The sequence below is a fragment of the Pseudonocardia acidicola genome, from assembly GCF_012911935.1.
Lineage (GTDB): Bacteria > Actinomycetota > Actinomycetes > Mycobacteriales > Pseudonocardiaceae > Pseudonocardia > Pseudonocardia acidicola.
Map to the genome: position 1 here is coordinate 1 of NZ_JAAXLA010000051.1, position 48,952 is coordinate 48,952.

A 48,952-nucleotide genomic window follows, 5' to 3' on the forward strand; every position below is an offset into this window, starting at 1 on the left:
CCCCCAGATCCCCCAGCGTGATCTCCCGGCCCCCGGCGAACCGCAGCACCGTGCGCGGCAACGCCAACCGGAACGCCGCCACCGTGCGCAACGCATCCGGCCCCGACATCGGCTCCAACTCCCCGAACGGGGTCCCCGGCCGCGGATTCAGGAAGTTCAGCGGCACCTCATCCGGGGTCAACGCCGCCAGCTGCCCGGCGAACTCCGCGCGCTGCTCCGGCGACTCGCCCATCCCGACGATCCCGCCGCAGCACACCTCCATCCCGGCCTCCCGGACCAGGCGCAGCGTCTCCCACCGCTCCTCCCAGGTGTGCGTGGTGACCACGTTCGGGAAATGCGAGCGCGCGGTCTCCAGGTTGTGGTTGTAGCGGTGCACTCCCATCGCCGCCAGCTCCGAGACCTGCTCGGGGGTCAGCATCCCCAGCGAACACGCGATGTTGATGTCCACCGCATCCTTGATCGCCGCGATCCCCGCCGCGACCTGCGCCATCAACCGGGCGTCCGGGCCCCGCACCGCCGCGACGATGCAGAACTCCGTCGCCCCGGTCTTCGCGGTCTGCTTCGCCGCCTCCACCAGCATCGGCACATCCAGCCACGCCGAACGCACCGGCGAGTCGAACAACCCCGACTGGGAGCAGAAGTGGCAGTCCTCCGGACAGCCGCCGGTCTTCAGGCTGACGATGCCCTCGACCTCCACCTCCGGCCCGCACCAGCGCATCCGCACCTCGTGGGCCAGCTCCAGCAACTCGTCCAGCGCCTCGTCGGGCAGCCGCAGCACCTCGAGCACCTGCTCCTCGGACAGGCCCACCCCGTTCTCGAGAACCTGGGTGCGGGCGGTGCCGAGGATGTCCGACTGCGTTGTTGTCACGATCGGGCAGTGTGCCACTCCCCGCCCAGTGCGGGAGCCAGGGTGTGACGCGCGACCTCGGCGAAATCCTGTGGGGCCAGGGCACCGGCCCCGTCGGGCAGCGCGCCGAGCAGCGGGACGCCGGTGACGGCGGGCAGGTCGGCGAGGTTGCAGCGGGCCGCGAGGTCGGGTTCGGCGGGCCAGGCCCCGACGACGACACCGGCACAGCGCAGGCCCCGGGCGTGCAGCGCCTCGACGGTCAGCGCGGTGTGGTTGAGGGTGCCCAGCCCGGCCGCCGCGACGACGAGTACCGGGGCGGCCAGCGCCGCGGCGACGTCGGCGAGGGTGCCGGGCGGATCGTCGGTGAACCGGACCAGCAGTCCGCCCGCGCCCTCGACGATCACCAGGTCGTGGTCGACGGCCAGCTTCTGCGCAGCGTCGGCCGCGTCGGCCGGGGTGACCGGGTCGGCACCGGCCCGCCGCGCCGCGGTCACGGGCGCGAGCGGATCGGGATACCGGCCGAGCTCACATGTGCTGACCGCCCCACCGGTGAGCCGCAGCACCTCGGCGAGGTCGCCGGGCTCGTCCGGCGCAACGCCGGTCTGCGCGGGCTTGAGGACCGCGACGCGGTCGCCCCGGGCCACCGCGAGGGCGGCCAGTGCCGCGGTGACGACCGTCTTGCCGACGTCGGTCCCGGTCCCGGTGACCACCACCGTCCGGCTCACGCGCCCACCTCCGCCAGCACCGTGGTGAGCACCGCGCGCACCCGGTCCAGGTCCGCCGCGCAGAGGTCGGCCCGGGCGGTCAGCCGCAACCGGCTCGTCCCCTCCGGGACCGACGGCGGCCGGAAACAGCCCACCCGCAACCCGAGCTCGGCACACCGGCGGGCGGCGGCGACCGCGACGACCGGCGAGCCCAGCACGACCGAGACGACGGCCGACGGCGGCGCGGCCACCCCCGCCGCGTCGGCGATGGCGGCGGCGGCGGCGAGCACGGCACCGGGCCGCCCGGGCTCGTCGCGCAGCACGTGCAGGGCGGCCAGCGCGGCCCCGGCGCAGGACGGCGCGAGCCCGGTGTCGAAGATCATCGTGCGGGCGCTGTCGACCAGGTGCGCGATCACCCGTTGCGGGCCGAGCACCGCCCCGCCCTGGCTGCCCAGCGCCTTCGACAGCGTCACGGTGGACACCACGTCGTCGGCCCCGGCGAGGCCGGCCCCGGCGAGCAGTCCACGCCCGCCCGGCCCGCACACCCCGAGCCCGTGCGCCTCGTCGACCACCAGCACGGCCCCGCGGGCCCGGCAGACCGCGTGCAGCTCGCGCAGCGGGGCGAGGTCACCGTCGGCGCTGTAGACGCTCTCGGTGACGACGAGCGCGCGCTCCTCGGTGCGCCCGGCCAGCGCCGCGTCGACGGAGGCGACGTCGTTGTGCCCGGCCACCGCCACCCGGGCCCGGGACAGCCGGCACGCGTCGACCAGCGACGCGTGGTTGGCGCCGTCGGAGACGATCAGCGCGCCCGCCCCGGACAGCGCCGTGACCACGCCGAGGTTGGCCGCGTAGCCGGAGGAGAACACCAGCCCGGCCTCGGCGCCGGTGAAGGCGGCCAGCTCCCGCTCGAGCGTCGCGTGCACCTCGGTCGTGCCGGTGACCAGCCGCGATCCCGTCGACCCCGCGCCCCAGGTGCGCAGTGCCGCGACCGCCCCGTCGACGACGCGCTTGTCACCGGACAGCCCGAGGTAGTCGTTGCCGGCGAGGTCGAGCAGCGGCTCGTGGGGCGCCCGGGGCCGCAACTCCCGGCGCAGCCCGGCCTCGCGGCGGCGCTCGGCGTTGCGGTCCAGCCAGGCCAGCGGGTGCGGCGGCGCAACCGGTACAGGTAGGTCCACGACCTGCGACCCTAGGCGCTGCGCCGCCGCCGGGGTACGTGACGTCGCACCGGCGGCCGCTACGGCCGCGGCAGCGCCTCCGCGGGCCGGTCCGCGGGCCGGAACTCCTGCGCGTCGGCGTCGAACACCAGCACCTGCGCGGTCGGGATGTCGAAGTACAGGCCCATGAGCTCGGCCTCCACTCCCTGCTCACGCAGCCTGTCGAGCTGCAGCGCGACGTTCACCATGGCCAGCGCCTCGGTGTCGCCGTAACCGGCCCGCAGCGCCGCCTGCGCCACCGGGTGCCCGTCACGGTAGGCCTGCAGGCTCGGGGCGCCCGCCTTGAGCCAGTCGCCGAGCGCGCCGTCGGGCATGTCGGTGGGCACCCCGTCGAGCAGCCCGCGCATCGCCCCGCAGCCGGAGTGCCCGCACACCGCGATCAGCGGCACCCGCAGCACCGACGTCGCGTACTGCACGGCCGCCCGGACCGACGTCCCGGCCACCAGGTTGCCCACGTTCTGCACGGTGAACAGGTCGCCCGGGCCGCTGTGGGTGATCACGTTCGGCATCACCCGGGAGTCGGCGCAGGACAGCAGCAGCCCGGACGGCGTCTGCCCGCCGGCCAGCTCCTGCAGCGTCGGCCGGATCAGCCCGGCGGTCTGCTCGTGGTAGGTGGCGACCCCGGCGAGCATGGGCGCGGTCGGCGCCGTCCCCTCACCGCACCACTGCGACCACGTCGCGAAGCGCGGCCGCGGGTGCTCGACGGCCTCGACGGCACCGGGCTCGGAGACCTGCACCTGCGCACCGGTGGACCGCTGCCGCTTGGTCCAGCTCTCGAGGTGGTCGTAGGCGGCGTGGTCGAGGTAGTCGACGACCAGGTCGACCCGCACGTCCGCGCCGGCCGGGACCTGGGAGAGCACCCGGGACAGCGCCGGCACCGACAGGAAGCTCAGCGAGCCCTCGACGACCACGCGCAGCGGGCCGGCAGTGCCGTTCCCGGGCTCCTCCAGCCGGACGTCGGCCTTGACCGCACGGCGCAGCACCATCAACCCGGCCAGCGCGAGACCGATCGCCACGCCCTCCAGCAGGTTCAGCGCGAGCACCCCGGCCACCGTGACGAGGTAGATCGCCAGCTCACCGTGGTGGCGGGCGGTGCGGATGTCGGCCAGCTTGACCAGCTGCGTACCGACGACGACGAGCAGCCCGGCCAGCGCGGCGAGCGGGATCATCTCGACCACGCCGGCCAGCGCGATGGCGAACACCGCGATCCACACGCCGTGCAGCACCGCCGAGGCACGCGTCCGGGCCCCGGCGTTGACGTTGGCCGAGCTGCGGACGATCACGCCGGTGACCGGCAGCCCGCCGGCCAGGCCGGAGATCGTGTTCGCCGCGCCCTGGCCGAGCAGCTCGCGGTCGGCGTTGGTCCGCGGCCCGTTGTGCATCCGGTCGACGGCGACGGCCGACAGCAGGCTCTCCACGCTGGCGATCAGCGCGACGGTCAGCATGCCGCCGATCACCCCGGCCCACTGGCTCTCGGGCAGCACCGGCAGCGCGACGGCGTCGAGCAGGCCGCCGGGCAGCTCGACCCGCGGGACGTCCGGCCACAGGGTGGCGAGCGCGGTCGCCGCGGCCACCGCGACCAGCGGGCCGGGGACGACGCGCATCCGCCCGGGCAGCCGCGGCCACAGCAGCACCAGCCCGATCGTGCACAGGCCGACGATCACGGCGTGCCCGTGCAGGCCGAGCAGTTGCCCGGGCAGCTCGAGCAGGTTGTCCACCGCGCTGGTCTGCGGGCCGCCGCCGAGCACGACGTGCAGCTGGGCGAGCGCGATGGTGATGCCGATACCGGCCAGCATGCCGTGCACCACGGCCGGCGGGATGGCCTGGGCGAATCGGGCCAGCTTGCTGAGCCCGAACAGGATCTGCAGCAGCCCGGCGCCCACGGTGATCAGGCAGGTGACCTGCCAGCCGAACCGGTCGACCAGTTCGGCGACGACGACGGTCAGTCCGGCCGCGGGCCCGCTGACCTGCAGCACCGAGCCGCCGAGCAGCCCGGCGACGACGCCGCCCACGACCGCGGCGATCAGCCCGGCCATGATCGGCGCGCCGGAGGCGAGCGCGATCCCGAGCGAGAGCGGGACGGCGACGAGGAAGACCACCAGCGAGGCGCCGAGGTCGGCGCGCAGGATGTCGATGCGGCGTCGTCCGCCCGGTGGGGCGTGCTGCGGGGGATCGGTCGAGGGGTCGGTCGAGGACGTGGCCATGCGGGCCTCCAGGCGGGTTCCGTCGGGGGGAGCGAGCACGAGCACGGGTGCGTCGATGCACCGGCCGGTACCCCCAGCCAACCGAAATCGGGCGAACACGGTTCCCGTCCGGTTCGCCGGAATCATCCGTTCCGGGACGCTCGTGACCTTCGGTAGTTGATCATCCCGTCCCAACCCGGCCCGGTCGCCGCGCGAACGGTCCGAACAGGTGAGCCGGGCGATCACACCGGGGCACCGGCACCACCCGATTCGCCGCCGTGGGAATCAAACGAGTGGATCTTGGTGCGCGGGGTCACGTCGTACCCGCCCGGTTGACGCCGGGTGAACGACACATGACGCGGCGCCGGCGCCGGTCCTCAGCCCGCGGCCGCGGCCGCGCACACCCCCGCCGTGATCGCCGCCAGGTCCCCGGCCGTGCACACGTAGGGCGGCATCGTGTAGACGAGATCGCGAAAGGGCCGCAGCCACACCCCCGCGCGCACCGCCGCCGCCGTCGCCGCGGCCATGTCGATCTCGTGGTCGAGCTGCACCACGCCGATCGCGCCCTGCACCCGCACGTCCGTGACGCCCGGCAGCTCGCGGGCCGGCGCGAGCCCACGGCGCAGCGCCGTCTCGATGCCCGCGACCTCGGACCGCCAGTCCCGTTCCAGCAGCAACCCGACCGACGCGCGCGCGACCGCCGCGGCCAGCGGGTTGCCCATGAACGTCGGGCCGTGCATGAGCACACCCGCCTCGCCGTCCGAGATGCCGCGGGCCACCTCGGTCGTGCACAGAGCCGCCGCCATCGTGAGATATCCGCCGGTCAGCGCCTTGCCGACGCACATCACGTCGGGACTGACGCGCGCGTGGTCGGCGGCGAACAGCTCCCCGGTGCGGCCGAACCCGGTGGCGATCTCGTCGAAGACCAGCAGCACGCCGTGGGTCAGGCACAGCTCACGCAGCACGTGCAGGTAGCGCGGATCGTGGAAGCGCATCCCGCCCGCGCCCTGCACCACCGGCTCGACGATCACCGCGGCCAGCTCGTCGGCGTGGGTCTCGATCAGCTCGGCGAGCTCGGCGACGTAGCCGGTCTCGAACTCGCGCGGCGGGCTGCTCGCGAAGATCTGCTTCGGCAGCACGTCGGACCACAGCGAGTGCATCCCGCCCTCGGGGTCGCACACGCTCATCGCGCCGAAGGTGTCGCCGTGGTAGCCGCCGCGCCAGGTCAGCAACCGGTGCTTGCCCGGCCTACCCCGGGACCGCCAGTACTGCAGGCACATCTTGATCGCGACCTCGACCGACACCGAGCCCGAGTCGGCCAGGAACACGTGCTGCAGCGGCTCCGGGGTGACGTCCACCAGCAGCCTGGCCAGCTCGACCGCGGGGCCGTGGGTCAGCCCGCCGAACATGACGTGGCTCATCGCGCCGAGCTGGTCGCGGACCGCGGCGTCCAGCACGGGGTGGCGGTAGCCGTGGATCGCCGCCCACCACGAGGACATCCCGTCGACGAGCTCGCTGACGGGCCCGCCGGGACCCGCCACCGGCTCGGCCAGCCGCAGCCGCACTCCGGCTGCGGACTCGACCACGAGCGGCGCCACGGCCGCCGGCATCGGTGCGTACGGGTGCCAGACGTGCTCCCGGTCGGTGTTCTGCACGTCGTCGGGGGTCACGGCCGCTCTCCGGTTGTCACGGCCCGCGAGCCTATGTCAGCACGCCACCGGCGGTGGCACGCGGACGGCGCCCACTAGGCTGGTGGATCCTATGTCCACCGGCATCCGCGCGACCGCCCCGGCACCTGACGCCGCGTCCGATTCGGCGCCGGCGCACCCGGCACTCTCCCGCCGTCGCGAACTCGGCCAGACCAGTGCGCGGTCACTGCTGCTCACAGTGCTCGGTGAGTTCGTGCTCCCCCGTTCCGAGCCGGTCTGGACCCAGGTGCTCATCGACGTCCTGGGCGGGCTCGGCGTCGAGCACAAGTCCGCGCGCCAGGCCCTGGCGCGCACGGCCGCCGAGGGCCTGCTCGTCTCCGACCGGGCCGGCCGGCGGGTGCGCTGGTCGCTGACCGAGTCCGGCCGCAGGCTGCTCTCCGACGGCGCGGCCCGCATCTACGGGTTCGGCGCGGCCGCCCCGCCGTGGGACGGCCGGTGGCTGGTGCTGCTGGTCAGCGTGCCGGAGTCGCGCCGCCAGCTGCGCCACCGGCTGCGCACCCGCCTGGCCTGGGCCGGTCTCGGCTCGCCGTCGCCGGGAGTGTGGCTCTCCCCCGAACCGGCCAAGCAGGCCGAGGTCTCCGACGTCATCGCCGACCTCGGCCTCGAGGGAGTGACCAGCTCGTTCGTCGGTCCCTTCGGGGCCATCGGCGAGCAGGCCGAGGTGGTGTCCCAGGCCTGGGACCTGGCCGAGGTCGAGGCCGCCTACGAGGAGTTCATCGCCGCGTTCACCGACGCCGCCCCGGCCACACCCGCCGAGGTCCTCGCCCACCAGATCCACCTCGTGCACGCCTGGCGCCGGTTCCCCTTCCTCGACCCGAAGCTGCCCGCCGAACTGCTGCCCCGGGAGTGGGCGGGAGCCCGGGCGGCCGAGCTGTTCGACACCGTGCACGCCCGCTGGGACGAGCAGGCCCAGCAGCACTGGCGCCGTCTGGTCAGCAGCGCCAGCTGACCCTGGCGCCGGCCGCGATCCGGAGCCCAGGGTCGTCGCCGCCGGCCCGGACACCGTCCGGGGCCACGTCCGCGACGTCAATGGTGTCCCCGGCTTCGTCGATGCCGTCACCGACAGCGAGATCGTCGGCGGCGGGCTCGCCGCTCAGGGCCCGCTTCGCCTGACGCGCTCCGCCTGGCCGGCACGGCCGGGGTCGGGGGGCTGCCGGCCGATTGCGGCTGTCCGGCCCATGACAGCGTGCGGCGACGCTGGTGCACTGGCCCGCCCACCGCTCGGGAGGAGCTCGGCATGGCCACGCACGTGCTGTTCTTCAGCTACACGCCACAGACCTGGGATCGGATGATCACGAAGCCCGAAGACCGGACGGCGGCGGTCCGCGCCCTGGCCGAGGCCGTCGGTGGGCGGCTCGAGTCGTTGTATTTCATGTTCGGCGAGCGCGACGGGCTGGTCCTGTTCGACGCGCCGGGTCCACAGGAGGCTGCGGCGGTCTCGGTCGCGGTGAGCAGTACCGGGGCGTTCTCCCACATGGAGACCCGGCAGCTGATCGCGCCCGGCGACCTGGCCGGGGTACTGGAGAAGGCCGCTGCGGCTCGAGAGGCCTACCGGCCACCGGGCAGCTGATCCGATCGGTGCTGCCCGGCCCGGCGGTCAGCCCAGGCAGCCCGGGCCGAGCAGCGCCTTCAGGTCACCCATCAGCGCCGAGCTCGCCGTCACCCGCAGCGCGTCGTCGAGCCGTAGCACCGTGGTCCGGGTGCCGTTGACCAGGCTCAGGTGTACCGGGCGCGGGCCCGGGTGGCTGGTCAGCACGTCCTTGAGCTTGGCCACCACCGGTGGGGTGCACCGGGCCGCGGCCAGGCTCACCGCCACCGGCGTGCCGTTCTCCTCACCGGCCACCATCAGGTCAGGCACCGCGAGGTCGTTGGCGATCAGCGACACGCGGTCGTCGCGCTTGTTGACCCGAGCCTTGACCAGCACGATCGCGTCCTCGGCGACGTCCACCCCGACCACCTGGTAGGCCCGCGGGAAGAACAGCACCTCGATACCGCCGGCGAGGTCCTCGATCTGCGCCGACGCCCACGGCTCGCCGTTCTTGTTCACCCGCCGGTTGACGTTCGCGAGGATGCCGCCCACGGTGACCTGCGCGCCGTCGGTGACCGTGCCCTCCAGGATCGCGGAGATCGGGGTGTCGGCCTTCGCCGCGAGCACGCTCTCGACACCGTGCAACGGGTGCCCGGAGACGTAGAGCCCGAGCATCTCGCGCTCGACGGCGAGCCGGTGCTTGGAGTCCCACTCCTCATCCGGCACCTTGACGTCGAAGATCCCGCCGAGCGCGTCGTCCTCGCCGTCGCCGCCGTCCATCGAGCCGAACAGGTCGAACTGCCCCATCGACGCGGCCTTCTTGGTGCTCATCACCGCGTCGATCGCGTCGGCGTGCACGAGCAGCAGGCCCTTGCGCGGGTGGCCGAGCGAGTCGAACGCCCCGGCCTTGATCAGCGATTCGATGACCTTCTTGTTGCAGACCACCGCGTCGACCTTGCGCAGGAAGTCGGAGAAGTCGGTGAAGTTCCCCTTCTCCTTGCGCGCGGCCACGATCGCGTCGACCACGTTGAACCCGACGTTGCGGATCGCACCCAGGCCGAACCGGATGTCCTCGCCGACCGGGGCGAAGTTGCGCACCGAGTCGTTGACGTCGGGCGGGAGCACCGTGATGCCCATCCGGCGGCACTCGGCGAGGTAGATCGCGGCCTTGTCCTTGTCGTCCCGGACCGAGGTGAGCACCGCGGCCATGTACTCCGCGGGGTAGTTCGCCTTGAGGTAGGCGGTCCAGTACGAGACCACGCCGTACGCCGCGGAGTGCGCACGGTTGAACGCGTAGTCGGAGAACGGCAGCAGGATGTCCCAGAGCGTCTTGACGGCGTTCTCGGAGTAGCCGTTGTCCTTCATGCCCTGGGCGAAGCCGGCGTACTCCTTGTCCAGGATCTCCTTCTTCTTCTTGCCCATGGCACGGCGCAGCAGGTCCGCTTTGCCGAGCGAGTACCCGGCCAGCTTCTGCGCGATCGCCATGACCTGTTCCTGGTAGACGATCAGGCCGTAGGTCTCGCCGAGGATGTCCTTGAGCGGCTCGGCCAGCTCCGGGTGGATGGGCGTGACCTCTTGGCGGCCGTTCTTGCGGTCGGCGTAGTCGTTGTGCGCGTTCGCGCCCATCGGGCCCGGCCGGTACAGCGCGCCGACCGCGGAGATGTCGTCGAACTCCGTCGGGGCCATCCGGCGCAGCAGGTCGCGCATCGGCCCACCGTCGAGCTGGAACACGCCGAGGGTGTCGCCGCGGGCGAGCAGCTCGTAGGTCTTCGGGTCGTCGAGGCCCAGGTTCTCCAGGTCGAGCGGCGGCTTGCCGTTGAGCTGGATGTTCTCCAGAGCGTCGTCGATGATCGTGAGGTTGCGCAGGCCCAGGAAGTCCATCTTGAGCAGCCCGAGCGTCTCGCAGGCGCCCATGTCGAACTGCGTGATGATCGCGCCGTCGGCCTCACGGCGCTGGATCGGGATGACGTCGATCAGCGGCGTGCTCGACATGATCACGCCCGCGGCGTGCACGCCCCACTGCCGCTTGAGGCCCTCGAGCCCCCGCGCGGTGTCGATGATCTCCTTGACCTGCTGGTCGCTCTCGTAGAGCGCGCGCACCTCGGTGGCCTCGGAGTAGCGCTTGTGGCTCGGGTCGAACACGCCGGACAGCGGGATGTCCTTGCCCATCACCGCGGGCGGCATGGCCTTGGAGATGCGGTCGGCCACCGAGTAGCCGGGCTGCCCGAACAGCACCCGCGCCGAGTCCTTGATCGCGGCCTTCGCCTTGATCGTGGAGTAGGTGATGATCTGCGCGATCCGGTCCTCGCCGTACTTCTGGGTGACGTAGCGGATCATCTCGCCGCGCCGGCGTTCGTCGAAGTCCATGTCGATGTCGGGCATCGAGACGCGCTCGGGGTTGAGGAACCGCTCGAAGATCAGCTTGTGCTGGATCGGGTCGAGGTCGGTGATGCCGAGGACGTACGCGACGAGCGATCCCGCCGCCGAGCCACGCCCCGGGCCGACCCGGATGCCGACCGACTTCGCGTACTGGATGAGGTCGGCGGTGACCAGGAAGTACCCCGGGTAGCCCATCTGGCAGATGACGCCGACCTCGTACTCGGCCTGCTTGCGGTACTGCTCGGTGACGCCGTTCGGGAACCGGTTGTGCAGCCCCCGCTCGACCTCCTTGATCAGCCAGGACTCTTCGGTCTCGCCCTCGGGGACCGGTGCCTTGGGCTGCAGGTCCTGTCCCTCGGTGAACGTGACGTGCACCCGCTCGGCGATCCACAACGTGTTGTCGCACGCCTCGGGGAACAGCGGGTCCCACTGGGCGCGCATCTCGGCCGCGGACTTGAGGTAGAAGTCCTGGGCGTCGAACTTGAACCGGTTCGGGTCGGCCAGGGTCTTGCCGGTCTGCACGCACAGCAGCACCTCGTGCGGCTTGGCGTCCTCGGCGTAGGTGTAGTGCAGGTCGTTGGTGGCCAGGCCGGGCAGGTCGAGCTTCTTCTTCAGCGCGAACAGGTCCTCCTGGACCCGCTTCTCGATCTCGATGCCATGGTCCATCAGCTCGCAGAAGAAGTTGTCCCTGCCGAAGATGTCCCGGTAGTCGCTCGCGGCCTGGCAGGCGGCGTCGAACTTGTCCTGCTGCAGCAGCCGGGCCACCTCGCCGGACGGGCAGCCGGTGGTGGCGATGATCCCCTTGCCGTAGGTCTCCAGCAGCTCCCGGTCCATGCGGGGCTTGTAGTAGTACCCCTCGAGGCTGGCCAGCGACGACAGCCGGAACAGGTTGTGCATGCCCTCGGTGTTCTCCGCGAGCAGCGTCATGTGGGTGTACATCTCACCCGGGTTGTCGTCGCTGATCGTCTGCCCGCCGAGGGTGGCGCGCTTGCGCTCGTGCCGCGAGCCGGGCGAGAGGTAGCCCTCCATGCCGATGATCGGCTTGACCCCGGCCGCGTTGGCCTTCCGCCAGAACTCGTAGGCCCCGTACACGTTGCCGTGGTCGGTCATCGCCAGGGCCGGCATCCCCATCCGGGACGCCTCCTTGAACAGGTCGTCCAGGCGCGCCGCACCGTCGAGCATGGAGAACTCGGTGTGCGTGTGCAGGTGCACGAAGCTGTCGGTGCTACCCGAGGACGACGCTGCCGATCTGGTCATAGAGGCTCGCGCACTCCCTCTCCTCGAGCGGACGACGCGGGCTCGCGGCGTCCGGAAGAGCCGGGCACCGCGCGTCCGCAGGGATGAGCCAGATTAACCCCGCCTCCCGACAGTCTCGGACACCCGGGCGGGGCATCCGACGAACCCGCAGCTCTGCCGAGCCGAGCGGCGTGTCGGCGGGGCCGCACCCGTGCCGGGCAGGTGGCGGAGGCCTCCGGCGGGCTCACGACGCAGGGTCACCCGATCATCACGGGGAGGTGCCGGCCCCCCGGGCCCTGTCAGGCCGCCCGCGCCGCCGGCACCCACTCGTGACCGAGCACCCGGCGATAGACCGCTTCGAAGCTGTCCGGTGTCGCCCCGAGGGCGTGCCGGGCGACGATCTCCCGGCTGGCCGCACCCATCCGCCGGCGCAGCGCGGCGTCGGACAGCAGCCCGGCCGGCCGCACGGCGAGCGCCGCCACGTCACCGGGCGGGTACAGCCGGCCGTTGCGGCCGGGGCGGACGAGGTGCGGCAGCGCCATCGCGTCGGTGGCGACCACCGGCTTGCCCGCCGCCATCGCCCCGTCGCGAGCCGTTCGGCGGACCGGGCGGCCCGTTGACGTCGGGTGGGTACGCCTCGGCGCCGAGCATGATCCGCAGCGGCGGCACGGGGTTGCTCTCAGTCGGGTGGAAAGGGCCGGGTCACCGCAACCGGGCCGGCACGGACGGCGGCGCGGACGGGACCGCCGGCGCCGGGGCCCGGCCGGCCGGGTCGGGGTGGTACCGGGACAGCACGACGACACCGGCGGCCGCGATCACCGCGCACCCGGCCATGGCCAGCGCCGCCGCGACCCCGGTGGCGGCACCCTCGCCGAGCAGCAGCACGCCGAGCCCGACGGCCACCATCGGGTCGAGCACGGTCAGGCACGCGATCACGACCTCCGGCGGGCCGGACGCGAACCCCTGCTGCACCAGCCAGCCACCCACCAGCAGGGCGACGACCACCCCGGCGACGGCGCCGATCACGTCCTCGTCTCCCACCCCGGCGGCGCCGCTGCCGATCACCTCCGACAGCGCGCGGAGCAGCGCGGAGACCAACCCGAGTGCCAGCGCGCCCGCCACCGCGCACGCCACGCAGCGCACCCGGCCCGAGCGCTGCGCGCCGAGCCCGGCGAGGCCGAGCACGGCGGCCGCGATCACCGCGCCGGCCAGCAGCAGCGCGGACCGGGACACCGGGGCACTCACCGTGCTGCCGGCGGCGAGCCAGACGAACGTGACGACACCGGCGACGCTGCCGGCCACTCCGCCGAGCGCTGCGGCGGCGGGCCGGGTCCGGGAGCGCCGGGCGGCCAGCAGCACCGCGAACGGCACCGCGAGCACGCCCACCGGCTGCACCACCGTCACCGGCGCGAGGACCAGGGCGGCGACGTGCAGCCCGGCACCGCCGCCGGCCAGCGCGAGCCCGGCGAGCCGGCCCGGCCGGCGCAGCAGCGCCCCCGGTGCGCGCAGGTTCAGCCCGGTCTGCGGACCGGCGGCCACGGTGACGGCCCGGTGCTGCAGCACCGCGGCGACGGCGAAGCAGCCCGCGCCGATCAGGGCCAGCCCGATCGCGATCACCGAGGTCGGGTGGGGGTTCATGCCGGGCCGTCCGGGGCCGGGACCGCCGGTGCGGCCGGAGCCGGGAGGACGGCGGTGTCGGCCCCGTACCGGAGGGCCCGGGCAGTCGCCAGCAGCAGCACGATCACCAGGCCGTACCGAACACGTTCCACCGACCCGAGCGGGGGAAATCCAGGTGAACCGGCGACGACGATCGGAACAGGACTGAGCGGGGACGCCGGTGCCACCGGCGCGGCCGTGATCCCACAGCGGGGGACGGCCGAGTCACGCCGGGCCCGCAGCCGGTAGCCTCCGCGCCGGCGCCCGCGCTCCCCCGCGGCGTCATGGTCTCCTCACCGGCGCGGCACGCTACCGCGCGCGACATCAGGAAGTCCTCCGGTTCACTCCGGGTTTCCCGTGAATCCGCAGCTCACCGCGACGCGCAGGGGGCGGTGAGGTCTCAGGCGGGTGGCACCACTCCGTCGTCGGGCAGCGGGTCGGCGCGGTCGGTCTGCTCGGGCAGCAGCGGGGACAGCGCGAGCTCGACCGGTTGAGTGCCCGGCGGTGCGGCGTGTACCGCCCGGACGCCGGGCCGGGCGGCCAGCGCGTCCAGCGCCGCCCGGTCCCCCAGCACCACCAGCGCCACCACGCATGCGCACGGCCCCGCCAGCGCGGCCTGCTCGGTGGCGGCGACCGCGGCAGGACGTCCGGTGAGCCGCCCGGCGTCCGCGGCGGCGGCGAGCCCGGCCCGTTGCCGGGCCGTGTCCAGCGCGGCGCCCAGCGGCACCCCGGGGTCGAGCGCCTCGAACCGCAGCGCTGTCTGCACCCGCGGGATCGGCACCCGGATCACGACCGAACTCACCGTGACCCGGTCGGAGCCGACCAGCGCGACCGTGTCGGCCGTCGTCCGCTCGGCCCCGAGCTGTACGAGCGCAGGCACCGTGACCCCCGGCGGGGGCAGGTCGGCGGGCAAACGGGCCAGGTAGGCCGCCACCGGTTCGCCGGGATCGGGGCCCAGGCGGACCGAGCCCGGCGACACCTGCGGCGCCGACGGCGCCATCTGGGCGCCCGCGTACCAGGCGACGAGCAGGGCGACCACGAGACAGCCCGCCCACACCGCGGTCCGCCGCATGTGGTCCTCCCTCCACGAGCCGCTGTCCGGCAGCCGCCACGGTGATGACGCCGGGTGACGCCGGACCGGCCCCAGTCTCGGCCCCGACGTGGACGGAGGCGGTCGCGGGTTCGCGGTGGATGCCCCGAACCTGCTGATCATGGTGGGTGCGGCCCGGCCGTTGCGGGTGCGCAGGGTACCTGAGCGTGGGTTCCGCAACGGCTCCGGGGTGTGACGATCCGTTGGCCGGCTGTGATTAGCGTCGACCGCCGTGACATTCCGCTGGCTGTACCCGTTCGCGATGCTCTGCGCGCTGTTCGCGCTCGCAGTCCGGCCGGCGAATCCTGCCGTACCCGGGCCCGTGGAGCGGGATGCGGGGTGCGCCGCCGCGCTGTCCGCGCGGGTCAGGGCGGAAGGCCCGGTCCGGGTGCTCGGCTGCGACCCGCGCGGCCGCGGGCTGGCGGTGGTCGCGCTGGGTGATCCGACGACCGCGCGGCACATCGCCGTCCTGGTGCCGGGGACCGATATCGACCTGGGCCATCTCGACGACCCCACGGAGCCCCGGCTACGCCCGCTGGGCTGGGCGCGGGCGCTGGAGGCCGCGGCGGAGCGCGCAGAGGCCATCGCGCCGGGCGCCGCGAACGGCACCGCGGCGAGCCGCGCAGACGACACCGCGGCGAGCCGCGCAGACACCACCGCGGCGAGCCGCGCAGACACCACCGCGGCGAGCCGCGCAAGCGACACCGCGGCGAGCCGCGGAGACACCACCGCGGCGAGCCGCGCAGACGACACCGCCGTCGTGCTGTGGGTCGGCTACACCACGCCCCAGGGCGTCGGCGTCGACGCGGCGACCGGTTCGCTGGCCCGGGCCGGCGCCCCGGCACTGCAACGCTTCGTCGCCGGGTTGCGGGCGGCGCACCACGGGCCGCTGGACGACCTCACGGTGATCGGGCACAGCTACGGCTCGGTGGTCACGGCGATCGCCGCGCACGGTCTCGCCGCCGACGACATCGTGCTGCTCGGCAGCCCCGGCGCCCGCGCCCACTCGGTGGCCGCCCTGCACACGTCGGCGCGGGTGTGGGCCGCGCGCACCGCGGGCGACTGGATCGCCCATGTCCCGCACCTGGAGATCGGCGATCTCGGCCACGGCACCGATCCGGTGTCACCGGCGTTCGGGGCCCGGCTGCTGCCGATCGGCGGGACCTCCGGGCACGACGGGTATTTCGTCCCCGGCTCCGCCGCGCTGGCCGGGCTGGCCGGCGTGGTGCTGGGCCGGTCGCCGTCGCCGCCCACGTCGGCGACCGCCACGCACGTGCTGGCCGCCGCGGCCCCGGCCGGGCCGCCCCGATCACCCTGACCACACCAGGTCAGTCCTGGAGCAGTTCCAGCGCGCGGGCCAGGTCGGCGGGGTACGGGCTGACGAACTCCACCCACCGGCCGTCGGCGGGGTGCTCGAAACCCAGCGCGTGCGCGTGCAGCCACTGCCGGGTCAGCCGCAGCCGCTTGGCCAGTGTCGGATCGGCGCCGTAGGTGAGGTCCCCGACGCACGGGTGCCGCAGCGCGGAGAAGTGCACCCGGATCTGGTGGGTGCGGCCGGTCTCCAGGGTGATGTCCAGCAGCGACGCCGAGCGGAACGCCTCGATGGTGTCGTAGTGCGTGACGCTGGGCCGGCCGCCTTCGACCACGGCGAACCGGTAGTCGTGGCGCGGGTGCCGGTCGATGGGCGCGTCGATGGTGCCGCGGCTCGGGTCCGGGTGGCCCTGCACGATCGCGTGGTAGCGCTTGGAGACCGAACGTTGCTTGAACGCCCGCTTCAGCGCGGTGTACGCGTGCTCGGACTTCGCGACGACCATCGCGCCGGTGGTGCCGACGTCGAGGCGGTGCACGATGCCCTGCCGCTCGGCTGCACCGGACGTCGAGACGCGGACGCCGAGCGCAGTCAGCCCGCCGATGACCGTCGGCCCGGTCCAGCCCGGGCTCGGGTGCGCGGCCACCCCGACCGGCTTGTCCACGACGACGATGTCGTCGTCCTCGTGCAGGACCGTGAGCCCGGCGACGACCTCCACCGGGCCGGCGATCTCGACCGGCGCGTCCGGGGCCGGCAGCTCGACCTCCAGCCAGCTGCCCGCGACCAGGCGATCGGACTTGCCCGCGGTGCGGCCGTCGACCGCGACCCGGCCGTCCTCGGCCAGCGTGGCCGCCACGGTGCGGGACAGCCCGAGCAGCCGGGAGAGCCCGGCGTCGACGCGCATCCCGTCGAGTCCGTCGGGCACCGGGAGTTGGCGCACGTCACTCATGAACGGCACCACCATCGCCGCCGGCCTCCTGTGTGTCGTCCTTCTTGCCCGGCGCGCGGGTGCCGTCGAGCTCGCGGCCGAGCAACGCGAGCAGCACCAGCAGCACGCCGCCGCTGACGATCGCGGAGTCGGCCAGGTTGAACACCGGCCACACGCTGCCGTCCGGCGCGAACAGGGACACGGTGTCGACGACGTGGCCGCGCAGCGGCCCCGGTGAGCGGAAGATCCGGTCGGTCAGGTTGCCCAGCGCACCGCCGAGGACGAGGCCGAGGGCCACCGCCCAGCCGACCGAGCGCAGCCGGCGGGAGATCCGGATGATCACGACGACGACCGCGATGGCCACCAGCGTGAGGACCCAGGTGTAACCGGTGGCCAGCGAGAACGCCGCGCCGGGGTTGCGCACCAGGACGAGGTACACCGCGCCGCCGAGCAGCTCGAGCGGCGGGCGGCCCTCCAGCAGTGCGACGCCGATGACTTTGGTGATGATGTCCGCGGCGAGCACGCAGGCCGCGATGAGGCCGAGCAACCGGACCCGACGGGGAGCGGCGACGACCGAGACGTCACGGGATGGTCGGGTCACGCTGCACATTCTTCCTCACCGGGCGGTGTGCCGGAGTCGCGCCACCGCACAGGGGGTGGATCAGCGGCCGGACTGGCCGTACCAGCGGGCCAGCCGGCCACGCCGGTCGACGGCGCGGATCCGTTCCTCGGCCGGTCCGCGCGCCTCGGCCGTGGTGACCACCAGCAGCTGGTCGCGCTCGCGGAGCCGGGTGTCGCCGTCGGGGGTGAACGCGGCGGCGTCGCGCACCACGAGGCTCACCGTGGCGCCGGCGGGCAGCCGCAGCTCGCGCAGGTACACCCCGCGCAACCGGGACCCGACCGGCACCCGGACCGTCAGCAGGTCCGCGCCCAGTTCGTCCAGCGGCGCGGCGTCCACCTCGATCTCCATCGGCTCGGCCGGCGTCGCCACCCGGAGCCTGCGGGCCACCCAGGGCAGCGTGCTGCCCTGCAGCAGGGTCAGCACCACGACCAGCACGAACACGACGTCGACCAGCCGGTTCCCGTTGGGTGCGCCCTCGGTCAGCGCGATCAGCGCGAGCACGATCGGCACCGCGCCGCGCAGCCCGGACCAGGACAGGAACGCCTGCTCGCGCCACGGCACCCGGAACGGGGTGGCCGCGGCGATCACCGACAGCGGCCGCGCGGCCAGCAGCAGCACCGCGCCGGCGATCAGTGCCGGGATCACCGCGTCCAGCAGCCGTGCCGGCGACACGTACAGCCCGAGCAGCACGAACAGCCCGATCTGGGCCAGCCAGCCCATGCCTTCGGCGAAGGACAGCACGCCGGCGCGGTGCGGCAGCTTCGCGTTGCCCAGGACCAGCGCCGCGACGTAGGTGGCCAGCAGACCGGATGCGTGCGCGAGCTGCCCGGCCGTGTAGGCGAGCACACAGGCCGCCATGGCGGCCAGCGGGTACAGGCCCGTCGCCGGCAGCGCGGCCCGGCGCAGCGCCCACCCGCCGGCGAACCCGAGCAGCGCCCCGACGACCGCGCCCGTGGCCAGCTCGTAGACGACCAGCAGCGGGGTCGTCCACGTGATCGGGTCGGTGGAGGCGAGCAGGATGACGGCGAGGACGACCGGCGCGTCGTTCATGCCCGACTCGAGCTCCAGCGCGCCGGCCAGCCGCGGGGACACCCCGACCCCGCGCAACACGCTGAACACCGCGGCGGCGTCGGTCGAGGACAGCACGGCGCCCCACAGGAACGCCTGCCGCCAGTCCAGCCCGAGCAGGTAGTGCAAGCCGGTCCCGGCCACCGCGATGCTCACCGCGACCGCGACGGTGGACAGCGCGACGCCCACCCCGAGCGACGGGCGCACCGCGTCCCAGCGGGTGGTGAGCCCACCTTCGATGAGGATGAACACCAGCGCGGCGATGCCGAGGTTCTCGGTGAGCCGAGCGTTGTCGAACTGCACCCCGAGCACGGATTCGCCGAGCAGGATGCCGATGCCCAGATACAGCAGCAGCGAAGGCAGCCCGAGGCGGACCGAGACCCGCACGGCGAGCACGCCGAGCAGCACCACAGCGGCAACGACGCCGAGAAGGACCTCCAGGCTCGCCATGCCCACCTCCGCCGCGGATCACCTTATCGGCGCAGGTCGCGGCGGCCGTTCGTGGGTCAGGCGGCGGCGATGCGCGGCGCCGCGGGGGTCGGCCTGCGATGCCCGAACCGGCCGAAGAACCAGATCACCGGCAGCGTGCACGCCAGCGACACGGCGATGTAGAGCGGGCGTTCCAGCCACCACACGAGGTCCGGCGCGGTCTTCTCGGCGAGCTCACCGTTCCAGGCGTAGATCAGCCCCCGGCCGATGGCCATCCCGGTGGTGTGGAACAGGAACACCGGCATGGCGAACCGGTTGATCACCTCGACGGCGCGCCGCGGCCCGGGCCGGTCGAGCCAGCGTCGCATCCCGGGCCGGGCCATCTCGGCCACCCCGACCTGGAACGCGAGCAGCGCGACGATGCACAGCGTCGGCGGCGCCATGTTCGAGGTCTCCCCCGGCACGCCGACCATCGAGCCGGGGTACAGCCCGGAGAACACGAACCCGACCAGCCCGAACAGCCCGGCCCACATCAGCGCGGCGTCGAGCTGGCGCGACGCCCTGACCAGCGCCTCGTAGTAGAACCCGGCCTGGAAGGCGAGCCCCCAGACCAGCACCATGTTCGCGTAGGCCAGCCCTTCGTAGCCGGCCCGGAAGCGCAGGATGTCGACCACCACGACGAGCCCGGCCATCCACACGAACGCGACCACACCGAACCGGCGCTGCAGCGCGAACCACACCGGGATGAGCGCGATCAACACCAGGTAGACGCCGATGAACCACAGCGGGCTGATCACCAGCAGCACCGCCCGGCCGACCCACTCCAGGTTGAACGCGGCGCCCAGGCCGAGTCCGAGGCCGATCCACACCGTGGCCAGCACCAGCGCGGGCAGCGACAGCTTCCTGATGTTGCGCCACACGAAGTGGCCGAGGTGCTCGCCGCGCGCCCGGGCCCGCTGCCAGGCCCGCAGGTGCACGTAGCCGCCCACGTAGAAGAACAGCGGCAGCACCTGGAACAGCCAGGTCAGCACCCACAGCCCGGAGGTGAAGCCGAGCGGGCTGGTCGCGGTGGGCCCGGTCGGGCCCCAGATCAGGATGGTGAACGCCCAGTGCCAGACCACCACGACGAGGATCGAGAACGCGCGCAGGAAGTCGACGTAGCGGTCGCGTTCCAGCGGCGGGGAGCCCGGCGCCGAGGCGCGTTGGGGCAGCGGGGCCGGCATTCCGGATGATCCGGGCACCTCTTCGGCCGGCGTGTCCAGTTGGTTCACGTCAGCAGCCCGCCGCGCTCGGCGCACGGTCGCCGGGACGCAGTGTCCGGTTCTTCGCTCGCATCCTCGCTCAGCCCGCCCCCTCTTGCTGCGCGACCCGGTCAGGTCGCGCAGGATGGTCGGCATGACGACCCTGGAGGCCGGCCCGGGGCTCCCGGTCCGCGCCGGACGCACGGTCCGACGCCGGCTGGGGTTGTTCTCGGCGATCACGATCATGGCAGCGTCGAACGTCGTCAGCAACCGGGTATGGCCCGAGGCCTACATCCCGTGGAACCTCGCGGTGGCGGCGATTCTGCTGGTCCTGGCCCGGCGCTGCGGGGTGACCTGGGGCGACCTCGGCCTGGGCAGCGCCCGGCTGCGCCGCGCCCTGCTCCACGGCGGTCTCGCCGCCGCGGCGGTCGGGCTGATCTACCTGGTGGCGGTGACGCTGCCGGCCACCCGCCCGGCGTTCCTGGACGCCCGGGCCGCGGGACCGCTGAGCAGCGTCCTGTTCGCCGCACTGGTCCGGATCCCGCTGGGCACGGTCGTGCTGGAGGAGACGGCGTTCCGCGGCGTGCTGCCGGCGCTGGTCGGTGGCGGCTGGTGGCGTGGCACGCTGGTGTCCTCGGCGCTGTTCGGGCTCTGGCACGTGCTGCCGTCGATGGGGATGAGCAGCGCGAACGCCGCCGTCGGCGAGTACGTCGGCGGCTGGGGCACGGTCGCGCAGGTCGCGCTCGCGGTGCTGGGCACGTTCGCAGCCGGCGTCCTGCTGTGCGCCTGGCGCCGCTGGGGCGGGCACCTGGTCACGCCGATGCTCGCGCACCTGGCGACCAACTCCCTCGGCGTGCTCGTCGCCTGGTGGATGATCACCCCCTGACCCCGCGAGTCGCCGCTTTTCGTCGCGCGAGTCGCCCTGTTTCGTCGCGCGAGTCGGCAGTTCTGGGCGCGCGAGTCGACCTGTTCCGTGCGCGCGTCCTGTTCCGTGCGCGCGTCGCGGTCAGGCCGTGCGCCAGGTCAGCGTCGCCGCCAGCCGGGGCCGCGGCGGGAGCTCGTCCATCGCGGCCGCGACCTCGACGACCCGGTCCGCCGGCAGACACAGCCTGCGGGTCACCCAGGCCGGGTGCTGGCGCGGCGGGTTCACCCGCTCCCAACCCGTCACGGTGGGCGTCACCCCCAACTCGGCGAGTACCGCGACCGCGTCGTCCGTGGTGGCCGGCGGCGGGCGGTGCAGGTTGTGGAAGCGGACCCACAGCGGGTCGAGCCAGGCCATCGGGTGCTGGGCCAACATCTCGATCACCACCCCGCGCCGGGCCGCCGCGGACAGCGCGGTCAGGAACGGCTCCAGCTCGACCACGTTGTGCAGCACGTGGTGGCACACCACGACATCGGCGGTGCCCGCCGCCGCCGCCGCATCCGGCCACTCGCCCAGCACCGTGTCGTACGGGACGCCACGGGCCGTCGCACCCACCGCGAACGCGTCGAGCATGTCCTGCGCGCGATCCAAGCCGATCAGGTGGGCGGCCCGCCCGACCAGGGCCAGCGACGCCACCCCACCGCCGCAGCCGACGTCGAGCACGGTGCCGCCGCCCGGGCCGAGCAGGTCCAGCGCCGCTCGCCGGGACGGGGTGTCGACCGGCTCCTCGGGCGCCGCGAAGTCCTTCGGGTCGTGCGTCCAGGGGCTGGCCTCGGCCCGCGCGAGGATCTCCGGGGGCACCCCCCGGCCTGACTGCAACTCCCGCCACCGATCTGCCGCCGCGCCCATCACCCGCCCAGCCTAGATCGGCCCGGCCGCCTCCCGATCATCCAGGCCGACGACGACCTGCGGCAAGTAACGCAGGAACGGGCCCCACGAGTGGTTCATAGCAAGTTCATAGCGATTGCCGGCCCACGAGCATCGAGAATCGGAAAAGACACCGGGGGAACCCGTCTCCACTCTGCCACGATGAGCGCGCCAGTGGACCGAGGGGTGCGTCATTCGATTTCTTGCCGCGGCAAGGGGGGTAAGCCGATGCCGGGTGTATCGAGAGCCTCATCGGAGCACCGCGACGGATCCGGGTACCGGTGGCGGCGTCTGACCGTCGGATCCGTTTTCGCGGCCGTGGCCCTGATCGCCGCGGGCTGCAGCACGACGTCGACCGGTCAGAATCCACCACCGACCGTCGCCGGCCCGGGACCGGCGCCGCAGACCGGCGCTCCGTCCACCGGCGGGGGGCTCGCCGGGATGGGCCGACCGGCGCCGCAGACCAACTGCACGGCGCGGGCCACCGACGCGGCGTCGCTGGAAGAGGCCCTGGCGGGCGCCGCTCCGGGCAGCCTGATCTGCGTCACCGGTGACATGGGCGCGACCCGGTTGGAGATCAGGAACTCCGGGACCCCGCAGGCCCCGATTCACATCCTCGGTGACGGCAGGACCACCGTCCACGGCATCACCGTCACCGCGAACGATGTGATCGTCGAGGGGGTCAACGCGGTGAACGCCGACGCACCCGGCATCTCGCTCACCGGAAACGACATCACTGTGATCAACGACAGTTCGATAAGCCCGCGGGGCGGCGACGGCGACGCACTGCGCTTCTGGGGTAACAACATCAAGATTCTGCACAACACGATGCGCGACACCCGGAACCTCAACGGGGCGCATGCCGACTGCATGCAGACTTTCGCCACCGATTCCGAACACGTCGCCAGTCAGCACGTTCTCATCGACAACAACAGATGCGAGCAGATCGACAACACGTGTCTCATCGTCGAGGGCCCGAACAGCAGCGCGGGAGACGGCAGCGGCGTCGGTGAGACCTCGGACATCACCTTCAGCAACAACTATTGCGACGCCCACGCCTCCGAGGCCGTGTTCATGGACGACGTGCAGAACGTGACGCTGACGGGCAACGACATCGTGGGCCGGCAGAGCCACGCGTTCGCCTTCCAGAACCAGGTCGTCAACGCCCACGTCGGCAACAACACGATCGGCCCCGACATCCGGTACGAGGTCGGGATCGACGACTCGTCCATGCAGGGCTACCAGGGCCCGCCTCCGGGCGGGGCCCCGTAGCAGCCGCAGCAACGCCGGGCGGGCCGTCCTTGGTCGGAGCGGCCCGCCCGGGCGGTGCGCCTTGTCGCGACGACCGCGGAGAACCCGTGACTCGCGCGCCCAGATCCGCCGACTCGCGCGCCCGAAAGTGCCGACTCGCGCGCCGGAAACGGGCGACTCGCGGGAGGGGTCAGGACCGGGTGCGGGTCACCTGCACCCGGACCTCGGCGTTTGCGCCGGACCCGTTGCCCTCGCCGCCGTCAGCCACCGATCCGGTCAGCGTCGGCTCGGCCACCTCGGCGTAGTCCACCGACGTCGCCAGCACCTCCCCGGCCACGAAGTCCCGGTGGGCGCGGACCGCGTCGAGGACCGATGCCGGCCCGTCGAGGGTCAGCGCGATCCGGTCGGAGACCTCGAGACCGGCGTCGCGGCGGGCCTGCTGCACCACCCGGACCACGTCGCGGGCCACGCCCTCGGCGGCCAGCTCCGGCGTCACGACGGTGTCCAGCACGACCAGCCCGCTGTTCCCCGGCAGCGCCCCGGTCTCCTTCGGGTCGGCGGCGACGAGCCGCTCGGTGAACTCGCCCGGCAGCAGCTCGATGCCGGCCGCGGTCACCGTGCCGTCGGCGTCCTGCTGCCACTCCCCCGCCTTGACCGCGCGGATCACCTTCTGGGTCTCCGCGCCCAGGCGCGGACCGGCGACCCGGGCGTTGACCGCGATCTCGAAGCGGCCGTGCCTGGCGACGTCGCGGGTCAGATCGACGGCCTTGACGTTGACCTCGTCGCGCAGGATGTCCCCGAACGGTTCGAGCGCGTCGGCGTCCGAGGCGGCCACCGTCAGCTTGGCCAGCGGCAGGCGGACCCGCAGCCCACGGGCCTTGCGCAGCGACAGCGCGGCCGAGGCGACCTGGCGCACCCGGTCCATGGCCGCGACGAGCGCGTCGTCGTGCGGCAGCTCATCGGACGACGGCCAGTCGGTCAGGTGCACCGAGCGGCCGCCGGTGAGCCCCTGCCAGATCTTCTCCATGGTCAGCGGCAGCAGCGGCGCGGCCACCCGCGCGGTCACCTCGAGCACCGTGTGCAGGGTGTCGATCGCGTCGGCGTCGCCGTCCCAGAACCGCTCCCGGGACCGGCGCACGTACCAGTTGGTCAGCACCTCGGCGTGGTCGCGGATCCGCTCACAGGCCCCGGCGATGTCGTAGACCTCCATCGCCGCGGTCACCTCGTCGACGAGCGACGCGGTCTTGGCCAGCACGTACCGGTCGAGCACGTGGGTGCTGTCGGTGCGGGTGGTGCCCCGGCGCGCCGCCGCGTTCGAGTAGAGCGACAGGAAGTACCAGGTGTTCCACAGCGGCAGGATGGCCTGCCGGACGCCCTCCCGGATGCCCTGCTCGGTGACGATCAGGTTTCCGCCGCGCAGGATCGGCGACGCCATGAGGAACCAGCGCATCGCATCGGAGCCGTCCCGGTCGAAGACCTCGGTGACGTCCGGATAGTTGCGCCGCGACTTGGACATCTTCTGCCCGTCGTCGCCGAGCACGATGCCGTGTGCGACGACGGAGGAGAACGCGGGCCGGTCGAACAGCGCGGTGGCCAGCACGTGCAGCGTGTAGAACCAGCCGCGGGTCTGGCCGTTGTACTCGACGATGAAGTCGCCCGGGTAATGGTGCTCGAACCACTCGGTGTTCTCGAACGGGTAGTGCACCTGCGCGAACGGCATCGAACCGGACTCGAACCAGCAGTCCAGCACCTCCGGCACCCGGCGCATCGTCGACGCACCCGTAGGGTCGTCCGGGTTGGGCCGGGTCAGCTCGTCGACGTAGGGCCGGTGCAGGTCGGTGGGGCGCACGCCGAAGTCGCGCTCGAGCTCGTCGAGCGAGCCGTACACATCGGTACGCGGGTAGCGCGGGTCGTCGGACACCCACACCGGGATCGGGCTGCCCCAGTACCGGTTACGGGAGATCGACCAGTCCCTGGCGCCCTCCAGCCACTTGCCGAACTGCCCGTCGCGGACGTGCTCGGGCACCCAGGTGATCTGCTTGTTCAGCTCGACCATCCGCTCGCGGAACGCGGTGACCTGCACGAACCACGAGTCCACGGCGCGCTGGATCAGCGGGTTGCCACAGCGCCAGCAGTGCGGGTACGGGTGGTCGTACGTCTCGTGGCGCAGCAGCACACCCGTGGCGTGCGCCGCACCGTCGCGCAGGTCGCGGATGATCTGCGCGTTCGCGTCGAACACCTGCATGCCGGTGTAGGGCGGCACCTCGGTGGTGAACCGGCCGCGCGCGTCCACCGGGACGACGGCCTCGATGCCGGCCGCGTCGGTGACGACCTTGTCCTCTTCACCGAACGCCGGCGCGATGTGCACCAGCCCGGTGCCGTCCTCGGTGGTGACGTAGTCGGCGGGCAGCACCTGGTGGGCGTTCTCCCGGCCGGTGAAGAAACCGAACGGCGGGGTGTAGGTCAGGCCGAGCAGGTCGGAGCCCTTGAGCCGGCGCAGCACCCGGGGCTGTTCGCCCAGTTCACGGGCGTAGGGCGCGAGCCGGGCCTCGGCGAGGACGTAGCGCTCCCCGCCGTGGTCGGCATCGGTCTCGACCAGCACGTAGTCGACGTCGGGGTGCACCGCGACCGCCAGGTTCGACGGCAGCGTCCACGGCGTCGTCGTCCAGACCAGGGCCAACGCCCCGTCCAGCTCCTCGCCGGGGTCGATCTCCTCGCCACCGGTCTCCTCGCTCGGAGTCGGCCGCCCGTCGACCTCCGGCGGCACGTGCAGTCGCAGCCCGACCGTGACCGCCGGGTCCTGCCGGTCCAGGTAGACGTCGTCCATCTTGGTCTCGGTGGCCGACAGCGGCGTCTCGCAGCGCCAGCAGTACCAGAGCACCCGGAACCCGGAGTAGACCAGACCCTTGTCCCACAGGGTCTTGAACGCCCACATGACGCTTTCCATGTAGTCCAGGTCGAGCGTCTTGTAGTCGTGGTCGAAGTCGACCCAGCGGGCCTGCCGGGTGACGTAGTCGCGCCACTCGTCGGTGTAGCGCAGCACGGAGGTGCGGCAGGCCTCGTTGAAGGCCGCGACGCCCATCTCCTCGATCTCGGACTTGTGCTTGATCCCGAGCTGGCGCTCCGCCTCGACCTCGGCCGGCAGGCCGTGGGTGTCCCAGCCGAACCGGCGCTCGACGTGCTTGCCGCGCATCGTCCGGTAGCGCGGGACGACGTCCTTGACATAGCCGGTCAGCAGGTGCCCGTAGTGCGGTAGGCCGTTGGCGAACGGCGGGCCGTCGTAGAAGACGAACTCGTTGCTGCCGTTCTCCCCGGCCGGCCGGGCCTCGACGGAGGCGACGAACGTCCCGTCGGCGTCCCAGAAGTCGAGGACCTCGCGCTCGAGCGCGGGAAAGGACGGGTGCGCGGGAACTGCGGGATAACCGCTGCCCGTGCGCTCGGTGTCGCTGACCATCGTGGTGCTCCTCGTGCGGCGCTGTCGTTCTCACCTGCACGGGGACGACGGACCGTTCCCGGCCGCCGCGGTACCACCCCGCTTGCCGTCCGGCGTTGGTACCGCCGGTACGGCCTCTCGATTCATGGCTGTGACGGGCCGCTCCCGTCCGGTTCTACTCCAGGCGGCAGGCCGCCTGTTTCTTCCGGAGGCTCCCCGGTGATGGCCGGATCAATGCCTGTGGTGTCACTTCTCATAGAGAGTAGCGCGCGGGAGCCACCCGGTATTCCGCGGTCCGCGACTCCCGCGCACCGGGCCGGTCAGCGGGTGGTGGCGGGGTGCCGGCTGCTGAGCGTGCGGTCGGGGGCGCACCAGCCGCAGGGAGTGAAGCCGAGCTCCACCGCCTCCTTGACCGGGAGCGGGATGAGCGGCTTGCCGGGCAGCGACCGGCATCCGGCCACGTGGTAACGCGGCTGCTCGTCGATGACGACGACCTCGTCCTCCAGTTCGGCGACGAGAGCGGCGGCGTCGGCGTCCCGGGGCTCCTCCGGCGGCTCGCCGTTGGGCCCGGGTGGCGACAGCGCGGCACCGCGCGGGTCCTGCTGCTGCGGTCCGCGCGCGTCCTGCGGTTGGCGGGGCCGTTGCTCGGCGCGGGCATCCCCGGGGGCACCACCTGCCGCGGCGCCCGCCGGCGCGCCGGGGGGAGCGGTCTCCGGAGGCGGCGGGGTGACCACGCCGGGGCCGGCCGCAGCGGGGAAACCCGCGGCCGGCACCGCGACCGTGGGCCCGTCGATCCCGCCGCCGTCGCCCGCAGCGGCGTGGGGCACACCGCTGGCGGTCGTCGCATCCCGCGACTCGGACTCGGCCCGGTCGCCGGCCTCACCAGGCTCGGCGCCCGCGGCGTTCTGGGAACCGGTCGCCACGGCCGGCTCCCCCGCTTCGTCCGCGGGGGCCGCTGGCGCCTGGGGGCTTCCGGCGGCTGCGGGTGCCTCCACCGGCTCGGGCGCCGCGGGGGCGTCCTCGGCGGCGGTCGCTCCGCTGTCCGATTCGGGCGCGCCGCCGACTCCCGTGGGCGACGGCTCATCGCCGGATTCGATCACGCTCGGTGACGAAATATCGCCTGATGGGGTAACCGGGCTGCTAGCGCCGGACGGTCGGTCCGCAGAGCCGGACGGTTGGATCACCGGCATCACGACGGTTTGCTGGGAGTCCACCGCCGGATCGAACGGCGGCTCCGGGGCCGGCGCGGCGGACGGCGCGGGCGCCGCAGCCGCCGACGGCCCCGCCGGGGCCCCGGCCAGCCCGTTCCCGGACGGCCCACGGGCCGGCGCCCCCGGCACGGGACCGGCGGCAGGGATGACCGGGATGACCTCGGTGGCCGGGTCCAGGTGCGCCGCGGGCGGGGGCGGCGCATCGGCGGCCGAACCGGTCTCGGCACCGGCCTTGACCGCCGCGCGGCGCTGCAGCCAGTCGACGAGCAGCACTGCGGCGGCACCCACGCTCACCACGACGGAGACCCAGGCCCACAGCACGCTGCCCGAGAGCAGCGCGACCACCAGCAGGCCGAAGGCGATCAGGACAAGGATCAGAACCAGCAGCAGCACGATTCGCTCCGTGTGCGGCGGCGCGGCGTGGGGCCGGCCACCCAGTAGGTCAGGTGATCGGGCGAGACGGGCGGATCAGTTGCCCGCGTCGGCGCGCTGACCGTACCCGGTCGCGGCGTAGCCGCTGCTCGGGTTCGACCGGGCGTCCGACGGAGCAGCCGAGGCACGACCCTCCAGGTCCCGCAGCTGCGACTCCAGGTAGGTCTTGAGTCGCGTGCGGTACTCACGCTCGAAGGTCCGCAGCTCGTCGATCTTCTTCTCCAGGACGGACTTGTCGCGCTGGATGGTCCCGATGATCTCGGTCTGCTTGCGCTCGGCGTCGCCGACCAGCGTCGCAGCCTTGTCGCGCGACTGCCGCTCGAGCGTCTCCGCCCTGGTGCGGGCGTCGTTCAGCATGGTCTCGGCGCGCGAGCGCGCGTCGTTGACCAGGCCGTCGGACTTGGTGCGGGCCTCGGAGAGCAGCTGCTCGGACTTGGTCCGGGCGTCGGCCAGCATGGAGTCGGCCTCGTTCTTGGCCTCGGCGGTGAGCCGGTCGGCCATCTCCTGGGCCAGGCCCAGCACCTTCGCGGCCTGGACGTGGTGGTCACCACCGGCCAGATCGCCGGCGTCGGCCATCTGGGGCGGCGGGGCGGACATGGTCCGCTGCGGCTCCAGCGGCCGCTGGGCCGGCGGCTCGACGGCGCGCTGCATCTGCTGCGTGGGAGGCGGGCCGGCCGGTCCTCCCATCGAGCCTGTCTGCGGACGCGAGCGGGCGTCCTCCAGGTCGGCCTGTGCGTTCCCGAGACGCTGCTCGAGCTGGGAGACCTGCTCGCGCAGGTCATCGTTCTCCTCGATCAGGCGGGCCAGCTCGGCCTCGACCAGGTCGAGGAACGCGTCGACCTCGTCCTCGTTGTACCCCCTCTTCCCGATCGGGGGCTTGCTGAACGCGACGTTGTGAACGTCGGCGGGCGTCAGCGGCATCGGATCACCTCATGCAGTCCTCGGCGGCGAAACCGGGTGACTGGGGCTCACACCGGCGTCGGCTGGGCAACGTTCATCAGTATGAACACGACCAACAGCAGAACCATAATCGACAGGTCCAGTCCCACGCCCCCGATCCGGACGACGGGGATCACTCTCCGCAACAACTTCACCGGCGGATCGGTCACGGTGAAGATCACTTCGAGGGCCACCGCACTGTGCCCAGCGGGCACCCACTGACGCGCGAAGGAGCGCACCAGCTCGACCACGATCCGGGCCGTGAGCAGCAGCCAGAAGAAGAAGAGGGCGTAGTAGACGACGAAATGGAGGAGGAGGGACACGCCTCAATCCTGTCGGAACAGCCCGCGTTCTGCGAGCCTCCGGGCGTCGTCGGCCGAGACCTCGACATCCGCAGGTGTGAGAAGGAAGACGCGGCTGGTGACCTTGTCGATCGAGCCGCGCAGCGCGAAGGCCAGCCCGGCCGCGAAGTCGACGAGCCGCTTGGCCGCCGCGTCGTCGAGTTCTGTGAGATTCATGATGACCGGCACGCCGTCGCGGTAGCGCTCACCGATCGTGCGCGCCTCGTTGTAGCTGCGCGGCTGCAGGGTCGTGATCTTCGCCAGGGCGGCCGCGCCGCGGTCGCGCTGCTCCGGCACCGCACTGGGCGTCACGGGCCGCTCCACGGGCCGCACGGGCTCGCGCAGGCCGGCCTCCGGGTCGACGGCCAGCGCGCCGCGGACCGCGGGCGGACCGAGACCCGAGCCCCCGATCCCGCTCAGCCCACGCGGCGGCTCCCGGTCGATCCGGGACTCGGCGCGAATGTCACGCGCGGTACGGTCCACCACGCCGGGCCGGGCGGCCGCCCGGTGCGCCCAGTCGTCGTCGTAGCGGTCCTCGGCGCGGTCGTCGTAGTCGAAACGGTCCCCCGCGTCGGACCAGCGGTCGTCCGCGGCGCGCCGCGGAGCCGCCCGGTGCCGATCGACGAACGAGTCCATCCCCGGCTCGTCGGCGTACTCGCCCATCTCCTCGGCGGGCACCATTCCGAAGTAGGCCTTGAGCCGGTACATCGCGCCCATCCGCGCTCCCATCATCGACGCCCCCGTCGTCGAGTCGCCCCCGCGACCGACGATCACCCCGAGGCTATCCGCCGTTCCCCCACAAGGGCCGTTCCGACACGCACGCTCGTCGATCCGTGACGGATCGCCACCTCGAGATCGCCGCTCATGCCGGCCGAGAGCTCGGTCGCCGCCGGGTGCGCGGCCCGCAGCCGGGCCGCGGCGGCCTCGACCGCGGCGAACGCGGCGTCCGGGTCGGCGCCGAGCGGCGCGACGGTCATCAACCCGTCCAGCCGCAAGGCGGGACACCCGGCGACGTGGTCGGCGAGCTGCAGCAGCCCGTCCGGGCCGTCCAGGGGGATCCCGCCGCGCTTCGGGTCGCCGTCCACGCTGTACTGCAGCAGCACCGACAGCGGCGCGTCGCGCTGCCCCTCGTCGGCGGCGCGGCGGACCGCGGCGTCCAGCGCGTCGGCCAGCCGGACCGAGTCCACGGACTCCACGCGGGCCGCCCACGGTGCCACCGTGCGCGCCTTGTTGCGCTGCAGGCCGCCGACGAAGTGCCAGCGCGGCGTGGCCGCGGGCCGGAGCTCGGCGACCTCGACGGCCTTGGCCGCGGCCTCCTGGGCCCGGTTCTCGCCGAACGCCTCGACCCCGAGGTCGATGAGGGTGGCGACGTCGACGGCCGGCACGGTCTTCGTGACGGCCAGCAGGGCCACCTCGCCCGGATTCCGGCCGGCGGCGCTGCAGGCCGCTGCGATCCGCTCGCGGACGGCTTCCAGACGCCCCGCGAGCTCCGCACGCCGCTGCTCGGTCACCACACCCACTCGTACTCCCTCACGCCGCGCCGCCGGATGCAGACCGTCGTATCAGATCCGCGGATGGCGACGGCCTGCATCCAGGGTGCGGGAGAGAAGGGTCACCCGGTGGGATCCAGCCACGTCAGCGCGGCCAGGCGGCCGGTGCGCCCTTCGCGGCGGTGGCTGTAGAGGTCGGGATCCTCCATGGTGCAGCGCGGGTCCACGCCGATCCGGGCGACGCCGAGCTCGGTGAGCTGGCGGTGGAGCCCGGCCCGGATGTCCAGCCCGGGCGTGCCCCGGCGGGTCCGGCAGCCGCTGCCCGGCAGGGCCGCCTCCACCTCTGCGCGCATCTGCGCGGGCACCTCGTAGCAGGCCCCGCACACCGCGGGCCCCAGCAGCACCTCGAGCGCCTCCGGACGGGCGCCCAGCTCCACCATGGCCGCCACGACCGCCGGGACGACCCCGGCGGCCGCCCCGACGCGACCGGCATGTGCGGCCCCCACCACCCCGGCTCCGGGGTCGGCGAGCAGCACCGGGACGCAGTCGGCGGCGAGCACCGCCAGCGCGACACCGGGCTGCGCGGTGACGGCGGCGTCGGTCTCCGGGATGTCGGGCGCGGCCGGGTCGGCCGGCCGGTCGACCGTCGCCACCGTGGTGCCGTGCACCTGCTGCAGGAACACCGCACCGCCCGGGGCCAGCCCGAGTTCGGCGACCAGCCGGCGCCGGTTCGCGGCGACCGCCGCGGGGTCGTCACCGACCCCGCGGGAGAGGTTGAAGCTCCGGAACGGCCCGGTGGACCGCCCGCCGGCGCGGGTGGTCACGACCCGTCGGACGCGCACCCCGGTCAGTCCCCTGGTCAACGCCGCATGAACGGCGGGACGTCCACGTCGTCGTCGAGGTCGGCGTCGGCGGCCAGGGCCGAGGACCCGGTCGTGGACGGCGACGACGGCGGTACCGGGGAGGCTGCGGGCGTCGACGACGCGGGCGACGGCGAGGACGCCGCCGGCGCGGCGGACGGCTCGGTGGCGGCCGGCTGGCCGCCCTGCTCGGTCGTCGCCGGGTCACGGCGCGGCGTCTCGGGCTGGCGCGGCGCGGGCGGCGAGTACGGCGTCGCGGGCGGAAGCGAGCCGGCCTGGTTGGCGCTCACCGGCGTCCCGTTGCCCGTGCCGTTGCCGGTGCCCGCGGGCGCACCGTTCCCGGCCGGCGGAGTGGCCGGAGCGGCCGGGGCCGCAGCCGCGGCGGTCGTGCCGCTCTCCCCTGGCGCGACGGACGCCGGCTCCCCGGACCGGAACGCGGCCGGCTCCAGCTTCTTGTGCGTCGGGGTGCCACCCTCGAACCCGGCAGCTATCACCGTGACCCGCACCTCGTCGCCGAGCGAGTCGTCGATGACCGTGCCGAAGATGATATTGGCCTCGGGGTGGGCCGCCTCCTGCACCAGCGACGCGGCCTCGTTGATCTCGAACAGACCGAGGTCCGATCCGCCGGCGATCGACAGCAGCACGCCCTGCGCGCCGTCCATGGACGCCTCGAGCAGCGGCGAGTTGATGGCCTTGCCGGCGGCCTGCACGGCGCGGCCCTCGCCGCGCGAGGAACCGATGCCCATCAGCGCGCTGCCGGCCCCGGACATGACGCTCTTCACGTCGGCGAAGTCGAGGTTGATCAGACCCGGGGTGGTGATCAGGTTGGTGATCCCCTGGACACCGGAGAGCAGCACCTCGTCGGCCGAGCGGAACGCGTCCATCAGGGACACGCCCACGTCGCCGAGCTGCAGCAGCCGGTCGTTCGGGATGACGATCAGAGTGTCGCACTCGTTGCGCAGCGACTGGATGCCGTCCTCCGCCTGACCGGCACGGCGCTTGCCCTCGAAGGTGAACGGGCGGGTGACCACGCCGATGGTCAGTGCGCCCAGCTTGCGGGCGATGCTGGCCACGACGGGCGCGCCGCCGGTGCCGGTGCCGCCGCCCTCGCCGGCGGTCACGAAGACCATGTCGGCCCCCTTGAGGACCTCCTCGATCTCCTCGCGGTGGTCCTCGGCGGCCTTGCGGCCGACCTCGGGGTTGGCCCCGGCGCCGAGGCCCCGGGTGAGCTCACGGCCGATGTCGAGCTTGACGTCCGCGTCGGACATCAGCAGAGCCTGCGCATCAGTGTTCACCGCGATGAACTCGACGCCCTTGAGGCCGACCTCGATCATGCGGTTGACGGCGTTCACGCCGCCGCCACCGATGCCGACGACCTTGATCACGGCCAGGTAGTTGTGCGGGGGCGTCATGCAAGGCACCTTCCAGTCCAGCGGGTCCGGTCCAGCTCCGGTCGGGCCGGGCCTTCCTCGCGAACGCTAGGTGCCGACGTCGAGGCGGTCCAGCAGGCGCGCCGCGCGCCGGCAACACCCCGATCGGGCGTTGTCCAGCGTCGAAACCGTAGCGTGACCAGCAGAACACGATCAGCGACGGATGGTGGGCAGCTCCGGGCTGGCGACATCGTAGACCGAGCCCTGCTGGGTCAGGAGCGGTCCGAGCACCGTGGCCTTCTGCTGTGACCGATCGGGTGATCCCCAGCGCACCTGGCGGTCCCCGGTGAGGCCCAGCGTCACCGACGGCGACGCGCCCGGGTTGGCCGGCGGCGCCGCCGTAATGGTCTGCACCTGGTTCTTCAGCGGGCCCGGCAGCGCGGTGAGCACCACGAGCGCGGCCTTGGTCGACGGGTCGCCCGGGCCGACCCCGCCGAACGTGAGCCGGGGCAGCGGCGGCGGGATCTGGGGTGCGGGGCGGAACGCGACGCCGGTGGCATCGACCAGGTAGAGCCCCTTCCCGCTGTCGGCGAGTGCGACCGCCACCCGCTCGGTGACGGCGATCTCGACGGAGTGCGGCCAGTGGCGGGTGACGTCGACCCGGGCCACGCCGGGCAGCGTCGCCACCCGGGCGGCCACCGCACCGACGTCGACGGCGGCCAGCGGCGTGCCCTGGGCGATGCCCGCGGCGGCCAGCACGTCCGGCGACGCGACGGCCAGCGTGCCGGTGACCTCGACCTGCTTCACGTCGACCAGCCCGCTGTCGTAGATCAGCACACGGACCGTCACGCCCACACCGGCCAGCAGCAGCGCGACGACGGCCAGCAGGGCCAGCCTGCGGCGGCGCAGGTGGTGCGGCGCCGGGCGCGGCGGCGGGCGACGAGGGGCGCGCGCGGTGTCGCCGCGCCCCTGGCCCCCGCGGGCGGTGTCGCCCCGCCCCTGGCGGCCGCGGGTGGTGTCCCGGCCCGCCCGGCCCTTCCGGGCGGTCCGCGTCCGGGCGTCGCGCCGGTCGCCGGCACGGTCGGGCGCGGAGCGGTCCTCGGCCGCGGTCTCCCCGGCCGTCTCCGCCCCCGCCGCGGCCCGCTGCGCGGCGTCCCCGCGGGTGGGCCGGCGCTGAACCGATGCCCGCAGCGAGCGGCCCGTGCCGGAGCGCTGCGACGTCGGGCGCGTCACCGTGCGCTCCCGCTGCTCCCCGCCGGTCGCTCCAGCTCCAGCAGCACCTCGGGGCCGAGCACGGTGACGTCCCCGGCGCCCATCGTGATCACCAGGTCGCCGGCGCGGGCCAGCCCGGCCAGCGTCGGCGGCACCTCCGACCAGCTCGGCACGTAGTGCACCCGGCCCGCAGGCAGTGCGACGGCGTCGGCGACCAGCGCGCCGGTGACGCCGGGCTCGGGGTCCTCCCGGGCGCCGTAGATCTCCAGCACGACGACCTGGTCGGCCAGCGCGAGAGCCCGGCCGAACTCCGCGGCGAAGGTGCGGGTCCGGGAGTAGAGGTGCGGCTGGAACGCCACGATGACCTGGCCGGACCCCCCGGACACCGCCCGGGCCGCCCGCAGCGTCGCGGCGACCTCCGTCGGGTGGTGGGCGTAGTCGTCGTAGACGGCGACGCCGTTCACCCGGCCCTTGTACTCGAAGCGCCGCCGGACGCCGTCGAACGCGGACAGCCCGGACAGCAGTCCGTCGACGGGAGCGCCCAGTTCGGCACCGGCCAGGAAGGCGCCCAGCGCGTTGAGCGCCATGTGTTCGCCGGGCACCGCCAGCCGCAGGGCGAGATCGACGCCGCGGTAGCGGGCCCGGACCCGGGCGCCGGGACCCTCGGGGCGGAAGTCGAGCAGCGTGACGTCGCCGTCGCCGCCGGCACTGCGGCCGTAGCGGCGGACGGTGCGGCCGTGTTCCTCGGCGTGCCGGGCCAGCGCTTCCGCGCCCGGGTCGTCGGCACAGCTGACGAGGGTGCCCCCGGGCGAGATCCGCCCGACGAACGCCTCGAAGACCGCCCGGTAGGCCTGCTCGCTGCCGTGGTGGTCGAGGTGGTCGGGCTCGACGTTGGTGACCACCGCGATCTGCGGGGCGAACGCGGTGAACGAGCCGTCGCTCTCGTCGGCCTCGACGACGAACACGTCACCGGCGCCGTGGTGCGCCCCGGCACCGGACGAGGCCAGGTCCCCGCCGATGGCGAACGACGGATCGAGCCGGCAGTGCTGAAGGGCGACGGTGAGCATCGACGTGGTCGAGGTCTTGCCGTGGGTGCCGGCGACCGCGGCGACCCGGCGCCCGCCGGTCAGCGCGGCGAGCGCCTCGGCGCGGTGCACCACGGTCAGTCCGCGGGCGCGGGCGGCGGCCAGCTCCGGATTGGTCTCCCGGATGGCGGTGGACACCACGACGGTCGGGGCACCACCGAGCAGGTCCAGATGCTCGGCGGCGTGTCCGACCTGGACGTCGGCACCCAGCGCACGCAGCGCGAGCACCACGCGGGAGTCCTTGGCGTCCGATCCGGACACGGCGACGCCGCGGGCCAACAGGATGCGGGCGATCCCGCTCATCCCGGCACCGCCGATACCGATCAGGTGCACCCGCTGTCCGAGTCCCACCGCCACCCCGTCGCCGTTCACCGGCCGACCTCCGGTGCGCACTCTGGGGCTCCGCCGACGGGAGCGGAACCCGAATTCCGCCGCGTCGGTCTCGGAGTGCGGAATAGGGCGAGTGCGTTCACGAGCCGAGCACCCCGAGGACGACGCGGGCGAGGCGCTCGTCGGCGTCCGCGTGGCCCGAGGCGCGAGCGGCGGCGCCCATCGCGGCCAGCCGGCCCGGGTGGGCGAGCAGCGGCAGCACCTCGGCCAGTGTCCGGTCCCCGGTCAGCTCGGCGTCGGGCACCAGAAGCCCGCCACCGGCGGCGACCACCGGCTCGGCGTTGAGCGCCTGCTCGCCGTTGCCGTGCGGCAACGGGACGTACACCCCCGGCAGCCCGACGGCGGTGACCTCGGCGACGGTGGTCATGCCGCACCGGCCGAGCACCGCGTCGGCCGCGGCGTAGGCGAGGTCCATCCGGTCGATGTAGGGCAGTGGGACGTAACCGGGCGCCGGGGGTGCCGGCGTGCCGTTCTTCCCGTAAGCGTGCAGCACCGCGATGCGCGCGTGGACCAGCCCCGGCAGGGCGGCCGCGATCGCGGTGTTGAGCGTGCGCGCGCCCTGCGAGCCGCCGAAGACCAGCAGCACCGGGCCGTGCGGCGGCAGCCGGAAGTACGCCCGGGCCTGGGCCCGCAGCGCGGCGCGGTCGAGCCCGGTGATGGACCGCCGCAGCGGCATCCCCACCACCTGCTCGCCGGGCAGCCCGCTGCCGGGCACCGCGGTCGCGACGGCCGCGGCGAACCGCGCCCCCACCTTGTTGGCCAGCCCGGCGCGGGCGTTCGCCTCGTGCACCACCACCGGGACCCGGCCGCGGGCACCGAGGTAGGCCGGCAGCGCGACGTACCCGCCGAACCCGACGACGACGTCCGCGTGCACCTGGTCGAGGACCCGGCGCACCTGGTTGACGGCGGTACGCACCCGCCCGGGCAGCCGCACCAGGTCACCGCTGGGCTTGCGCGGCAGCGGCACCGGCGGGATCAGCTCGAGCTTGTAGCCGCGGGCCGGAATGAGCTGGGTGTCGAGCCCGCGCTCGGTGCCCAGCGCGGTGACCTCGGTGTCCGGGCGCAGCCGGCGGATGGCGTCGGCGAAGGCCAGTGCGGGCTCGATGTGCCCGGCGCTGCCCCCGCCCGCGACGACGACGGACAGACCCATCAGCGCACCGCCCCGCGCTGGGCCGGCGGGCGGGGCACCGGCGCCTGGTAGGGCTGCGGAGGACGCAGCCCGAGCAGCCGGGCCACCCGGCCCTGACCGTCCGAGCGCAGCGCGGCGACCGCCTCCGGCTCGTGCCGGGCGGCGTTGGCGAGGATGCCGAACGCGAACATGGTGACCACCAGTGAGGAGCCTCCGGACGAGATCAGGGGCAGCTGCAGCCCGGTCACCGGCAGCAGGCCCACGACATACCCGATGTTGATCGCCGCCTGGGCGACGAGCCATACGGTGAGCGTTGCACACAGGATCCGCAGCCACGGATCGGTGTTCCGCGCGGCGATCCGCAGGCCCGTGTAGGCCAGCGTCGCGAAGAGCGCGAGCACCGCGAACGCCCCGACGAACCCGAGTTCCTCGCCGATGATCGCGAAGATGAAGTCGTTGTGCGCGTTCGGCAGGTAGCTCCACTTGGCCCGGCCCTGGCCCAGCCCCACCCCGAACAGCCCGCCGTCGGCCAGCGAGTACAGCGCCTGGGTGGCCTGGTAGGCCGGGCCCAGCGGGTCGGCGTCCGGGGACAGGAACGCCGTGATGCGGCTCTGCCGGTAGCCCGCCGTGAGTCCGAGGATCAGCGCGCCGGCCAGCGCGCCCCCGGACAGCGCGGCCAGCAGCCGCATCGGCGCCCCGGCGAAGAACAGCAGCGCGATCAGCACGATGCCCAGCGAGACCGTCATGCCCAGGTCGGGCTCGAGCACGATCAGTGTGGCCAGCACCATCGCGACCGGCACCACCGGCGAGAGCGCGTGCTTCCAGCGGTGCATCACCGCCCGGCGGGCGGCCAGCACGTGCGCGCCCCACATCGCGAGCGCCACGCGCGCCGGCTCGCCGGGCTGGAAGCCGAACGAACCGACGGTGAACCAGCCCCTCGACCCGCCGCGGACCGACCCGATGCCCGGGATCAGCACCAGCGCCAGCAGCACCGCGCAGACGATGAGGAACGCCGGCGCGAGCGCGCGCACCACCTTCGGCGGGGTGCGCAGACCGATCCAGAACAGTACGAGCCCGGCCCCGCAGAACATCAGCTGCCGGGCGAACACCGAGTAGGACGACCCGCCGGCCGCGAACGCCTCCACCGACGACGCGGACAGCACCATCACCAGCCCGAACAGGGTCAGCAGGCCGAAGACACCGAGGATGAGGTGCAGCGAGGTCAGCGGGCGGCGCAGCCACTGGGCGAGCGCGGTGCCGGCGCGGCCCAGCGCGGCCCGCGGGCCGGCGAGCGGCCCGGACGTGGCACCCGGGCGCCGGCCGCCGCGCCGGGCCGTCGGGGCGGGGCTCATCCGCGCGGCTCCGCCGTGGCGGTGCCGGGCAGGGCGGCTCCGGGCAGGGCGGCGACCGCCTCGGCGAACGCCTGCCCGCGGTGCGCGTAGTCGCGGAACTGGTCCATCGACGCGGCGGCCGGGGCGAGCAGGACGACGTCACCCGGACGGGCGATTGCCGCGGCGCGGCGGACGGCGGTCGTCATGGGCTCATCGTCACCCGTGGCGACCGCGACGACGGGGAGGTCGGGGGCGTGTCGCGCCAGCGCAGTGATGATCTCCGCCCGGTCGGTGCCGATCACGACCGCTGCGGCGAGCCGACCGGCGTGTCGCTCGACGAGAGCGTCGATGGATGCTCCCTTCAGCAACCCGCCGACGATCCACACGATCCGGCCCGCGGCCTGGGCGGCGAGCGAGGCGTCGGCGGCGTGCGGGTTGGTCGCCTTGGAGTCGTCGACGTAGCGCACCCCGGCCACCGTGCCGACCGGCTCGGCGCGGTGCGGGCCCGGGCGGAAACCGGCGAGGCCGTCGCGGACCGCCTCCGGCGCGACCCCGTACGCGCGGGCCAGCGCGGCCGCGGCCAGGGCGTCGGTGAGCCCGGGCGGTCCACCGGGGCGCACCCGGCCGGCGTCGATCAGCGGCACCGCGGCGTCACCGAACGCGCGGTCGACGAGCACCCCGCCGGCGATACCGAGCTGGTCCGGCCCGGGCTCGGCGAGGGTGACCCCGACCCGGCGCGGCGCCGGGGAGGCGGCGAGCAGCGCGGCTGCGGCCGGGTCGTCGACGCCGGCCACCGCGACCCCGCCGACGAGCGCCCCGGCCTTTGCTGCGGCGTAGGCGGCCATCCCGCCGTGCCAGTCGAGGTGGTCCTCGGCGATGTTGAGCACGCAGCCGGCCACCGGCCGGATCGAGGGCGACCAGTGCAACTGGAAGCTGGACAGCTCGACCGCGAGCACTCGGCGGCCCGCGGTCACGGCGCTGACGACGGGGTAGCCGATGTTGCCGCAGGCGACGGCGTCGAGCCCGGCGGCGCGCAGCATCGCGGCGAGCATGCCGACGGTCGTGGTCTTGCCGTTGGTGCCGGTGACCGCGAGCCACGCGGGGGGGTCGGCCTGCGCCGCCCCGATCCGCCAGGCCAGCTCGGGCTCGCCGATGAGCTCGATCCCGCGGGCCGCGGCCGCGGCGACCAGCGGGTGGTCGGGCCGCCGCCCCGGGCCGGTGACGATCAGCACGGTGCCGTCCGGAATGTCGTCCGGCGCCGCGCCGGGCTCCGCGCCGGGCGGCAGATCGGCCAGACCGGCGGGGTTGTCGTCGGTGACGGTGACCCGGGCGCCGAGCGCGAGGAGCGCCTCCGCGGCGGCCAGCCCGGAGATCCCGGCGCCGGCCACCAGGACCCGGCGACCGGCGAGATCCAGCACGTCCGGCACTACAGCCCCGCGGAGGCGGTGAGCCAGTCGCTGTAGAAGATGCCCAGCCCGAGGGCCGCGCAGATCGCGCCGAGCAGCCAGAACCTGATGATCACCGTGGTTTCGGCCCACCCGGCCAGCTCGAAGTGGTGGTGGAACGGTGCCATCCGGAACAGCCGGCGCCTGGTGGTCCGGAAGACCACGATCTGCATCGCGACCGACAGCGCCTCGACCACGAACACCCCGCCGGTCACGACGAGCAGCAGTTCGGTGTGCGTCACCATGGACAGCCCGGCGACGAGCCCGCCCAGGGCCAGCGACCCGGTGTCGCCCATGAAGATCCGGGCGGGTGCCGCGTTCCACCACAGGAAGCCGATGCAGCCGCCCATCGCGGCCGCGGCGACCACCGCCACGTCGAGCGGGTCACGCACCTCGTAGCAGCCGGCCGCCGAGGTGATCGCGCAGCTGTTGCGGAACTGCCAGAAGCCGATGATCACGTAGGTTGCCAGCACCATCGCCGAGGTGCCCGCAGCCAGCCCGTCCAGGCCGTCGGTCAGGTTCACCGCGTTCGACCAGGCGGAGACGACCAGGTAGCTGAACAGCACGAAGCCGACCGCGCCGAAGGACAGCACCGCGATCTCGCGGACGAACGACAGCTTGTCCGAGGCCGGGGTCAGGTTGCGCGCGTTGGCGAAACGCAACGCGAGGATCCCGAAGATCACCGCGGTGAGCAGCTGCCCGACCAGCTTGGAGGTCTTGTTCAGACCCAGGTTGCGGTGCCGGCGGATCTTGATGAAGTCGTCGACGAACCCGACGACGCCCAGCGCCGTGGTCAGGAACAGCACCAGCATCGCCGACGCCGAGATCGGATCGGCGGTGAGCAGGTGGGCCACCCCGTAGCCCAGCCAGATGGACAGCAGGATCGCGACGCCACCCATCGTCGGGGTGCCGCGCTTGCTCTTGTGGCTGGCCGGACCCTCGGCCCGGATCTCCTGGCCGAAGCCCTGCCTGGCGAAGAACCGGATCAGGTACGGGGTCAGCAGGATGGAGACCGCCAGCGCGACGCCGGCGGCGACGAACACACCTCTCACCGGGACACCAGCTCCGTGCTCGAGTCGTCATGGGTGTTCAGCAGTGCGGTGGCGATCCGGTCGAGGCCGACGGCGCGGGAGGCCTTGACCAGCATCACGTCGCCGGGGCGCAGCTCGGTGCGCAGCAGCTCCAGCGCGGCGTCCAGGCCGGTGACGTGCTCGGCGGTGGGCCCGTACTCGGGATGGTCCACGGCGACGAGCCGGTCGACGCCCAGCTCCCGGGCGGTGGCGGCGACCTCGGCGTGCGCCGCGGCGGCCTGCTCCCCCAGCTCGGCCATCCGGCCGAGCACAGCCCAGGTCCGCCTGCGGCCCGGTGGACTCCCGGCAATCCCGACCAGGGCGTGCAGCGCGGCGCGCATCGACTCCGGGTTGGCGTTGTAGGCGTCGTTGACGATCGTGACGCCGTCGGCGCGCTCGGTGACCTCCATCCGCCACCGCGACACCGGGGTGGCGGCCGACAGCGCCGCGGCGACCTGCGACGGCGTGCCGCCCAGCTCGAGCCCGACCGCGGCCGCGGCCAGCGCGTTGCCGACGTGATGGGCACCGACCAGGCGCAGTGCGACGTCGGCGTCCCCGGCCGGGGTGGTCAGCCGGAACCGGGGCCGGCCGGCGTCGAGGGTGACGTCCTCGGCGCGGATCGTGGCGCCGGCCGCCCGGCCGGCGGTGACGACGCGGGCCGCGGTGCGGGCGGCCATCGCCGCGACGGCGGGGTCGTCGGCGTTGAGCACCGCCAGCCCGTCGGCCGGCAGGGCCTCGACGAGCTCCCCCTTGGCCTGCGCGATCGCCTCCGGGGAGCCGAACTCGCCCAGGTGCGCGCGGCCGACGTTGAGCACCACCCCGATCCGCGGCGGGGCGGTGGCACACAGCGCGGCGATGTGCCCGGGACCGCGGGCGGACAGCTCCAGCACGAGGTGCCGGGTGGTCGCGTCGGCCCGCAGTGCCGTCCACGGGTGGCCGAGCTCGTTGTTGAACGAGCCGGGCGGCGCGACGGTCGGTCCGAGCTCGCCGAGCACCGCGGCCAGCAGGTCCTTCGTCGAGGTCTTGCCCGAGCTGCCGGTCACCCCGACGACCGTCAGCGCGGGCAGGGAATCCACGACGTGCCGGGCGAGCCGGCCCAGCGCGGCGAGCACGGCCGCGCCGGTGCCGTCGGCATCGGCCGCGGCCAGGTACGTCCCGGCCGCCTGCGCGGCGGGCGGCACGATCACGGAGGGGGCGTCGACCTCACGGCCGGCCAGCACACCGGCCGCTCCGGCCGCCACCGCGGCGGCGGCGAAGTCGTGCCCGTCCACCCGCTCCCCCGGCAGCGCCAGGAACAACCCGCCCGGGCGCACCGCGCGGGAGTCGAACTCCACCGCGTCGACCCGCTCGTCGCCGGAAGCGCAGTGCAGCCGGCCCCCGGTCACGGCGGCGATCTCGGCCAGCCGCATCTCGATCATTCAGTTACTTCCGATCATGCTCGAGCCGATGCTCATGGGGCGTCCCCGCGGGCCGCGACGATCGCGGCCACCAGCTCGTCGGCGTCGTTGAAAGGCTGCTTGACGCCCTGGATCTCCTGGCCGGTCTCGTGACCCTTGCCGGCCACGACGACCGCGTCCCCGGGCCGGGCCAGCGCCACCGCCGCCGCGATCGCGGCCCGCCGGTCGCCGATCTCCAGCAGGTCGCCGCGGCGCCGCTCGGCCTCCGCCCCGGCCCGCATCGCGGCCCGGATCTCGGCCGGATCCTCGGTCCGCGGGTTGTCGTCGGTGATCACCAGCAGCTCGGCGCGTGCGGCGGCCACCGCGCCCATCACCGGCCGCTTGCCGGTGTCGCGGTCACCGCCGCAGCCGAGCACGACGAGCAGCCGGCCCCCGACCTGGGCGCGCAGCGCGTCGAGCAGCGCGGCCACCGCCGCCGGCTTGTGCGCGTAGTCCACGACGGCCAGGTAGGGCTGGCCGGCCTCGACGCGCTGCATCCGGCCCGGGACGGCGAGCTCGGCGAACCGCTCGGCGGCGACCGCGGCCGGCACCCCGACCGCGTCCAGGCAGGCCAGCGCGACGAGCGCGTTGGCCACGTTGAACGCGCCCGGCAGCCGCAGCGCGACCGGGATCCTCGTGCCGTCCGGGGCCACCGCGGTGAAGCGCTGGCCGCCGTCGAGCTCGGCCACGACGTCTCGAGCCTGCCAGTCGGCCGGGCCGACCGTCGAGACGGTCACCGCGCGGGGGGTGCGGCCGGCCAGCGTCATGCCCCACTTGTCGTCGACGCAGATGACGTGGTGCCGGGCCCGGCCGTCGAACAGCCGGGCCTTGGCCTCGAAGTAGTCGTCCATGTCGACGTGGAAGTCGAGGTGGTCCTGGGACAGGTTCGTGAAGGCGCCGACCGCGAACCGGGTGCCGGCCACCCGGCCGAGCGCGAGCGCGTGGCTGGAGACCTCCATCGCCACGTCGGTCACCCCGGCCTCGACCATGACCGCGAACAGCGCCTGCAGGTCGGGAGCCTCGGGGGTGGTGAACGCGCTGGGCAGGCTCTGTCCCTCCGGGCCGCCCACCCGGGTGCGCACCGTGCCGAGCAGGCCCGCGGTGCGGCCGCCGGCGCTCAGCCCGGCCTCGAGCAGGTGCGCGACGGTCGTCTTGCCACTGGTCCCGGTCACGCCGATGACGTCGAGCTGGGCTGTCGGATCGCCGTAGACGTGCGCCGCGGCGGCACCCAGCACGTCACGGGGACGCGGGTGCACCAGGACCGGGACGCCGCCCGCGACCGCGGCGAGGCGATCGGCGCCGTCCGGGTCGGTGAGCACCGCCGCCGCCCCGGCGGCCAGTGCAACGTGGGCGAAGTCGGCGCCGTGCGCGCGGGCACCGGCGACCGCGGCGAACAGATCACCGGGACGGACCTCGGCCGCCCGCAGCGTCACTCCGGTGATCGCGCGCGACGGGCCCGCAACGGCGGCGGGGGGACGCAGGTCGGCGCCGATGGCAGCGGCGAGCGCGGCGGGTTCCAGCGGCCGCACCCGGATCGGCCGCGGCGGCGCGGTGATGACGGGCGAGCTGGCGGGCGACACGTCGGGGAAGGCTACCGGCGGCCCCGAGGCACCTTGCGTCGCACCGGCCGCGGCCCGGGCGGGACCGGTCGGGTAGCACCACCCGCCGCAGGCGGCCCACCGGTGACCGCCGGCACCCGATGCGGTGAACCGGACGGTGGCGCCGCCTGGAGGCCGGTGACCGCCGGGGGGGCGCCGGTGACCGATGTCTGCGGGCACGGCTGCGGCGCACCGGGGCGCGCCGGCACCCGACCGGCGACCGGACGCCCTCCGGGCCCGGCCGGCGCGGGCGCGCCGCCGGTGGTCGAGGGAAAGGATCCCGATCACGGTCGGAGGCGCTTCACGTCGCCCACCCACAGCCTCAGGTCACTGCACGACGAGCGTCTGCAGCGGGGTCGGATCGGGGCTGACCGGCAGCCGGTCGCGCTGGGCCAGGTAGCTCGCGATGTCGTGGAACAGCGGCGCCGCGCTGGTTCCGCCCTTCGGCGCGTCGAGCATGATCCCGATGACGAACCGCGGGTCCTGGCGGGGCAGCATCCCGGCGAAGGTGATCCAGTAGGTCGAGCGGGCGTAGCAACCGCACTTCGGGTCGACCTGCTGCGCGGTGCCGGTCTTGCCCGCCACCTGGTAGCCGGGCACCTGTGCGGCGACACCGGTGCCGCGCTGCTCACCGTGGCCGTTCTGGGTCACCGCCATGAGCATCGTGCGCAGTTCCTGCGCGATCTGCGGCGACATCACCCGCACCGGCTGCGGTGCGGGTTCCGGCGTCTTCACCCCGTCCGGGCCGATCGTGTCGGCGATGATCCGCGGCGGGATCCGCAGCCCGTCGTTGGCCACCGCCTGGTACATCCCGGCCATCTGCAGCACCGTCATCGACAGGCCCTGGCCGATCGGCAGGTTGCCGAACGTCGAGCCCGACCACGACGACCGCGGCGGTACCTGCCCGGAGCTCTCCCCCGGCAGCCCGACCCCGGTCTTCTGGCCCAGCCCGAATTTGGTCAGCATCTCGGCGAACCGTTCCGGGCCGACCCTCTCCGCGGTCATGATCGTGCCGACGTTGGACGACTTCGCCAGCACGCCGGTCAGCGTGTACTGCTCGACACCGTGCTTCCACGCGTCGTTGATGGTCCGGTCGGCGACCTTGATGCTGCCCGGCACCTCGAGGACGGTGTCCGGCGCGGCCACCCCGGCCTCCAGCGCGGCCGTCATCGTGACGATCTTGTTGACCGAACCGGGCTCGAACGGGGTGGTCACCGCCGCGTTGCCCAGCGACTTCGGATCCGCCCCCGCGAGGTTGCGCGGGTCGAAGGTGGCGTTGTTGGCGAGTGCGAGCACCTGGCCGGTCTTGACGTCGAGGACCACGGCCGAGCCGTCCTTGGCCCCGGTCTTGGTGACGTAGTCGCCGAGCTGGCGCTGCACCGTGTACTGCAGGTCGGAGTCGATCGTGAGCTGCACGTCGGAGCCGGGAACGGCCGGGCGCTCGGCGCGGGTGCTGCCCGGGATGATCGTCGAGCTGCCCTCCGCGGTGTCCACGATCTGGTAGCCGTCGGTGCCCGCGAGGACGTTGTCCATCGAGCTCTCCAGCCCGATCAGGCCGCTCAGCTTCTGGTCGTCGCTGTTCCAGGACGCAGCGCCGATCACGTTGGCGGCCAGCGTTCCGCCCGGGTACTGCCGGGACTCGCGCTTCTCCTCGGCGATCTCCGGGAACTTCTGCCGCAGCGCCCGGGCGACGTCCGGGTCGGCCAGCGGCGCCAGCACGACGTAACCGCGATCGCTGTTCAGCAACCCGAGCAGTGCGTTCGCGTCGCCGCCGGTCTGCTGGGCGACCGCGGCGGCCATCTCGGCCTTGTAGGCCGCCGCCCCGGCGCCCTTGGCCGAGTTGATCAGGCGCGGGTTGGTGACCAGCGCGCTGGCCTCGGTACTGAAGGCCAGGGGGGTACCGGACCGGTCCAGGATCGAGCCGCGCTCGGCCGCGATGGTGATCTTCGTGGTGCGCTGCTTCGCCGAGCTCGCGGTCAACTCCGCGGCCTGCACGGTCTGCACCGCGACCAGCTTGAGCCCGGACAGCGCCAGCGCGACCACCAACAGGATGCGGCCGACCTTCATGCGGCGCGCGTAGTCACCGCTGCGCGCGGCGGGGCGCCGTGGCGGTACCGGCCGTCGGGCGGACGGTGAGGTGCGGGCCGCACCGGCCGGCCGGGACCGGGGCGGAGCCACCGGCATCAGCCCGCTCCGCCCGGGGCCGGCTGGCCGGCCTGGCCGGCGGGTTGACCGGCGGCGGCCGGAGCGTTCGGTGCGGCCGCACCGGGCTGTGCGGCCGGAGCGGCCGCCGGGTCCGGCTGGGCCTGGGTGGCGGCCTCGGCCGACACCGCGGGGGCCGCCGCGACATCGGGCGGCGGGGCGACCGGCGGGGCCCCCGGGGCCGCCGCGACCGGGTCACCCACGACCTGCACCGCGCCGTCCGGGCCCACCACCAGCCGGGCCGGGTCCTGCACCGGGACCAGGCCCAGGGCGGCGGCCCGCTGCGCCAGCGCGGGCGCGGCCTCCATCGAGGTGACCTCGCGGCGCAGCCGCTCGCTCTGCTCGGTGAGCGTCCGGGCCTGGTCGCGTGCGTCCTGCAGCCGGTAGGAGTCCTGCGCGGCCGCGGTCGACAGCCACAGGGTGGCGACCAGCCCCGCCCCGAGCAGCACCATCACCAGCAGGATGAACTGGGCCCGGCCCGCAGGTGCCGCGGTCCGCCCCGGGCGCGCACCGACGAGCCGGCGGACCCGGTCGTCGCGGCGCGCGTAGGCGCGCTGCGCCGCCCCGGCCCGCGACTGCCCGCGCTGGGCGGGGATCGTCGGCAGGCCGGTGCCGCGCTGCGGCGGGACGGTGGCCGTGCGCCCCCCCAGGGTGGCCTTCTTCGCGGTCGGCTTCTTCGCGGTGACCCGGCCGCCGCTGCGGGTCGCGGTGCCGCCCCGCGGACGCTCGGTGACCGGCGCGCTCATCGTGACAGCCCGGGCGCGCAGCGGTGACCACCGGAACGAGAGTGGGGTCGGGTACTCACGCTGCAACCTCCCGGATGCGTTCGGCCGCGCGGAGCCGCACGGAGGCGGCCCGCGGGTTCTCGGTGATCTCGTCCTCGCTCGCGACCTCGGCACCGCGGGTGAGCAATCGCAGCTCCGGGCCGTGTCCGGGTAGTTCGACCGGCAGGCCGGGCGGTGTGCGCGAGCTGGCCCGGGCGGCCAGCTCCCGTTTGACCATCCGGTCCTCCAGCGAGTGGTAGGCCAGCACCACGAGCCGGCCGCCGACGGCGAGCGCGTCGAGCGCAGCCGGCAGCGCCGTCCGCAACGCGTCCAGCTCGCCGTTGACCTCGATGCGCAACGCCTGGAAGGTCCGCTTGGCGGGGTGCCCGCCGGTGCGCCGGGACGCCGCCGGCACCACGTCGTAGAGCAGTTCGACGAGCTCGGCGCTGCGCTGCAGCGGCCGCTGGGCCCGCCGGCGCGCGATCGCCGAGGCGATCCGGCCGGCGAAGCGCTCCTCGCCGTACTCGCGCAGGATCCGGGACAGCTCGGGCACCGGGTAGGTATTGAGCACGTCGGCGGCGGTCGGACCGGTCGAGGGGTCCATCCGCATGTCGAGGTCGGCGTCGCGGGAGTAGGAGAAGCCCCGCTGGTCGGCGTCGAGCTGCAGCGAGGACACCCCGAGGTCGAACAGCACGCCGTCGACCCGTGGCAGACCGAGGTCGTCGAGCACGTCGGCGATCTGGTCGTACACGGCGTGCACGAGGTGAGTGCGGTCCGCGTGGGCCACGAGCCGGCGCTCCGCCAGCTCGAGGGCCTGCGGATCACGGTCCAGGCCGACGAGTGTCAGCTCCGGATACGCGGCCAGCAGTGCGGCGGAATGCCCGCCGAGGCCGAGGGTGGCGTCCACCAGCACGGCCGGACCGCGTGACAGGGCGGGGTCGAGCAGTTCGATGACCCGGGGCAGCAACACCGGAACGTGCCTGGCCCCAGCCGGCCCGTCGTCGGTCCTGAACTCAGGGTGCTGCCCCACCGCCCACCTCCCTGCCACGCTCGTCGCCCCCCGTTCGAGCCGCAGCGGCCGGTCCACCGGTTACCGAGAACCGGCGTCCCCAGCCGCTGCGTGTCAGCTCGTGCTCCCAGCCGAGCTGTGCGGCGACGTCCCCACCCGGATGCCGTGCCCCTCCTCGTACCGACGGACCTGGCACCGGGGAAGGTGCGCCAGGGCCGTCGGCGCGAGGAGGTGGAGTCACGGCACCCGGGTGAGGGCGCCGCCGGGTGTTGCCCGCCCGCCGCCTCCGGCGGGCCTCAGATCAGTCCGGGTAGGACCTCCTCCTGCGCCTTCGCGTACTCGTCCTCGTGTTCCTCCTGGTACCGCGCCCACGCCTCGGCATCCCAGATCTCGGCGCGGGTGAAGGCGCCGATGACGACGCACTCCTTGGTGAGCCCGGCGTAACGGCGCAGTTCCGGGGTGATCGCGATCCGGCCCTGCGCGTCGGGGTTCTGCTCGTCGGTACCGGAGAAGAGATTGCGCTGGAAGACCCGCGCCGACTCGTTCGTCAGCGGCGCCGCGGCGATCTTGCGGGCCATCTCGGTGAAGGCCTCACGGGTGAACACGTACAGGCAGTGGTCCTGCCCTTTCGTGATCATCAGCCCGCCTCGCAGCTCGTCGCGGAATTTCGCGGGCAGTGTCAACCGCCCCTTGTCGTCCAGTTTCGGGGTGTAGGTGCCGAGGAACACTGGTCCCTCCTGACCTGCAGCCCCGTCTTGCCCCAGTGATCTCCACACTACCCCACTTCGTCCCACCGTCAACTCGACGCGGTGCTAAGTGCAGCACCAACGCGCAGCAAAAGCGCAGGTCAGACACTGTGGGGCGATGTGGGGGGCGCGGGAGCGCCACCCGTCAGCGCGACACCGGCGGCGCGTCGCACCGGCGTGTCGGGTGCCGGACGGCGCTGCTTTTCCCCAGCTCGGCGATCACCGTGGGGCGCGGTGGGGGCCGACGGGCAGCCGGCCGGAGCCGCGGGTGCTGTC

40 protein-coding genes are annotated in these 48,952 nt (G+C 73.9%); 5 read left to right on the forward strand and 35 right to left on the reverse strand.

Annotated features, from left to right (window positions below):
• The 5 genes from bioB to HF526_RS23265 all read right to left on the reverse strand — a co-directional run.
• On the reverse strand, nt 1–868 hold an 868-nt coding region (gene bioB, locus HF526_RS23245; protein WP_169383681.1), incomplete at its 3' end, for a biotin synthase BioB.
• On the reverse strand, nt 865–1,572 hold the full coding sequence (bioD, locus tag HF526_RS23250) for a dethiobiotin synthase (protein ID WP_169383682.1): 708 nt from the start codon (nt 1,570–1,572) through the stop codon (nt 865–867). The genes bioB and bioD, both read right to left, overlap by 4 nt.
• A complete protein-coding gene (locus tag HF526_RS23255; RefSeq protein WP_338051686.1) occupies nt 1,569–2,726 on the reverse strand; it encodes an 8-amino-7-oxononanoate synthase in 1,158 nt (385 codons plus the stop codon). The genes bioD and HF526_RS23255 overlap by 4 nt, the downstream gene beginning before the upstream one ends.
• A 59-nt stretch (nt 2,727–2,785) precedes the next feature.
• Nucleotides 2,786–4,969, reverse strand: coding sequence for a SulP family inorganic anion transporter (locus HF526_RS23260; protein WP_169383683.1), 2,184 nt, complete (start codon nt 4,967–4,969; stop codon nt 2,786–2,788).
• A 356-nt stretch (nt 4,970–5,325) separates the two neighbouring features.
• On the reverse strand, nt 5,326–6,618 hold the full coding sequence (locus HF526_RS23265) for an adenosylmethionine--8-amino-7-oxononanoate transaminase (protein ID WP_169383684.1): 1,293 nt from the start codon (nt 6,616–6,618) through the stop codon (nt 5,326–5,328).
• Nucleotides 6,619–6,709: 91 nt separating this feature from the next.
• Here HF526_RS23265 and HF526_RS23270 point away from each other — a divergent pair, with 91 nt between their 5' ends.
• Both HF526_RS23270 and HF526_RS23275 read left to right on the forward strand, forming a co-directional pair.
• Nucleotides 6,710–7,606, forward strand: coding sequence for a PaaX family transcriptional regulator (locus HF526_RS23270; RefSeq protein WP_169383685.1), 897 nt, complete (start codon nt 6,710–6,712; stop codon nt 7,604–7,606).
• Between the two features lie 288 nt (nt 7,607–7,894).
• Nucleotides 7,895–8,227, forward strand: coding sequence for a GYD domain-containing protein (locus HF526_RS23275; RefSeq protein WP_169383686.1), 333 nt, complete (start codon nt 7,895–7,897; stop codon nt 8,225–8,227).
• Nucleotides 8,228–8,254: 27 nt separating this feature from the next.
• Here the strand turns inward: HF526_RS23275 and dnaE are convergent, their stop codons facing one another.
• From dnaE to HF526_RS23290, 5 genes are all read right to left on the reverse strand, one after another.
• On the reverse strand, nt 8,255–11,821 hold the full coding sequence (gene dnaE, locus HF526_RS23280; RefSeq protein ID WP_169383687.1) for a DNA polymerase III subunit alpha: 3,567 nt from the start codon (nt 11,819–11,821) through the stop codon (nt 8,255–8,257).
• A 278-nt stretch (nt 11,822–12,099) separates the two neighbouring features.
• On the reverse strand, nt 12,100–12,378 hold the full coding sequence (locus HF526_RS34720; protein ID WP_211177677.1) for a glycosyltransferase: 279 nt from the start codon (nt 12,376–12,378) through the stop codon (nt 12,100–12,102).
• A gap of 124 nt (nt 12,379–12,502) precedes the next feature.
• A complete protein-coding gene (locus HF526_RS23285; protein ID WP_211177678.1) occupies nt 12,503–13,438 on the reverse strand; it encodes a hypothetical protein in 936 nt (311 codons plus the stop codon).
• Nucleotides 13,435–13,569, reverse strand: a complete 135-nt coding sequence (locus HF526_RS36525) for a hypothetical protein (RefSeq protein ID WP_275404160.1) — start codon at nt 13,567–13,569, stop codon at nt 13,435–13,437. The genes HF526_RS23285 and HF526_RS36525 overlap by 4 nt, the downstream gene beginning before the upstream one ends.
• Nucleotides 13,570–13,856: 287 nt before the next feature.
• Nucleotides 13,857–14,528 carry a hypothetical protein gene (locus tag HF526_RS23290; RefSeq protein ID WP_169383688.1) on the reverse strand — a complete coding sequence of 224 codons (672 nt, stop codon included), beginning with the start codon at nt 14,526–14,528 and terminating at the stop codon, nt 13,857–13,859.
• A 250-nt stretch (nt 14,529–14,778) separates the two neighbouring features.
• Here HF526_RS23290 and HF526_RS23295 point away from each other — a divergent pair, with 250 nt between their 5' ends.
• Nucleotides 14,779–15,864 (forward strand): alpha/beta hydrolase, encoded by a 1,086-nt coding sequence (locus tag HF526_RS23295; RefSeq protein ID WP_211177679.1) that lies wholly within the window; start codon nt 14,779–14,781, stop codon nt 15,862–15,864.
• Between the two features lie 10 nt (nt 15,865–15,874).
• Here the strand turns inward: HF526_RS23295 and HF526_RS23300 are convergent, their stop codons facing one another.
• The 4 genes from HF526_RS23300 to HF526_RS23315 all read right to left on the reverse strand — a co-directional run bounded on the left by HF526_RS23300 (nt 15,875) and on the right by HF526_RS23315 (nt 20,173).
• A complete protein-coding gene (locus tag HF526_RS23300; RefSeq protein ID WP_169383689.1) occupies nt 15,875–16,804 on the reverse strand; it encodes an RluA family pseudouridine synthase in 930 nt (309 codons plus the stop codon).
• Nucleotides 16,797–17,330, reverse strand: a complete 534-nt coding sequence (gene lspA, locus HF526_RS23305; protein WP_239029058.1) for a signal peptidase II — start codon at nt 17,328–17,330, stop codon at nt 16,797–16,799. Before lspA ends, HF526_RS23300 begins: the two co-directional genes overlap by 8 nt.
• Nucleotides 17,331–17,444: 114 nt before the next feature.
• On the reverse strand, nt 17,445–18,923 hold the full coding sequence (locus HF526_RS23310) for a potassium/proton antiporter (RefSeq protein WP_169383691.1): 1,479 nt from the start codon (nt 18,921–18,923) through the stop codon (nt 17,445–17,447).
• A gap of 56 nt (nt 18,924–18,979) precedes the next feature.
• A complete protein-coding gene (locus HF526_RS23315) occupies nt 18,980–20,173 on the reverse strand; it encodes an acyltransferase family protein (protein WP_338051688.1) in 1,194 nt (397 codons plus the stop codon).
• 124 nt (nt 20,174–20,297) lie between these two features.
• Between HF526_RS23315 and HF526_RS23320 the strand changes: the two genes are divergently transcribed.
• Nucleotides 20,298–21,029: a CPBP family intramembrane glutamic endopeptidase gene (locus HF526_RS23320; protein WP_169383692.1), complete on the forward strand. Its 732-nt coding sequence runs from the start codon at nt 20,298–20,300 to the stop codon at nt 21,027–21,029.
• 120 nt (nt 21,030–21,149) lie between these two features.
• On the opposite strand, the gene HF526_RS23325 is transcribed toward HF526_RS23320, so the two are convergent.
• On the reverse strand, nt 21,150–21,914 hold the full coding sequence (locus HF526_RS23325; protein WP_211177680.1) for a class I SAM-dependent methyltransferase: 765 nt from the start codon (nt 21,912–21,914) through the stop codon (nt 21,150–21,152).
• A 459-nt stretch (nt 21,915–22,373) separates the two neighbouring features.
• On the opposite strand from HF526_RS23325, the gene HF526_RS23330 reads away from it, so the two are divergent.
• Nucleotides 22,374–23,204, forward strand: coding sequence for a right-handed parallel beta-helix repeat-containing protein (locus HF526_RS23330; RefSeq protein WP_169383694.1), 831 nt, complete (start codon nt 22,374–22,376; stop codon nt 23,202–23,204).
• Between the two features lie 169 nt (nt 23,205–23,373).
• Here HF526_RS23330 and ileS read toward each other — a convergent pair whose 3' ends face one another.
• The 20 genes from ileS to mraZ form a co-directional block, all read right to left on the reverse strand.
• Nucleotides 23,374–26,637: an isoleucine--tRNA ligase gene (gene ileS, locus HF526_RS23335; protein ID WP_169383695.1), complete on the reverse strand. Its 3,264-nt coding sequence runs from the start codon at nt 26,635–26,637 to the stop codon at nt 23,374–23,376.
• Between the two features lie 299 nt (nt 26,638–26,936).
• A complete protein-coding gene (locus HF526_RS23340) occupies nt 26,937–28,220 on the reverse strand; it encodes a hypothetical protein (protein ID WP_169383696.1) in 1,284 nt (427 codons plus the stop codon).
• Nucleotides 28,221–28,295: 75 nt separating this feature from the next.
• On the reverse strand, nt 28,296–29,180 hold the full coding sequence (gene wag31, locus HF526_RS23345) for a DivIVA-like cell division protein Wag31 (RefSeq protein WP_169383697.1): 885 nt from the start codon (nt 29,178–29,180) through the stop codon (nt 28,296–28,298).
• Between the two features lie 47 nt (nt 29,181–29,227).
• Entirely contained in the window at nt 29,228–29,521 is a 294-nt protein-coding gene (locus HF526_RS23350; RefSeq protein WP_169383698.1) for a YggT family protein, read from the reverse strand.
• A gap of 3 nt (nt 29,522–29,524) precedes the next feature.
• Complete coding sequence (locus HF526_RS23355) at nt 29,525–30,256, reverse strand: cell division protein SepF (protein ID WP_169383713.1); 732 nt, start codon at nt 30,254–30,256, stop codon at nt 29,525–29,527.
• A 53-nt stretch (nt 30,257–30,309) separates the two neighbouring features.
• Nucleotides 30,310–31,050 carry a YggS family pyridoxal phosphate-dependent enzyme gene (locus HF526_RS23360; RefSeq protein WP_169383714.1) on the reverse strand — a complete coding sequence of 247 codons (741 nt, stop codon included), beginning with the start codon at nt 31,048–31,050 and terminating at the stop codon, nt 30,310–30,312.
• 101 nt (nt 31,051–31,151) lie between these two features.
• A complete protein-coding gene (gene pgeF / locus HF526_RS23365; RefSeq protein WP_169383715.1) occupies nt 31,152–31,871 on the reverse strand; it encodes a peptidoglycan editing factor PgeF in 720 nt (239 codons plus the stop codon).
• 17 nt (nt 31,872–31,888) lie between these two features.
• Complete coding sequence (gene ftsZ / locus HF526_RS23370; RefSeq protein ID WP_169383699.1) at nt 31,889–33,301, reverse strand: cell division protein FtsZ; 1,413 nt, start codon at nt 33,299–33,301, stop codon at nt 31,889–31,891.
• Nucleotides 33,302–33,472: 171 nt separating this feature from the next.
• Complete coding sequence (locus tag HF526_RS37045; RefSeq protein WP_169383700.1) at nt 33,473–34,492, reverse strand: cell division protein FtsQ/DivIB; 1,020 nt, start codon at nt 34,490–34,492, stop codon at nt 33,473–33,475.
• Complete coding sequence (murC, locus tag HF526_RS23380; RefSeq protein ID WP_169383716.1) at nt 34,489–35,859, reverse strand: UDP-N-acetylmuramate--L-alanine ligase; 1,371 nt, start codon at nt 35,857–35,859, stop codon at nt 34,489–34,491. The genes HF526_RS37045 and murC overlap by 4 nt, the downstream gene beginning before the upstream one ends.
• Before the next feature lie 166 nt (nt 35,860–36,025).
• The gene (locus HF526_RS23385; RefSeq protein WP_169383701.1) at nt 36,026–37,096 is read right to left on the reverse strand and encodes a UDP-N-acetylglucosamine--N-acetylmuramyl-(pentapeptide) pyrophosphoryl-undecaprenol N-acetylglucosamine transferase; all 1,071 of its coding nucleotides are present in this window, start codon (nt 37,094–37,096) and stop codon (nt 36,026–36,028) included.
• A complete protein-coding gene (gene ftsW / locus HF526_RS23390) occupies nt 37,096–38,427 on the reverse strand; it encodes a putative lipid II flippase FtsW (protein ID WP_169383702.1) in 1,332 nt (443 codons plus the stop codon). The genes HF526_RS23385 and ftsW overlap by 1 nt, the downstream gene beginning before the upstream one ends.
• On the reverse strand, nt 38,424–39,824 hold the full coding sequence (gene murD / locus HF526_RS23395) for a UDP-N-acetylmuramoyl-L-alanine--D-glutamate ligase (protein ID WP_169383703.1): 1,401 nt from the start codon (nt 39,822–39,824) through the stop codon (nt 38,424–38,426). The genes ftsW and murD overlap by 4 nt, the downstream gene beginning before the upstream one ends.
• Before the next feature lie 8 nt (nt 39,825–39,832).
• Nucleotides 39,833–40,903, reverse strand: coding sequence for a phospho-N-acetylmuramoyl-pentapeptide-transferase (gene mraY / locus HF526_RS23400; protein WP_169383704.1), 1,071 nt, complete (start codon nt 40,901–40,903; stop codon nt 39,833–39,835).
• Nucleotides 40,900–42,339, reverse strand: coding sequence for a UDP-N-acetylmuramoyl-tripeptide--D-alanyl-D-alanine ligase (locus tag HF526_RS23405; protein WP_169383705.1), 1,440 nt, complete (start codon nt 42,337–42,339; stop codon nt 40,900–40,902). The genes mraY and HF526_RS23405 overlap by 4 nt, the downstream gene beginning before the upstream one ends.
• A gap of 32 nt (nt 42,340–42,371) precedes the next feature.
• Nucleotides 42,372–43,937 (reverse strand): UDP-N-acetylmuramoyl-L-alanyl-D-glutamate--2,6-diaminopimelate ligase, encoded by a 1,566-nt coding sequence (locus HF526_RS23410; RefSeq protein WP_338051691.1) that lies wholly within the window; start codon nt 43,935–43,937, stop codon nt 42,372–42,374.
• A gap of 345 nt (nt 43,938–44,282) precedes the next feature.
• Complete coding sequence (locus HF526_RS23415) at nt 44,283–46,139, reverse strand: peptidoglycan D,D-transpeptidase FtsI family protein (RefSeq protein ID WP_169383706.1); 1,857 nt, start codon at nt 46,137–46,139, stop codon at nt 44,283–44,285.
• A complete protein-coding gene (gene ftsL / locus HF526_RS23420; RefSeq protein WP_169383707.1) occupies nt 46,139–46,903 on the reverse strand; it encodes a cell division protein FtsL in 765 nt (254 codons plus the stop codon). Before ftsL ends, HF526_RS23415 begins: the two co-directional genes overlap by 1 nt.
• Before the next feature lie 55 nt (nt 46,904–46,958).
• Nucleotides 46,959–47,951 carry a 16S rRNA (cytosine(1402)-N(4))-methyltransferase RsmH gene (gene rsmH / locus HF526_RS23425; RefSeq protein ID WP_169383708.1) on the reverse strand — a complete coding sequence of 331 codons (993 nt, stop codon included), beginning with the start codon at nt 47,949–47,951 and terminating at the stop codon, nt 46,959–46,961.
• Between the two features lie 275 nt (nt 47,952–48,226).
• A complete protein-coding gene (gene mraZ, locus HF526_RS23430) occupies nt 48,227–48,658 on the reverse strand; it encodes a division/cell wall cluster transcriptional repressor MraZ (RefSeq protein ID WP_169383709.1) in 432 nt (143 codons plus the stop codon).
• Nucleotides 48,659–48,952 lie beyond the last annotated feature (294 nt).

Coding starts and splice junctions, on each gene's coding strand:
- HF526_RS23260 (WP_169383683.1), bottom strand. CDS start 4,969: ATGGCCACGTCCTCGACCGACCCCTCGACCGATCCCCCGCAGCACGCC.
- HF526_RS23270 (WP_169383685.1), top strand. CDS start 6,710: ATGTCCACCGGCATCCGCGCGACCGCCCCGGCACCTGACGCCGCGTCC.
- HF526_RS23275 (WP_169383686.1), top strand. CDS start 7,895: ATGGCCACGCACGTGCTGTTCTTCAGCTACACGCCACAGACCTGGGAT.
- dnaE (WP_169383687.1), bottom strand. CDS start 11,821: ATGACCAGATCGGCAGCGTCGTCCTCGGGTAGCACCGACAGCTTCGTG.
- HF526_RS34720 (WP_211177677.1), bottom strand. CDS start 12,378: ATGGCGGCGGGCAAGCCGGTGGTCGCCACCGACGCGATGGCGCTGCCG.
- HF526_RS23285 (WP_211177678.1), bottom strand. CDS start 13,438: ATGAACCCCCACCCGACCTCGGTGATCGCGATCGGGCTGGCCCTGATC.
- HF526_RS23290 (WP_169383688.1), bottom strand. CDS start 14,528: ATGCGGCGGACCGCGGTGTGGGCGGGCTGTCTCGTGGTCGCCCTGCTC.
- HF526_RS23300 (WP_169383689.1), bottom strand. CDS start 16,804: ATGAGTGACGTGCGCCAACTCCCGGTGCCCGACGGACTCGACGGGATG.
- HF526_RS23310 (WP_169383691.1), bottom strand. CDS start 18,923: ATGGCGAGCCTGGAGGTCCTTCTCGGCGTCGTTGCCGCTGTGGTGCTG.
- HF526_RS23320 (WP_169383692.1), top strand. CDS start 20,298: ATGACGACCCTGGAGGCCGGCCCGGGGCTCCCGGTCCGCGCCGGACGC.
- HF526_RS23325 (WP_211177680.1), bottom strand. CDS start 21,914: ATGGGCGCGGCGGCAGATCGGTGGCGGGAGTTGCAGTCAGGCCGGGGG.
- HF526_RS23330 (WP_169383694.1), top strand. CDS start 22,374: ATGGGCCGACCGGCGCCGCAGACCAACTGCACGGCGCGGGCCACCGAC.
- ileS (WP_169383695.1), bottom strand. CDS start 26,637: ATGGTCAGCGACACCGAGCGCACGGGCAGCGGTTATCCCGCAGTTCCC.
- wag31 (WP_169383697.1), bottom strand. CDS start 29,180: ATGCCGCTGACGCCCGCCGACGTTCACAACGTCGCGTTCAGCAAGCCC.
- HF526_RS23355 (WP_169383713.1), bottom strand. CDS start 30,256: ATGGGCGCGATGTACCGGCTCAAGGCCTACTTCGGAATGGTGCCCGCC.
- ftsZ (WP_169383699.1), bottom strand. CDS start 33,301: ATGACGCCCCCGCACAACTACCTGGCCGTGATCAAGGTCGTCGGCATC.
- murC (WP_169383716.1), bottom strand. CDS start 35,859: ATGAGCGGGATCGCCCGCATCCTGTTGGCCCGCGGCGTCGCCGTGTCC.
- HF526_RS23385 (WP_169383701.1), bottom strand. CDS start 37,096: ATGGGTCTGTCCGTCGTCGTCGCGGGCGGGGGCAGCGCCGGGCACATC.
- ftsW (WP_169383702.1), bottom strand. CDS start 38,427: ATGAGCCCCGCCCCGACGGCCCGGCGCGGCGGCCGGCGCCCGGGTGCC.
- HF526_RS23405 (WP_169383705.1), bottom strand. CDS start 42,339: ATGATCGAGATGCGGCTGGCCGAGATCGCCGCCGTGACCGGGGGCCGG.
- HF526_RS23415 (WP_169383706.1), bottom strand. CDS start 46,139: ATGCCGGTGGCTCCGCCCCGGTCCCGGCCGGCCGGTGCGGCCCGCACC.
- ftsL (WP_169383707.1), bottom strand. CDS start 46,903: ATGAGCGCGCCGGTCACCGAGCGTCCGCGGGGCGGCACCGCGACCCGC.